Genomic DNA, 57,671 nt, shown 5'->3' on the forward strand with positions numbered 1-57,671 from the left:
CCGGCAGCGCCTGAAGCACCAGCTGCGCCAAAGGCAGCAACACCTGCTAAGGCAACGCCAGCTGCTAAGCAAGAAGCTAAGAAGCTACCACAAACTGGTAACGAAAACAGCAGTTCTGCCGCAGCCCTTGGATTAGCTGCATTAGGATTAACCGGACTTTTGGCTGCTGGAAAGAAGCGTCGGAAAGAAGATTAATAAAACGTTGAACGGATAAGATAAGCTATGCGGAGAGTTGTGGTTAATTTGAAGATGGTTTATTGCAACGACTTAACAACGTAATGCAATGGATATAGTGGCTTAACAGATTCATAGCAACAAACTCGAAGCAGAAGAAAAAGCTCATGCTAGAAATAGCGTGGGCTTTTTTGATTTTTAAATATTAGGCTAAAATGGATTGTTTGTTATGAAGATGAATAAGGAAAAGTTACTGAATAATTATTAGCAACCGATGATCGAACGATAAAGAGAAATGGCATTTTGACATCACATATGATTAAATCATCATTTATGTATAGTAGATTTTCATAGAAATAAATTTATAAAAGCACCTTTAAACGTTGATAATATAACAAAAGCGAGTAATCTTTTTAAAAATATTGATATTTTCTGTTGATAAATGAGTTGAAAAAAACTCTTAAGAGAGTAGAATGACAATTGAAAGTTATTAGTGGCTGCTTTTAGCAATGGCTTATTTGATAGAGCAGCTAGCAAATTATTTAATCTTTGATGTAACAGTCAGTTTAACCACCTGTTTCATGCAGGAATGGTCGCAACTTGCCAACAGGTGACGACATTCATCTGGACGACAACCGCAGATGGAATGCAGCCTGGTAGTGATCATGTGCAGATTACTACTTATCTCGATGAGTATTCACCTTTTACTTATATTCAAGTGATTTATTGCATGACTTAACATGACTCTAAGAGATAGTGACAAGTATGCACCAGTTGGTTTGGGACAAGTTCCTTATAAACTGGCGGATATAGACTGTTATAATTAATGTATTATAGGCGACCCCCGATGCCTTGGTGTGTTAACTATAATAGTGGTTGTCGCTTGGCTCGACAGTGGTAACAGCTGAGTTATTAAGTATTAGCAACAATTTTTGTGCATTGTTTGTTGCAACCACTACTCCCTAATATTTATAAGGTTATGGCCTTATATAACGAGGTATCATGATTTGATGAACAATGCTCAACAGATATGTCAAACGGTAGATAATGCTTATAAGAAACCCCCGAATACTTAACTTTAAGCAATAGTAGCAATATCTCCCCCAGATAACTTAAAGATAGCCTAATTGCTTTCGCCAACAGCAATAGGCAGAGAATGATTTATAATTCTTATCATATAAGTATGCTACTAGATACTTTTACTGTTCATGACAGTCATGTTAAGCAGCAGTTCAACAGTACACATAATACTGGTGATACCTAAAAAAGTCGGCACAGAATTACAGCAGTATGGCCAATGTGCTAAGCCAACTGTATGTAAGCCGCTTGATGATAAGCTTTAATGTTGAATGGTGGACTTATCATCAAAGTTAGTTGTGCGTAAACTAACCAAAAAAGGATTTTCAGAGATGAAAATCCTTTTTTGTTTTAAATAAAATTTCAATTGATAAACCAGTAAAAGTGTAATAAGATAGGTGCAAGATAAAAAACACGAATGCATTTCAAGTAAGCCATGAAGAGAGACAGCGGGTGGTGAGAGCTGTTGGCCGAAACTCCGGTGCAGTTAAGTATGTGGGCGGGTAATTCCGCACGGTTGGGTAGCCGTTATCTACCATGAGGGTGACTTTTTAGTCAAACTTGGGTGGTACCGCGGAACCAGAGCCATTTCGTCCCAAAATTTAAGGGATGGAGTGGCTCTTTTTATTTACATAGGAGGATTTACGATGTTAGATATTAAAAAAATTCGTCAAGAACCTGACTTTTATAAGGAAAAATTAGCAACGCGTGGTGTCAAGCCAGAAGAAATTGATGAAGTTATTGCTTTAGATAAGAAGCGACGTGAATTGCTTCAACAAACAGAAACAATGAAGGCACAGCGGAACGAAGCATCAAAGAAAATTGGTGAAGCTAAGCGCAATGGTGAATCTGCAGATGCCGCAATCAAGGAAACCCGTGAACTCGGTGATAAGATCAAGGAGCTAGATGAAGAAGTTGAAGCAAACGATGCAAAACTTCACGATAAGATGGCTCACTTGCCAAACGTTCCGCATGAGGGTGTTCCTGTTAGTTTAACTGAAGATGGAGCAGTTGAATTACGAAAAGTTGGTACTGTTCGCAAGTTTGACTTTGAACCAAAGCACCACTGGGATATTGGTGAGAATCTCGGTATCTTAGACTTTGACCGTGCTGGAAAAGTATCTGGAGCACGTTTTGTCTACTACCTTGGTCTCGGTGCTCAATTGGAGCGGGCAGTTTACAACTTTATGTTAGATGAACATATGGCTGATGGTTACACTGAAGTAATTCCGCCATACATTGTTAACGCCGCTTCCATGTACGGTACTGGTCAATTCCCTAAGTTCAAAGAAGGAGTTTACCAAGTTAACGGCGAAGATATGACCTTGATCCCAACAGCCGAAGTTCCGTTGACAAACTACTACCGGGGTGAAGTAATCCCAACTGAAGAATTACCGGTTTATGTTACCGCATTAACGCCATGTTTCCGTTCTGAAGCTGGTGCTGCTGGTCGTGATACTCGTGGATTGATCCGGATGCACCAATTTAATAAGGTTGAAATGGTTAAGTACACTAAACCAGAAAATTCATGGGACGAACTTGAAAAGATGACAGCAAATGCTGAAAATATCTTGAAGAAGATTGGTTTACCATACCATGTTATTACTTTAACAACTGGTGATATGAGTTTCACTGCTTCTGAAACCCATGACCTTGAACTCTGGATGCCTGCACAAAACAAGTACCGTGAAGTATCAAGCTGTTCAAACTGTTTGGACTTCCAGGCACGGCGGATGCACACCCAATACCGTGATGAAAACGGTAAGCTGCAATATGTTCACACGCTTAATGGTTCAGGCTTAGCTGTTGGTCGGACAGTTGCTGCTATTTTGGAAAACTACCAAAATGAAGATGGTTCTGTAACGATTCCAGAAGTCTTAGTACCATACATGCATGGGGTAACTAAGATTACAAAGGAAAACGCCGTACCATTCCGTAATAAGGCCAACAAGTAAGGAGGAAGTGCAATGCTGATTACAACGACAGAGCGAATTCCCGGACACAATTATGAGGTTATTGGTGAGGTCTTTGGCGTTACCACACAATCAAAAAACGTATTAAGCAATATTGGAGCAGGTCTAAAAAATATTGTTGGTGGCGAGATTAAGGCTTACACTAACATGTTGCATGAGTCCCGTGAAAAGGCAATTGCCCGCATGGTCGCGGAAGCAGAGGACAAGGGTGCCGATGCTGTTGTTATGATGCGCTTTGATTCGGGATCGATTAGCACCGATATGCAGTCTGTTGTTGCATATGGGACAGCAGTAAAATTTATAGATTAAAAAGATGAAGCAGGAGAAAATTTTGTTTTCCCTGCTTCTTTTTTAAATAGAAAATTCTCATAAACTAATTAGATACTATCAAAATCACTTAATAAAATTAACCATAATTAGTAACTGACTTTTGCTTTTTCTTGTTTAAACCGCTGTCACCTTTGATAAACACATAGTTTGCCGAAGATTATTTATTTTACTGCTTTGCAATGCTAAAGTATTACCAAGGTTAAAATTTGATTAAAAAGGAGTCGGTATAGATGCAAAGCAGCAAGTGGAAAAACATGATCATCACCATTGTTGCAGTTCTTGGAATTGTAGTCGGGTGGGAAATGGTCAAACCTCAGCAGGTGTCTGCCGACGAACCAACGTATACATTTGCAACTAATAATACGTTTGAACCATTTGAAATTCAGGATAGTAAAGGTGGCTATTCTGGTAAAAATCCTGGAATCGAAATTGAAATGCTTAAGAAGATTGCTAAGCATGAACACTTTAAGTATGAGTTAAAGCCAATGAGTTTTAACGGCGATTTGCAAGCACTTGAATCAGGACAGGTTGATGCGGTAATTGCCGGAATGAGTGTTACCGATGAACGAAAAGAAAAATATGACTTTTCAACTCCTTACTATACTGATGGGGTAGAAATGGCGGTTGCAAAAGACAGTAACATCAAGTCGATGAAGCAATTGAAGGGTAAGACTGTTTCTGCTAAGTCGGGTACGAGTGCGGCCTTATTCTTAAAGAAGAATCAAAAGAAGTATGGTTATAAGATCCGGTACTTTGATTCATCTAACACAATGTGGAATGACGTAAAAACAGGAAATACAGTTGCGACCTTTGATGATGGCCCTGTTCTTGAATATGGTATTAAAGAAGGGGTACCGCTTAAGATTGTGACGAAGAAGCCAATTGATGCTCAGCCGGTTGCGGTTGGATTCCAAAAGGGTAAGAACCTTGCATTACAAAAGAAGATGAATGACGGAATCAAGTGGCTAAAAGATACTGGTCAAATGGATAAAATCATTGATAAGTACACTAAGAGCGATAGTACGACAAAGAGCAGTGCAACTGATCGGACAATCTTAGGCTTGATCAAGGCTAATTATCCAGCATTGCTTCGTGGGTTATGGATGACAATTGAATTAACCGTTGTCGGCATTATTTTTGCGATGATTTTTGGTGTAATCCTTGGTGTATTAGGAATTGTTCAAAACAAATTTGCTAATGCAGTTTCAAGTGTCCTCATTTATATTTTCCGGGGAATCCCAATGATCGTTCTTGCATTCTTTATTTATATGGGAGTTCCAAATGTGATTGGTCATAAAGTTCCGCTATTCTTAGCTGGGATTTTGACGTTGACCTTTGACGAAGGGGCCTATATCGGAGCGATCGTTAAGGGTGGATTTGAATCGGTTAATATCGGTCAATGGGAAGCTGCACGGAGTCTCGGATTGCCATATAGTAAAGCGCTAATTAAAGTTATTGCACCCCAAGGATTTAAATTGATGATTCCTTCATTGGTTAACCAATTTATTATCACGTTAAAAGATACATCTATTCTTTCCGCAATTGGTGTTATGGAATTAACCCAGACAGGGACTGTTATCATTTCCCAAAACATGGAAGGGTTTAAGATGTGGTTAATCATTGGGACGATGTACATTATTATCATTACATTATTGACTTGGTTATCAAACTACGTACAAAAGAGGATGGCTTAATATGGATAAACACTATAAAGTACAAGTAAAAGATCTCCACAAAAGTTATGGAAACAACGAGGTACTTAAAGGAATTAACCTTAATGTTAAACCAAATGAAGTTGTATGCATGATTGGGCCATCAGGATCCGGGAAAAGTACCTTTTTACGCTGTATTAATAAACTAGAGGAACCAAATAGCGGTCACATTTATGTGGATGGTTATGATATTGCGGATCCGCAAGTGAACATTAATAAAGTGCGGGAAAATATTGGAATGGTCTTTCAGCATTTTAACTTATTTCCTAATATGAACGTGCTAGAGAACATCATTCTTGCGCCTGTTCAACTAGGTAAGATGACTAAAGATGAGGCAGAAAAGGCAGCAATGCACTATCTGGACCTCGTTGGCCTTGCTGATAAAGCTAATGCTGATCCTACTAAATTATCAGGTGGACAGCAGCAACGGGTTGCTATTGCGCGGGCATTAGCGATGAAACCGGATGTGATGCTATTCGATGAGCCTACGAGTGCGTTAGACCCGGAAATGGTTGGTGATGTGTTAGGAGTTATGAAACGTCTAGCACAGGAAGGGATGACCATGATTGTGGTTACGCATGAGATGGGATTTGCTAAGCAGGTTGCTGATCGAGTAGTCTTTTTCCACGATGGTGATATTCGTGAACAAGGAACGCCAGAGGAGATTTTTGATAATCCTCAGCATCCTGATACAAAGAATTTCTTAGATAAAGTACTAAATGTTTAGTTATCATTTGACCATTAGTAATTTAAATTTGACAAAGCTAATATTATCATTATAATAATGAGTAACTTTTAATAATTGGTTAACAGAGAATCCAGTATTTGCTGAAAACTGGATCCAATTAAATGGCATGAACGTTTAAAATGGAGTGGTTTCCTTATCGACTGAGAGGTAGCTTGTTATAACGAGCTATAAAGATGGGTGGAACCGCGTTTAAAAACGTCCCTGGTAGTTTAATTGCCAGGGGCGTTTTTATTTGTTTAAGAAAACGTTTTTGTTACTAAATAATTTTAAGGAGGCATATTATGGACGAAAAACAACAGCAGAAGTTGGAACGATCACTTAAAAGTCGTCACGTAACGATGATTGCGATTGGTGGTGCAATTGGGACTGGTCTTTTCCTTGGGTCAGGAACTGCAATTCACCAAGCAGGGCCGTCCATCATTCTTTCGTACCTAATCGTCGGGATCTTTTGCTTCTTTATGATGCGAGCATTAGGAGAGCTGATTTTAGCTGATACGACGAAACATTCATTTATTGACTCAGTTAAAGATTACTTGGGTGACCGGATGGAATTTGTGGCTGGTTGGATGTACTGGGCATGTTGGTTAACGTTGGCGATGGCTGATTTGACCGCTACAGGAATCTATTTGAAATACTGGTTCCCTAATTTACCACAATGGGTAGGGCCGTTAGTTATTGTTATCTTATTAATGCTTGTTAATATGGTTAATGTTGGACTGTTTGGAGAGCTGGAAAGTTGGTTCTCAATGATTAAGGTAATTGCAATCCTGGCATTAATTGCGGTAGGGGTTATTTTACTTGTAATGCACGGTCACGTTGAAGGACGGCCGGTTACTCTTTCAAACCTGGTTAATCAGGGCGGCTTTTTCCCGACAGGTCCAATGGGCTTTTTGATGTCATTTCAAATGGTTGTGTTTGCCTTTGTTGGGATTGAGATGGTTGGTCTGACTGCTGGAGAAACAAAGAACCCAGAGAAGGATATCCCTAAAGCAATTAACACCTTGCCTGTGCGAATCGGTTTATTTTACATTGGTTCAATGATCGCTTTGATGTCAATCTATCCATGGTTCCAAGTTAAGACGACTTCAAGTCCGTTTGTGCAAGTATTTGCAGCGATTGGTGTTCCAGGGGCAGCAGCGATTCTTAACTTTGTCGTATTGACAGCCGCAATGTCTGCAACGAACAGTGCAATTTTTAGTACTAGTCGTTCCCTTTACTCACTTTCTCGAAGCGGCAACGCGCCAAAACGCTTTGGAGAGTTAAGCGCAAAGGCAGTGCCTAACCATGCTTTAACTTTCTCTTCGCTAATCCTTTTCATTACCGTTATCTTGAATTACATTATGCCAGCGGGAATCTTTGATGTAATTGCTGGGATTTCTACAATTACTTTTATTTTTACATGGATTATTATCCTCGTTGCTCATATTAAATATCGGCAACAGAATCCAAAGGGTGTTAAGGGATTCGGAATGCCCGGTTATCCAATTACTAGCTGGATAACAATTATTTTCTTCCTAGCAGTATTGGTAATTCTTTTGTTCATTGATTCAACTAGAATTCCGCTAATTCTTTCGATTATCATCTTTGCCTTGCTTGCATATGGCTATGGATTTTTGAAAAAGAAGAAGGAAAATTAGAATATGTAAAAAAGCTGAAATTTATTTTCGGCTTTTTTCTTTTGCATTTAATAATTATTAGTTTAAGAGATAAGTATAAAGTAATAAAAAGCTCCCTTTTGTTTAATAACTAGAGGCGGTCTAAATGCCGTCGTTACGCGGTTTGATTGCTATTTAAAACGCAAAATATTATACTGAAAGTGTGGAAAGATAGAAGGCCGAATTTAACAAACATCTTCTCATAATAAAACTACTTTGAAGTACGTTAATTAGACTTTTTGCATGAAAATTACCAACACCCCACTCCACATGAAACGCTTTAGTTTCCGTAAAAAGTATGTTAGCTAAAAGTAATTAGTGGCCATATCTACAACAAACCTATAATGATAAGCTTAAGTTCCTCGTATTAAGCAGATAGATAAGTTACCATAATAAACTAGAAAAAATAATAACTGGCCTTTCTTCCCACTTCCATATGGATGAGAAGCTCGGAATGTTATTCCGATAAACATTCCGGGCTTCCGTCAGTTTAAAGGCATAATAATGATATATTCCCCGGGAAATGTCTTCTTAGTGAAAGCGGAATTTATTTCAAATTATGGTCGAACAATTGCTCAAAATTAAATAACTAAGTATAATAGAAAAACCTTGGCAGGGGCGACGGAGAGACACACGGTGACCGCGATTCACCGCTGATGCTTCTCCGTTTCTTTTTGCCAACATATGATAACGCTTTCATATGTTGGCAAAAAACTTTGTGAAATTTTAAAAGCGTAAAAAGGTAATCAAACTAGTGAATTGTAATATTATCCTGATAAAAAATAATGGAAATTCACAAATTGTCAATTAAACAGCGCTTTACAGGAATGAAATTTAAAGATATTCTTAAGTAGTTAACTCGCCACAAATGCAATTATTTTATCTTAGTTTGGAACGGCCGTTAACGAATATTCTATTTAAGGAGGGTACACAGCCATGTCTATGTATCTTATTATCAACATTATTGGGCTGGTTGTCTTTCTTGGGATTGGATGGCTCTTTTCCAAGGACCGTAAAGCAATCAACTGGAAGACTGTAGGAATCATGGTAGTTCTTAACTTAATTCTAGCATGGTTCTTAGTAAGTTCATCTGCTGGTCGTGCTGGGGTTAAGGCGGCTGCTGATGGATTTGCATGGATTGTCAATGTTTCTGCAAAGGGGACTGTGTTTGCATTAGGTGACTGGTACACACCAAAGAACCTAAACTTTATTTGTTCCGCATTGATGCCAATCCTTATGATTGTTCCATTGTTCGATATCTTAAACTACATTGGTGTATTGCCATGGATTATTAAGTGGATCGGACGGGGACTTTCATTAATTACCGGTGAACCTAAGTTTGAATCATTCTTTGCTGTAGAAATGATGTTCTTAGGTAACACTGAAGTTTTGGCTGTTTCTGGTATGCAATTACGTGCCATGAATAAGGAACGTAATTTGACTATCGCTATGATGTCAATGTCTTGTGTTACTGCTTCAATTCTTGGTGCATATATTGAAATGATGCCAGGACAATATATTCTGACTGCTGTTCCAATTAACATTATTAACTCATTGATTGCCGTAAGTATGCTGAACCCTGTTAAGGTTCCGGCTGAAGACGATACCATCGAAAAAGTTGGTGCTGAAGTTGACTCTGATAAGCGTGAACCATTCTTCAGTTTCTTAGGGGACTCAATTTTGGGTGCTGGTAAGTTGATCCTTATCATCATTGCTAACGTTGTTGCCTTCGTTGCATTAGCTGCTTTGATCGATGCTATCTTGGCATTATTCTGGAAAGACCTTTCTCTTGAAAGTATCTTAGGTGTTATCATGTTCCCATTCTCATGGTTACTTGGTTTACCTGTTCACGAAGCATGGATGCTTTCACAAGATATGGGTATGAAGTTAATCACTAACGAATTCGTTGTTATGGGTAAAGTTACTGGTGAAATCAACAGCTACGCACCTCACTTGCGTGCCGTATTAACTGTCTTTGTAACTTCATTTGCTAACTTTGGTACTTTAGGTATGATTATTGGTGCCTTCAAGGGCTTAGTTGACAAAGAAAACAACGATTACATTGCTTCAAACATTGGTTACTTAATGCTTTCTGGTATTTTAGTTTCACTATTATCAGCCGCATTTGTTGGCCTTTTCGTTTGGTAAAATTGAAAAGCAGCTGTCGAAGCTGCTTTTTTTGACACTAATTCAGAAAACGCTTGCATAATAATTAAAAGGAGACGAGAACTATGACTACTAAAATTATTATGGATACTGATCCAGGAATTGATGATGCTGCTGCTTTGACGATGGCAATTAATAACCCATCGCTTGATTTAAAATTAATCACTACCGTTGCCGGTAATGTTACTGTTGATAAGACAACTGCTAATGCTTTAAAGATTGTTCATTTCTTTGGCAAGGATATTCCGGTTGCTGCTGGGGCTGAACAACCATTAATTAAGCCGTTCGAGGATGCTGCCCGAATCCATGGTGAATCTGGAATGCCTGGTTATGATTTCGGCACTGATTATGGTAAGCCAATCGATAAAAGTGCTGTTGAAGCTCTCCGTGATGCAATTATGGCTGAAGATGAAGTTGTATTAGTACCAACTGGTTCTTATACCAACATCGCATTGCTCTTTAGCGAATATCCAGAAGTAAAGAGTCACATTAAGCAAATTGTTGCCATGGGTGGATCATTCTCTGGCGGTAACATGACTAGCGCAGCTGAATTTAATGTCTTCACTGATCCTGATGCTGCTAAGATCATGTACAATGCTGGTGTACCAATCGTTACTGTTGGTTTAGACGTTACCTTAAAAGCACTTTTAACTGCTGATACTATTGAAAAACTTGGTAAACTCAATAAGACAGGAGAAATGCTCCATGGCTTAATCACGCACTACAACGATGGAAGCGATGCAGGGCGTCCAATGCATGATGTTAATACCATTTTCTACCTCCTTCATCCAGAAGCCTTTAGGACTAAGGATATGTGGGTCGACGTCCAAACAGATGGCCCAGCAATCGGTGCAACTGTTGGTGATGTTCGGGCTGCTTACCATGATGGTAAAACTAATGCTAAGGTTTGCCTTGATATTGATGCTGATGCATTTAACAAGTGGTTCCTAGAAGAAGTAAGCAAAATTAAATAAGCTACAATATTAGTCTAGAATGAAAAATCATTCTGGACTTTTATACTTTAAAGTAGCTTATCTTTGTGAAAGCGTTTTAAAATATGATAATATTAGATAAGCAAGGAGGAAATGCCAATGAAGAATATTATGATAGCAGGTGCTGGAGTTTTAGGTAGTCAGATTGCTTATCAAACAGCATTATCCGGATTTAATGTAAGTGTCTATAATCACCATATTGATACTGCAGAGCGTCGTATTAAGGCGTTAAAAGCTGATTATGAACGTGACGTACACTTAACGGCCGATGAATTTCAAAAGGGTCTTGATAATATCAAGATAATTACTGATGATATTGCAACTGCTGTTAAAGATGCTGATTTAATGATTGAAGCATTGCCTGAGTCATTAGACTTAAAAGAACATTTTTATGAAGAAGTATCAAAACTTGCACCTGAAAAAACAATCTTTGCAAGTAATTCCTCAACGTTTATCCCAAGTCAATTAGCACCATTTACAGATCGCCCGGCAAAGTTTCTCAACATGCACTTTGCAAACCAAATTTGGAAATTTAATGTCGTTGAAATTATGGGGACAGCGCAGACTGATTCACAAGTAATTGAAGAAGCAACTGACTTTTCCCGGGAAATAAAAATGGTTCCAATTGTTCTTCATAAGGAGCAGCATGGTTATATCCTCAATTCCCTACTAATTCCGTTATTAGCATCTGGACTTAACTTATGGGCAAAAGGAATTGCAGAGCCTGAAATGATTGATAAGGATTGGATGATATCAACAGGTGCCCCCATGGGTCCATTTGGAATTTTAGATATGGTAGGTCTGCGAACAGCAGCGCAGATTGAAAGAAACACATATGCTCAGACTAAAGATGAAAGTCATAAGGCAATTGCTGATAAAATGGATGAGATGATTAAGGAGGGACACGAAGGTAAGGAATCAGGTCAAGGATTCTATACTTATCCTAATCCTGCCTTTATGGATCCAAAGTTCTTAAAATACTAAAGTGATTTAATTGAATAGTTAAGAGATAAATGACCAAAGTTGGCGAGAAAGCTGATTTTGGTCGTTTATTTTAATCACAGCTAGTTATTGTACTGCTGTCTTAGTATCAGCAGAAGTTAGGTTATTTTACCGTCTTATTTTTTATTCTCATAATGGCTTAACTCAGTTGCAACAATCAGAAATTTACGGTACAGTAATAGGGAACGTGAAACAATAAATGTTTCACGAAAGGAGACTTAATGAATGAATCCTGAACAATTTCAACAGGTATTAGCTAATAAGGGAATCACGTTATCGGCAAAACAAATGCAACAGTTTGCTGATTATTATCAATTATTAGTTAAGACAAACGAACACGTAAATTTAACCCGTATTACAGATGAAAATGAAGTATACCTAAAGCATTTTTATGACTCCATTACAGGGGCATTTGCAGAACCCCGGTTAACGACAGAAGAGCTAACGTTATGTGATATTGGTGCTGGAGCAGGTTTCCCTTCCTTGCCGTTAAAGATTGCTTTTCCACAATTAAAAGTAACGATTGTTGATTCGCTTAATAAAAGAATTGCGTTTTTAGATGAGTTAGTAGCTAAGCTGGGACTTACGGACGTAACGTTGATCCATGATCGTGCCGAGACCTTTAGTGCAAAGAAGAGTTCGTCCCGTGAACAATTTGATATAGTAACCGCCCGGGCTGTGGCGCGCCTGTCTGTATTAAGCGAGCTTTGCCTTCCCGCTGTTAAAGTTGGTGGTGAATTTATTGCATATAAGGCAAGTGCTGCTTCAGAAGAATTACAAAAGGGCGGAACGGCGATCAAGCAATTAGGGGGACAAGTACAAAAAATAGTCCCTTTGACCTTGCCAGTGACAGATGAAGAACGTAATATAATTGTGATTGATAAGGTAAAATCAACGCCCAATAAATATCCGCGTCGCCCTGGTTTACCAAGCAAAAAACCAATTCAATAAGATAAGGAGTTAAGAGTATGGCTTTTTCATTATTTGGTATTGGAAAAAACAATTCTGACAGTACAAAAAATAAAGTTGTAGAAGTAAAACTTGATCAAATTATTCCCAACCGTTATCAGCCACGAAAAGTCTTTGACCAAGACGGTATTCGTGAATTAGCACAAACGATTGATGAACACGGCCTCTTGCAGCCAATCGTTCTTCGTGAATACGAACCTGCAAAATATGAAATCATTGCCGGTGAGCGCCGTTATCGTGCAATGAAGCTTTTGAAGTGGGAAAAAGCACCTGCAATAATTGAAAAGATGAGCGATCAGGAAACCGCATCACTAGCTTTAATTGAAAATTTGCAACGATCACAATTGAGTTCGGTTGAAGAAGCTCAGGCATATCGCCAGCTTATGGATTTAAACCACCTTACGCAGTCACAATTGGCTAAGGGAATGGGAAAGAGTCAGTCGTTCGTCGCTAACAAGTTACGGCTTTTACGCCTGATTACTCCAGTGCAAACTGCTATTTTAGATCACCGAATTTCAGAGCGTCATGGTCGTGCGCTGTTAGATTTGGATGAGAAGCAGCAACGGGATATGTTAATGCGGATCGTTAATGAACGGTTAACTGTTCGTCAAACAGAAGACGAGGTGGCACGCTTACTCGGCCGGCCTTTACCATCTGAAATTGCTGAATTAAAAGCAGCTGCCAAGCGGAAAGAACTTGCTTCTCTTGAATCACACCCTGAAGAAGTACCAGCTGCTCCAGAAGAAACAACACCAGCAAAAAAGACAGCACCAAAACGCAAGGCGGTTAAGAAACCGAAGAATAATAAGGCAAAGCAAGTAAATGATGCGCGGCTTGCGTTAAATACAATCAAGAAGTCAATCAAGATGGCAACCACTAACGGTTTTGAAATTAGAACACAAGAAAAAGATAGTGGCGATGCTTACCAGTTAACAATTGAAATTCCGAAGAAACAGTAGGGAGGCCAAAGAATAGGTTCTGTAATTGCACTTGCAAACCAAAAAGGCGGCGTCGGTAAAACAACCACCAGTGTTAATTTAGGAGCGTGCCTTGCTGATCTTGGACAGCGAGTCCTACTGATTGACCTTGATCCACAGGGAAATGCAACAAGCGGTTTAGGCGTTGAAAAGCAAAATATTAAGCAAAGTGTTTACGATGTTTTAATTAATGATGTACCGCTCAAGAATGTAATTCAAAAAACTAGTCATGAGGGTGTTGACATTGCACCAACAACGATTGCCTTATCCGGGGCAGAGGTAGAATTAACTAACTTGATGGCCCGAGAGACACGACTCAAAGATTCTTTTGGCAAGATTCGTGATGAATATGACTTCATTTTGATTGACTGTCCGCCATCGCTAGGCTTGCTTACCATCAATGCCTTTACTGCCTGCGATTCTATTCTTATTCCGGTTCAAAGCGAATATTACGCTTTGGAGGGATTGAGCCAATTACTAAATACAATCAAACTTGTCCGCAAACACTTTAACCCCCAACTAAAAATCGAGGGCGTTCTTTTAACAATGTTTGATAAACGGACGAATTTAGGCCAGCAGGTAAATGCGGAAGTAAAGAAATTCTTTGGGGAGCAAGTATATAACACGATTATCCCGCGGAACGTTCGGCTGTCAGAAGCGCCAAGCCACGGATTAGCAATCATTGACTACGATAAAAATTCAACAGGCGCACACGTCTACCAACAATTAGCAAAGGAAGTGTTGGCCAACCATGGCAAAGAATAAAAAGAACGGATTAGGACGTGGAATAGAAGCTCTCTTTGCTGAAAATACGGTGACAGAACTTGCTGCTGACGAAACAGTGCAAGATGTTAAACTCTCGCTGATCCATCCTAACCCGTACCAACCACGACGAACATTCGATCAAGACGCGTTGGCTGAATTAGCATCATCAATTGAAAAGTCGGGAGTATTTCAGCCAGTTATTTTGCGGCAACCTGATCCAACAATAAATCGTTATGAATTAATTGCCGGTGAACGGCGCTTTCGGGCTTCTAAAATTGCTAAGAAGAAGACAATTCCAGCGATTGTTCGTAATATGAGCGATAATCAAATGATGGAAATTGCAGTGTTAGAAAACCTTCAGCGTGAAGATCTAACACCATTAGAAGAAGCACAGGCATACCAGATGTTAATGGACAAGCTATCTTTAACCCAGGCACAGGTTGCAGCTCGGTTGGGAAAGAGCCGGCCTTATATTGCTAACTACTTGCGGTTGCTAGGATTACCAACAGTAATAAAGGAGTTCTTAAATACCGGCAAGTTATCAATGGGGCAGGCGCGAACAATCCTAGGCTTAAAAGATAAGACTAAACTTGTACCGCTTGCCCAGCGAGCAGTAGCGCAAAATCTTACTGTGCGGCAATTAGAAGAAATTGTTACTCAAATAAACGGAACCGCCCAAAAGAAGGAGCAGCGTCGAACGCAGCGAAAGCCGGTTTATATTCGGGCTGCCGAATCACAGTTGCAGAGTAAGTTTGGGACAAAGGTTTCTGTTGCGCAAAGCCGAAAAAAAGGTGCAGGAAAGATTGAAATACCATATACATCTAACGACGACTTTACCCGCATCCTTGAATTGTTAAATATTACTTTAGATTAAGGAGGAACGACTCATGGCAGCTTATGATAAAGGCGATATTGTAATGATGAAAAAAGCGCACCCTTGCGGCACCAATCGTTGGTTAATTACCCGGGTAGGCGCTGACATTAAGATTGAATGTCAGGGCTGCGGTCATATTGTCATGATGACCCGCCAAAAGTTTGATAAGGGACTAAAGAAAGTTCTCGAAAAAGCTGATCAAGCTGATTAATATTTTTAGTGATTAATGATCACAAATAACAAATTGTAGATTAAAATAATAAATGATTAATTGAAAAGGAAAGTGAACAATTTATGTCATTAACAGCAGGAATCGTTGGCTTGCCAAACGTTGGTAAATCAACACTTTTTAACGCAATTACTAAGGCTGGGGCCGAAATGGCTAACTACCCATTCGCGACAATCGACCCGAATGTGGGGATGGTTGAAGTTCCAGATAGCCGTCTGGATCGGATTCAAGAGCTAATTCCAGCTAAGAAGATTGTGCCTACGACCTTTGAATTTACCGATATTGCAGGAATTGTTAAGGGTGCTAGTAAAGGGGAAGGACTAGGAAACAAGTTCTTGGAAAACATTCGTCAAACTGACGCGATCGTTCACGTTGTTCGTGCATTTGATGATAACGATATTACTAGTGTTTCTGGTAAAGTTGACCCGATAGAAGATATCGATACAATTAACCTAGAATTGGTAATGGCTGACTTAGATGCTGTTAACAAGCGGTTAGCTAAGGTACAGCGGGCTGCTAAGGGACGTGATAAGGATGCCTTAGCAGAGTTAGAAGTCCTAAATAAGATTAAGCCTGTTCTTGAAGATGGTAAGAGTGTTCGGTCAATTGATTTCAGCGATGATGAGCAAAAAATTGTTAAGGGCCTTTTCTTGTTAACAAGCAAGCCGGTTTTGTATGTTGCTAACATTGCCGAAGAAGATATGGCAGATCCAGAGAGCAATAAGTACATGGATGCGATTAAAGAACATGTTAAAGGTGACGGTGAAGTAATCGGAGTTGCTGCTGCTGCCGAAGAACAAATTGCTGAAATGGATGAAGCAGATAAGGCCGATTTCCTTGAAATGGAAGGAGTAACTGAACCAGGATTAAATCGTTTGATTCGGGCAGCTTACAAGCTTTTAGGATTAGAAACATTCTTTACTGCGGGTGGCCCTGAAACCCGTGCCTGGACTTACAAGAAGGGAACAAAAGCCCCTCAAGCAGCAGGTATTATCCACTCAGACTTTGAACGTGGGTTTATTCGTGCTGAAGTAATGAGTTTTGAAGATTTGGATAAGCTTGGTTCAGAATCAGCAGTAAAAGAAGCAGGTAAGCTCCGTCTTGAAGGTAAAGATTACGTAATGCAAGACGGCGATATTGTTGAATTCCGGTTCAACGTTTAAACCTCTAAAAACAAGAGAGGAGTAGTTTTATAGTGAGTGAAGAACAACCACGAAATGCACAGGCTGGTCAGCGCCAAAAACAATTAGAAAAAGAACGTCGCCAAGCTGACTGGAATGCTTTTAGCAACTATGACCTAACACGAAAAAATGAGGACTTCATGTACCAGCTAAATAAACAGTTGGATCGGTTAGGGGTTCCTTCAGATAAGAAAGAACCAATGCTAAAGGAAACAATTGATAAATTATTGGCTGGTCAGAAAAAAGGCAAAACAGCCCGTGCATTATTTGGAACACCGACTGAATATGCTAAAGAACTAAAGAATCCTAAGCCAACACCGGCAGAAGCAAGTAAACAGTCAATCAAGCTATTAGCAATTGATAACATGCTAATCTTTTTAAGTATTTTTACTTTTATGTTTGGATTGATGTTCTGGCTATCACCTGCTGCCATGCAAACAAAGAATGCTGGAAGCAGCGGTATTACAGCAATCCTGATTGTAGCAATTACTGGAGGATTAATTTTCGGTTATGTTGCCACACAGGTTCAGCCACAAATTGATAAGAACGGCAAACGAGTTAGCAAGAAGCCGTTATGGCAACGAATTCTTTTAATTGTTGCCGGGCTGGCTGCTTGGCTAATTATTTACATGCTTGTAAGTATGCTGCCAAACGTAGTCAATCCGCGGCTTAATCCATGGTTTTACATCGGAATCGGGGTTATTACCTTTATTGGTGATATGTATTTCCGTTCAAAATTCCACGTTACTGGTTCGCTCTACGGCAACCGTGCGCCACGGCGTTAATATAATAGAGAAAGGCACTTGGAAATATTTTTCTAGGTGTCTTTTTTGTTCAATAAATTACTTATGAAAAAAATTTCTAAAATTCTATGGACAAATGTTCAATAGACTGTTAAGATATAAACGCAAACTTATGAAAGCGTATTCAAATTTGAGAGGAGATCATATTATTATGAAGTTAACGCAAGCACAATTAGCAAAGTACATGGACCACACAATGCTTAAGCCAGAGGCTACTCCAGAAATGATTGATAAGACGGTTGCAGAAGCACGCAAATATAATACTGCTTCTGTTTGTATCAATCCTTACTGGGTGAAGCGGGTTCATGAAGGACTAGCAGGTACTGATATCAATACTTGTACTGTAATCGGTTTTCCTCTCGGTGCTACTTCAACAGAAAGCAAGGTTTTTGAAACTAAGCAGGCTATTGAAGACGGCGCAGATGAAGTTGATATGGTTATTAACATCGGTGAATTAAAAGCCGGTAATGATGACGCTGTTGTTGCTGACATTAAGGCTGTTGCCGATGCTACTCATGAAAAGGGCAAGATCCTTAAAGTTATTATTGAAAACGCCCTTCTTACTGATGAAGAAAAGGCCCGTGCAAGCAAGCTTACTGTAAAGGGTGACGCTGATTTCGTTAAGACCTCAACTGGTTTCTCAACTTCTGGAGCTAAGGTAGAAGACGTTAAGATTATGCGTGAAGCAGTTGGCCCCGACTTTAAGATTAAAGCTGCTGGTGGAATTCACAGTCTTCAAGAAGCTTACGACATGATTGAAGCAGGTGCTAACCGTCTAGGAGTTTCCGCTTCTGTTCAAATTCTTGAGGAAGCTGCTCAACAATAAAAAATCTTAATTACTAATCTTAATTTACAGAAATAGGAGGAGTCAGAAAATGTCATATAAACGTGTTTTTGTTATTGTAATGGACTCAGTTGGTACGGGTGCCGCTCATGACGCCGCTAAGTTTGATGATGTCGGATCAGATACGCTTGGTCATGTTGGCGAGTATTATAAAGGCGCCTTAAAATTACCGAACCTTGGTAAATTAGGGATTAGTAATTTACGTGATACCCCAATTGAAGGTGTGCCAGTTGCTGATCCTGCTATTGGCGATTACGGTAAGATGGAAGAAATTTCAGCTGGTAAAGACAGTATGGATGGCCACTGGGAAATGATGGGCTTGCCAGTAACAAAGCCATTATCAACATTCCCGAACGGTTTCCCACAAGAAATTGTTGATAAGCTTGAAAAGTTCTCTGGACGCAAGGTTATCGTTAACAAGCCATATTCTGGTACTGAGGTAATTCATGACTATGGTGAACGGCAAATGAAGACCGGCGAATTAATTCTTTATACGTCCGGTGATTCGGTAATGCAAATTGCTGCTCATGAAGACGTAATTCCGGTTGAAGAACTTTACAAGATTTGTGAATATGCACGAACACTTGTGAACGGTCCAGAATATACAGTTGGACGAATTATCGCGCGGCCGTATGTTGGACCAGATAAAGACCACTTTACTCGGACCGCTAACCGTCACGACTTCAGTTTGAAGCCAATTGGTGAAACCGACATGGATCGTTTGCGTGAAGCAGGTTATGACGTTATCGGTGTTGGTAAGATTAATGATATCTTCTCCGGTCAAGGAATTGATAAGGGATATCACAACGAAAGCAACATGGACGGAATGGACCACGTTGATGAAGTGATGAAGCAAGACTTTACTGGTTTCTGCTTTACTAACTTGGTTGACTTTGACGCAATGTATGGTCACCGTCGTAATCCAAAGGGCTTTGGTCAAGCATTGATGGACTTCGATAAGCGGCTTGGAACGGTTCTTGATGAAATGAAGCCTGATGACTTACTGATGATCACCGCTGACCACGGTAATGACCCTGGCTTTAAGGGGACCGACCATACCCGTGAAAACGTACCATTGCTGGTTTACTCACCATCAATGAACAAGCCAAACCAATCTCTTGGCTTACGGAAGACATTCTCAGACCTTGGCGCTACTATTTTGGAAAACTTCAATGTCAAGTCTGTAAAGGGTACCAGTTTCTACAAAGAAATTAGTAACGATTAAGGATATTTTTTAACGAAAGGGGCGAAATGCGATGCGAATGGTTGACATCATTGACACTAAACGAAATGGCGGAACGTTAAGCGATGAGCAGTTACAATTCTTCGTTGATGGTGTGGTAAAGGGGACAATCCCTGATTACCAAATTAGCGCACTCTTGATGGCAATTTACTTCCAGAAAATGACTAAAGAAGAGCAAACTAGTTTAACAATGAAGATGATGGAATCTGGCGAACGCTTAGACTTAAGCCGAATTCCCGGAATTAAAGTTGATAAACATTCTACCGGTGGTGTTGGTGATAAAGTTAGTCTGCCACTCGCTGCAATGGTTGCTGCAACCGGCATTCCGGTCCCAATGATTTCTGGACGGGGATTAGGTCATACTGGCGGCACGCTTGATAAGCTTGAAGCAATTCCTGGCTTTCGTGTTGAGCTTTCTGAAGATGAATTTATTGATCAGGTTGCTCAAGAAAAGTTAGCGATTGTTGGTGCGACTGGTGAAGTAGCGCCAGCCGATAAAAAGATTTACGGTTTGCGTGATGTTACTGATACCGTTGACCCAATTCCGCTAATTGCCAGTTCGATTATGAGTAAGAAAATTGCTTCCGGTACAGATGCCCTTGTGATTGATGTGAAAACGGGAACGGGTGCCTTTATGAAGACGCTTGATCAATCACGTTTACTGGCTAAGGCGTTGGTTGAAATTGGTAAACAAGCTGGTTTGAAGTGTATGGCTGTAATCTCGGATATGAACCAGCCGCTTGGTAATAAAATCGGTAATGCTCTTGAAATTGAAGAATCGATTGATGTACTAAAGGGGAAGGGTCCGAAAGATTTGACTGAACTAGTGCTTACGCTTGGCAGCTACATGGTAGTAATGGGTGAAAAAGCGCAAGATACTACTGAAGCACGAAAACTATTAGAACAAACGATTGAAGATGGGTCTGCACTTAAACGGTTTGCGGCAATGATAAAAGCACAGGGAGGAGATCCGGCTGTTGTCGACAATTATCAATTAATGCCCCAAGCTAAGTACAAGATTCCTTTCAATGCTGACCGTGATGGGGTGCTAACAAAACTTTCAGCTGACGAAGTGGGAACTGCTAGTATGTTATTAGGCGGCGGTCGGCAAAAAGCTGACGATAAGCTTGATTATAGTGTAGGAATTGAATTGCACCATAAATTGGGCGACCATGTTAAAGCTGGCGAACCATTGCTAACGATCTATAGCAATCGTCGAGAAATTCCAGATATCGAACAGTTATTACGGGAAAGTATTAATATTAGTGATAACGGTCAAGTACCAACACTAATTCATGAGATTGTTGAATAAAGAGACAGGAGGAAGATTTCAATGAGTACACATATTAACGCAAAAATGGGTGACTACGCAGACACTGTATTACTTCCAGGAGATCCGCTACGTGCAAAATATATTGCAGAGAATTTCCTTGAAAATGTAAAACAAGTAAATTCCGTTCGTAATGCTTTTGGTTACACGGGTGAATACAAGGGTCACCGCATTTCAGTTCAAGGATCAGGAATGGGAATCCCTTCTATGTCGATTTATATTAATGAATTAGTTCGGGAATTTGGTGTTAAGACAATTATCCGTGTAGGTTCCTGTGGTGGAATTGCCCCTGACGTTCATGTTCGAGATGTCCTTCTTGCTCAAGGTTCATCAACCGATTCAGCGGTAACAGTCAATACATTCGGCCCAGGTTTCCACTATGCACCATTGGCTGACTTCAAGCTCTTAGATACGGCTTACCATGTAGCAGGTAACCTTGGCATTGAAACTAAGGTTGGTGATATCTTCGCTGCTGACCGTTTCTACAATGACGAACTTGATATGGAAAAGCTTCGTGATTACGGTATTCTCGGAACTGAAATGGAGTCTGCCGGACTTTACTTATTAGCCGCCAAGCTTCATTTCCGTGCACTTTCAGTTTTGACTGTCAGTGACCTAATCTTTGGTGATGAAAAAGCAACAGCTGAAGAACGTGAAAGAACATTTAATGACATGATTAATATTTCACTTGAAACAGCAATTGCGGGTAAGTAAAATATGTAATTAATGGCGAGAGGCTGGTGTTATACCAACCTCTTTACTGTTTTAAATGTAAAAATGCACATTCATTCGGTTTATGAATAGGAAGGAGGAATAAAATGGACGACAAAAAGAAGGTTGAACTTGCCCTAAAAGTTGCGACGCTGTATTACCGTGATGGTTGGAATCAAAGTGATATTGCTACTGAATTAAATATTTCCCGGGCAACAGTATCACGATTATTACAGTTTGGCCGTGACCGGGGATTGGTGACGATAAAGATCCATAATCCGATTGCCCCCCTCCACCAGCTTGAAGTGGACTTGCTTGCTAAATATCCATCGCTACGTAAAATTATTATTGTCCCCGGTACAGATGACCCGCTTGAAAAAGTTGGGGCGGCGGGGGCTAAATATATTGAACAAATCGTTAAAGATAAGGATATTATCGGCTTAGGCTGGGGAAAAACTGTTTATCAGGTCGGCTTGCATTTAAAACCTAAAGACGTTGCTGATATTACGGTTGTTCAAATGAAAGGGAGTATGGCAAATACTAATACGCGTAATTATGCTTTTGAAACTGTCAATACATTTGCAAAGGCTTTTAATACAATTCCGCAGTATTTACCATTACCGGTTATTTTTGACCATGCGCAGACGCGTGAATTGGTGGCAAATGATACGCATATTAAACATATTCTAAAATTGGGTGAACAATCTAATATTGCTGTTTTTACTGTTGGCACGGTTCGTGATTCTGCATTGCTTTTTAAGCTAGGATATTTTACCAAGCAAGAGCAATTAACTCTGCAGCATGAGGCAGTCGGGGATGTGTTTTCACGATTCATCGACAGTAAGGGGCGGATAGTAAATAAAGACATCGATCAACGAACGATTGGAATTGAATTAACTGAGTTACAAAAGAAAAAGCATAGTATTTTGGTAGCGGCAAATGTCGCAAAAGTGCCGGCAGTACACGGTGTTTTAACTGCGGGATACGCGAATACATTGGTTATTGACCAAGAAAGTGCAAACAACCTTGTTAATTTTTTAAATTAATTTAATATTTTAATTGACCTTGGTTCGAAATCCTAGTAGAGTATACCTAATTAAAAATCAAAGGAGTTGCACTACAGATGTCAAATTGGGACACGAAATTTGCCAAGAAGGGCTTAACCTTCGATGATGTATTACTTATTCCAGCTGAAAGTCACGTATTACCAAATGAAGTTGATTTGAGTACCCGATTAGCTGATAACTTGAAGCTTCATATTCCATTGATCAGTGCCGGGATGGATACAGTTACTGAAGGACCGATGGCAATTGCGATGGCGTTGCAAGGTGGTTTGGGTGTTGTTCACAAAAACATGTCAATCCAAGCTCAGGCAGGGGAAGTTGCAAATGTTAAGAGCGTTGTAGTTCCTGCTGGTGCCACTAAGGCAGCTGTTGACGACCAAAACCGCTTATTAGTCGCTGCTGCGGTTGGGGTTACAAGTGATACATTTGAACGCGCTGAAGCCCTCCTAAAAGCTGGTGCTGATGCAATTGTTATTGATACTGCCCATGGTCACTCAGCTGGTGTTCTTCGTAAGATTGCAGAAATCCGGGAACATTTCCCAGACGCTACACTTATCGCCGGTAATGTTGCTACTGGTGAAGCTACCCGTGCACTATTTGATGCCGGTGTTGATGTTGTTAAAGTTGGTATCGGCCCTGGTTCAATTTGTACTACCCGGGTGGTTGCCGGAGTTGGTGTTCCGCAAATTACTGCTATTTATGATGCTGCTAGTGTTGCTCGTGAATATAACAAGCCAATCATTGCTGATGGTGGTATCAAATACTCAGGTGATGTAGTAAAGGCGCTTGCTGCTGGTGGTAATGCGGTAATGCTAGGAAGTATGCTTTCAGGAACTACTGAAGCTCCTGGTCAGATCTTTGAAGATAACGGTAAGAAATACAAGGCTTACCGTGGAATGGGTTCTGTTGGTGCAATGGCTCAAGCACATGGTTCATCAGACCGTTACTTCCAAGGCGGAGTAAATGAAGCTAATAAGCTTGTTCCAGAAGGTATCGAAGCACGTGTTGAATACAAGGGCGATGTTTCTGATATTGTCTTCCAAATTGATGGTGGATTGCGTTCAGGAATGGGATATGTTGGTGCTGGTGATATTCCAACATTAATTGAAAAAGCGCAGTTTGTTCAAATTACTAATGCTGGTCTTCGGGAATCACACCCGCATGATGTCCAAATTACCCGTAGTGCACCTAACTATAAATAATAAAGGTTAGTTTAATAAGAACTGCTATGATGTATCAATGAAGATATTGTCATAGCATTTTTTATTTCCTGGGAAATGTTGGAGAGTAAACTTTTTGTTAAGGCTAACTAAGAATTATCGCTTTTTACTGTAGTTCGTTATAATATTTAATAGGATATTATGCTGTGAAAAGGAGTGCCACTTATGAAAATTTTAGTTGTCGATGATGATAAAGAAATTGTTCAATTACTTGAAATTTATATCCGGAATGAAGGATATGAGCCAATTTCTGCTTATGATGGTAAGGAAGCATTGACAAAGTTAAATACTAATCCAGACATCGGCTTGATCATTCTTGATTTAATGATGCCGGAAATTGATGGAATGGATGTAATTAAGCGGGTACGTAAAGATTCTGATATTCCTATTTTGGTGCTTTCCGCGAAAACGGCAGACATGGACAAGATTCAGGGCTTGATTACCGGAGCAGATGATTATGTTACTAAGCCGTTTAACCCATTAGAAGTAATGGCACGAGTTAAGTCGCTGTTACGGCGCAGTCGAGGCGAAGTTACTAATGATGAACCCGATATTTTAAACGTTGGACCACTACTAATTAATAAGGATTCTCATGAAGTTAAGACTATTAAGGGTGACGTAATCCAATTAACAGCCCTTGAATTTGGAATTCTATACTTATTAGCTAGTCACCCTAACCGGGTATTTTCAGCTGATGATATTTTTGAACGGGTATGGCAGCAAGAAAGCGTTGTGTCTGCTAAGACGGTAATGGTTCACGTAAGTCACCTGCGAGATAAAATTGAAGAAGCTACTAATGGTGAAAAAGTGATTCAAACTGTTTGGGGCGTTGGTTATAAAGTTGAGGATCATTAATTTTCACTTTAATGATGTGGAGGAAGAATTGTGAAGTTAACGGGGCGTGAAAAAAGTTCGCTGATATTAGAAGGGGTAGTAACGGTAATCCTCTTACTGCTGCTGAATATGGCGATCATTGTGATTATTCAGGATATGATTCAGTCAAACCCTGGAGTGACGAACGGGATTTTTATGATTAAACAGTCGCTAAGGATTGGTCCTCTCCAAGCTCAGATTTGGAGTTATCAGCGGATTTTAATCGCTCTTTTGCTGGTTATTGATATTTGGGTTGTCTGGTGGCGGTTGCGGCGACGGTACCACTTGTATCAAATGAACCATATTATCGCGGAACTACATTATATTGCCCAAGGACATTTAGACCACCGGATTCCATTTCGCCTAAAAGGTAATCAGCAGCATGTGATTACCAGTGTAAATGCTCTTGTTGACAGCGCGGTTCGTTCAATGGACGATGAACGGAAGATTGAAAAATCTAAGGATGAATTAATTACGAATGTAAGTCATGATTTACGGACACCGTTAACTAGTATTATTGGTTACCTTGGCCTGATTGAAGATAAGCAGTACCGGAACGAAGAAGATATCCTTAAATACACACATACGGCTTATGAGAAAGCCAAGCAAATGAAGACATTGGTAGATGATTTATTTGAATATACAAAGGTTCAGCAACATGGTGCACCGGTAAACATCATGAAGATTGACCTTAATCAACTAATTGAACAGTTAACAGCCAGTTTTGAGCTTGAAGCCCAGCATCGGGGAATCGAGATTACTTCATCGGTTATTCCTAATCCATTGATGATTGAGGCTGACCCTGAAAAATTGGGGCGGGTGTTTAATAACCTTGTTTCTAATGCGTTCAAATATGGAAATGGGGCCAGCTATATCCGAATAGACGCGCGTCAAGAAAAGGATATGGTAGTTGTTAAAGTTGCAAATGATGGAACGCCAATTCCTGAAAAGTCACTTGACCACTTATTTGAGCGTTTTTACCGTGCTGAAGCTTCACGTTCGCGAGCCACAGGTGGTACCGGCTTGGGATTAGCAATTGTTAAGAGTATTGTTGACCTTCATCATGGGAGCGTTCGGGTGACATCGAATGCTGAAGAAACAGCATTTATTGTTACTTTGCCACTAAAACAAGAAGTAACAGAAAATAACCAAAAATGATAAAAAAGTCCAAAATCATTTGATTTTGGACTTTTTTCTTTCTCCCTTATATTCAACCTATTTTTTATGTGGTAGACTAAAAGAGCATTGTGTCACTTGATATTATGATAAAGATACAAATTATTGGAGGAAATTCTGTGGCTAAAGCACAAATAAATCCAGAAAAGGCACGCTGGCTTGAGGTGCTTGGTGTTTCAATGCCATTGTGTCTTAGTTACATTCCGATTGGATTGGCCTGTGGTATTTTACTACATGCAGCAGGTTTTAACTTTATAATGATTTTACTGGTGTCAGTATTGGTTTTCTCTGGAGGAGCCCAATTTATTTTGGCATCATTATTGACTGTTAACTCCCCGTTGAGTACGATTTTCCTATCGCTCTTCTTTCTGGAATTACGTTATGCCCTGTTAGGCTCGAGTCTATCAAAGTATATTAAGCAAGAGTCAGCCCGCTTTATTTTGGTGTTTTCTGCATCAATGAATGATGAAAATTATGCCATTAATTATATGAAATTTGCAACTGACAAGAAATGGACACCTGATGATGCGCTATTAGTTGAGCGCTATTCACTCGCTGCGTGGTCAATTTCTAACATGGTTGGCGGATTAATTGGCGGAGCAATATCGATTGACCTCGAAGTTGTTGACTTTGCTTTAACAGCCTTATTCTTGTACATGATTGTTATGCAGGTTCAAAACCACTTAAGTTTTGTTATTTGCATTTTAGCATCTATTCTAGGCGTATATTTCCTTGTTCTGACTAAGAATACTTTGGGATTGATTATTGCGACCCTTCTTGCTTCATTTGTTGGTTTTGCAGTTGAAAATACGGTTCGTCACCATAGTAAGGATCCAAGTAATAATTGGTTCTTGACTAAAATGTTTAGACCGCAGATTACAAAAACAACGCTTGAAGATAAGCAAGCGCAAGAAAAGAAAGAAATCAAGGAAGCTGAAAAACTGGAAAATAAGATTGAGAATGTTGTTGAACGTCATGATGAACCAAAAGATGACACTCAACATCATGATGAGGGTTAGACATGGAACAACTATTAAGTAACAAAATCTTTTACCACATTATAGTGATTATATTAGCAGCAATTGCGGCTTTTATCCCTCGTTATTTACCGGTACTATTTTTCTCAACGCGGAAGATTCCCGAATGGTTTAATGAATGGATGAAGTATGTTCCGGTAAGTCTTTTTGCGACATTAGTTGTAAAGGGGATATTTGTTGATAGTTCGTACAACTTTATTGCGTTCGGCCACGTTGAGCAGATTATTGCGGCATTGATTGTTATCGTGATCGCATACTTTACACGGTCGATGTCGATCTCAGTTATTGCTGGCTTAGTTGCAGTTTGGTTACTGAGTTTAGCGTTATAAGAACAGTTTTGTTATAATTAATTAAGCTTTTAAACAATGGATTGGTTTCTAACTTGCGAAGAAGCCAGTCCCTTTATTTTAGGAAGTGAGTACGTTGGATTTTAAGCAAATAAATGCATTCGTCAACCTCGGTAATACCTTAAATTATCAGCTTGCAGCAAAACAATTAGGCTTAACGGTTGATGAGGTAAAAGCAGAGATTGAAAGTCTTGAAAAAGAATTGGCTGTTAAGCTTATTCAATCTCAAAATGATAAGTTTGAGCTAACTGAGCTTGGGACTTCGATCTTACCATTAGCAAGTAAAATAATTGAGAGTCAAGCTAAATTAGCAACTCTTATCACAGATTATAAAGAGAAAGAAAAGCAGCAAGCAGTAAAGCTGGCGGTAGTACCAGCATTTGACAATTACAAGGCCGCATCAGCAATTCAGGGACTAGCTGACCGCTACAAGTTGACGATTACTGAAGACGATGATCTAGTTACACAGTTAGAACAAGGTCAAAGCGATATTGCATTTATAAGTTATGCTGATAAGCTTCCCGATGATTTTGAATTGATTTCAGTGGGGGAAGACCGGCTTGTTGCATATGTTCCAGCTCGTAACCCGCTTTCTAAAAAAACAACATTAGCCCTTACAGATTTAAAGGCAGAAAAATTTTTAACGCTTAACCATCAAAAACCATTTGCGGCATTTGTTCAGCAGGTTTGTTCTGATGCAGGGCTTTACCTATATTCTGTCTTTGAGGGAGAACGGGGGAAGACATTGGTAAATATGGTTGCCCTTGGAATGGGAGTGACCTTATTAATGGAACAATCAATAAGTCCAAACTTGGATAGTAAGGTTGTTAAAATCCCAATCGTTCCTGAGATTACCCAGCACCTTGCCTTTGCCCGTCGCAAAAATATTGAACATACGCCAATTCAAGAAAAGCTATGGCATGATTTAAAGAAGATATTTGAAAAATAAAAAAAGATTTGACAATTTTAGAAACAACGCTTATTATCATAGATAACAAAAATACCTTTAACTTAGTCCTGTGAGGCTAGGAAGGATTTAATTGAGCGTTTAAGTATTGCCTTCTTAGCTATTGCTGAGGAGGCTTTTCCTTTAAGCAGTAGCATTAGGATACGCCATTAAAATCAATAGGTATTTTGAAACGACTGACCATTTAAATGTTCCAGAGAGGGCATAACGGTGTGTTGTTTTTAGCCTTTAAATATCCTAGAAACAAAACAGCGATGACTCTCAGTAGGTAGATGGGAAGTCACCGCTGTTTTGTTGTAATCAGACTGAAAAGGAGCGCTATTGATGATTAGTACAGAAAGAATTCAACCAAATTTAGTAACTGTTGCCGATATGGATGCAGAGGATGCAATTGATTTAATCCACGAAGCGCAGGCATATAAGGCCGGAAAGCAAGCAGTTCTGACTGCGCCAGCATATGCGGTTAACCTCTTCTTTGAAAATTCAACGCGGACGAAGACAAGTTTTCAAATGGCGCAGATGAAGCTGGGAATGCATGTCCTTGAATTTGAAGCGGGCACAAGTTCGGTAAAAAAGGGCGAAAGTCTCTATGATACTGTTAAAACAATGGAATCAATCGGCGTAAATATTGCGGTAATTCGCCATCCTGAAAATGAATATTATCAACAATTAATTCGTCATAAGGACCTTAAAATTGGTATTGTGAATGGCGGAGACGGCAGCGGTCAGCATCCATCCCAATGCTTGCTTGATATGATGACAATTGATGAAGAATTTGGCGGGTTCAAAGGATTGAAAGTATTAATCATCGGTGACCTTAGCCATTCCCGGGTTGCGCATTCTAATGCAATGATGCTTAACCGGTTAGGAGCAGAAGTTTATTTTGCAGGTCCAGAAAAATGGTATGATCCGACGCTTGAACAATACGGAACTTTTGGTGACTTCGATGAGTTACTCCCACAAATGGACGTGGTTAATTTACTGCGGGTACAAAACGAACGCTTAACAACCGCGGATGGGCAGGCGTTTAATGCTAACCAATACCACCAAGCATACGGTTTAACATTAGAACGGGCTGCGAAGATGAAGCAGGGCGCAATTATTATGCACCCAGCTCCAGTAAACCGCGGAGTTGAGATTGATAGCTCGCTTGTGGAAGCTCCTAATTCACGAATTTTCCAACAAATGACAAACGGGGTATACACACGAATGGCAATTCTTAGTCGGGTGCTTCGTTATCAAGGTTTGATGTAAAGAGGTGATCGTGGTGAGCAGGGCAACATTATTGATTAACGGTCGCCGAGTTTATAACGACAAATTGGTTAAGAGTGAAGTGCTGATTGTAGACGGCAAAATTAAAGAGATTGGCGAACATGTTCATGAACCTGGGGATGCAGAAAAAATAGATTTAAACAATAACCTGATTACACCAGGGTTAATTGACGTTCATGTCCACCTCCGTGAGCCGGGTTATACAAATAAAGAAACAATTGCAACGGGAAGTAAGGCTGCCGCACACGGCGGGTTTACGACAATTGCAGCCATGGCTAACCTTAATCCTACATGTGACACACCAGAAAAATTTAAGGAACAAGTTAGCCGCAACGAGAAAGCCGGATTGGTAAAGATCCTCCAATATTCACCAGTCACGGTTGACCGTGCAGGAAAGCAGCCCGTTAATGTTGCTGACCAATATCAAGCCGGTGCCCGCCTCTTTAGCGATGATGGAGCGGGTATTCAAGATGCCGGCGTTGTGTATCAAGCAATGCAACAATTAGCGAAAGTAAATGCACCGCTATGTGACCATGCACAAGATAATCAGTTTGCACAGAATGGAGTGATTAATGATGGAGCAGCTATTGCCAAAAAATTATCACTACCAGGAATGCCAGCGATTAGTGAAACCGCACAAATTGCCCGAAACCTTGTAATTGCCCAGGCGACCGGTGCCCATTATCATGTTTGCCATGTTTCAACAAAAGAAAGCATTGACCTCATTCGTTATGCAAAACAACAAGGAATTAATGTTACTTGCGAAGTTACGCCCCATCACCTACTCCTCGCCGATGCTGATATTAAAGAGGATGATGCTGAATTTAAAATGAATCCTCCTCTACGTCGGCGGATTGACCAGCAAGCCTGCTTAGTTGGTCTGCTAGATGGCACGATTGATTGCATTGCTACTGATCATGCACCTCATACCGATGCAGAGAAACAACAGGGGTTCTTAAATTCACCAAATGGAATTGTCGGGTCTGAAACAGCCTTTGCGTTGCTTTATACTCATTTTGTTAAAACCGGTATTTTTACCCTTACGCAATTGATCGATTGGATGACTGTAAAGCCACAGGCAGTTTTTAACCTTGAGAATACGGGCTTGCTAAAAGTAGGCGATCCAGCAGATATTGCCGTATTTGATATCGATCACCAAGACATAATTCGTCCAGAACAATTTTTCTCGAAAGGGCATAATACTCCTTTTGTGGGTGACCAGGTATATGGAATGACAAAGAAAACTTTTGTCGACGGAAAACTCGTATATACGGAGGATTAAAAATGGAAGCAACACAGCGTTTGGCAGTTGAACTACCGGGCCTTTCACTAAAGAATCCAATTATTACGGCAAGCGGGACTTGTGGCTATGGTCAGGAGACTGCTAAAAAATATGATCTCAATCGTTTAGGCGCAATTGTGTTAAAGTCAACAACCGCTCATCCTCGTCAAGGTAACCCGCGACCACGAGTTTGTGAAACCAGTGCTGGTTGGCTTAACGCAAATGGTCTTCAGAATGTGGGCATTACCGCAGCAACAAGCAAAAAAATTCCGTGGTTACGAAAACACTTTCCGCAATTACCAATTATTGCTAGTGCTGCTGGTTTTTCTGAAGACGAGTACGTTCGTGTTGTCAATGAATTTGCCAATACGGCGGGTGTTAAAGCAATTGAGTTAAACGTATCGTGCCCCAATGTAAAGCATGGCGGGATGGCGATGGGGACCGATCCAGAAGTACTTCAGCGATTAGTGAAACAGGTAGTTAAAGCGGCATTAGGAATACCAGTCTATGTAAAGCTGACCCCGAATGTAACGAATATTGTTCCGCTTGCCCAAGCTGCCGAGCAAGGAGGAGCAAATGGCCTTACGATGATTAATACATTAACTGGTCTGAGTATTGATCTCAAAACGCGGCGGCCAGTACTCGCTAACGTAACTGGTGGATTATCGGGACCAGCAATTAAACCCCTAGCATTGCGGATGATTCATCAAGTGCGGCAGGTGTCTACCTTACCAATTATCGGCGTTGGCGGAATTGAATCTGCTGAAGATGTTCTTGAATTTATGATGGCCGGTGCAAATGCAGTTCAAATCGGTGCAGCCAGTTTTCATGATCCTTTAGCCTGTCCCAAAATTGCGGCCGATTTACCAGTTGTAATGAATCATTACGGGATAAAAAAACTTACAGATTTATGGGAGGTTAGATTTTGAAACGATTTGTACCAATGGTAGCTATTGACGTAGCAACTAAGCAGGAAGCAATCGACTTATTTGATAAATTAATGGTTGACCCCCAACCGATTGTAAAAATTGGGATGGAACTGTACTATGGCCTTGGTCAGGTAATTGTTCGCGAGGCAAAGAAGCGGGGATTTAAAGTATTTCTTGATTTGAAATTATATGATATCCCTAATACAGTTCACCGGGCAATGGCAGCGATTGGCAGATTGGGAATTGATTTTACAACGATTCACGCGGCTGGCGGCAGTGAGATGATGATTGCTGGGTTAGCAGGGTTAGAAGAAGGAGCAAGAGAAGCGGGAGTAGCACCAGCTAAGCTTTTGGCAATTACCCAGTTAACATCAATTGATGAGCAAATTCTTCATGAGCAACAGCATATTGACTTGTCGTTGATTGAATCGGTCCAAAATTATGCTCAATTAGCAGAAAAAGTTGGTCTTGCCGGAGTTGTTTGTTCGGCACATGAAATTAAGGCGATCCGCAAAGTAACCGGCGATGATTTTCTTTGTGTAACTCCAGGAATCCGCCCAGCACATGCAATTAAAGATGATCAAAAACGGGTAGTTACACCAGTACAAGCGAGAATAGATGGCAGTAATGCAATCGTTGTTGGACGGCCAATTACTCAGAGTTTTGATCCGGTGGCTGCTTATCAGGAAGTTCAAAAAGCATTCTTAAACGAGGAGGAAGCAAAATGACATACTCACAACGCGTTGCCAAAGCATTACTAGATATTCATGCCGTTACCCTAAATCCGGAACATCCTTTTACCTGGGCAAGCGGCCTTAAATCGCCTATATATACTGATAATCGGCTGACAATTTCTTATCCGGAAGTGCGCCAAGCTATCTTTAATGGAATGGTTGAACAAATTAAACTTCATTTTCCTGATACTGACATAATAGCGGGAACCGCAACTGCGGGGATTCCCCATGCAGCATGGGTAGCCCAAAACATGGAGTTGCCAATGATTTATGTCCGAACCAAGCCTAAAGACCATGGTCAAGGCAAGCAAATTGAGGGAGTTCTTAAAGAAGGTCAGCGTGTTGTAGTGATTGACGACCTCATTTCGACTGGTGGTAGTGTATTAAACGCTGTTCGGGCAGTTAATAATGCTGGCGGTAAAGTGATTGGCGTTGTTTCTGTCTTTACATATAACCTGCCAGCAGCAGAACAGAATTTTATGGCAAATGGTCTCAAATACTATTCAGTGACTGACTATATGACTTTAATTAAAGTCGCTAAGGAAAATAACCAAATCAGTGCCGACCATTTAAAGTCGCTTCAACAGTGGCGCAAAGATCCGCTTAGCTGGAGTAAAGAACAAGAATCATAACAATTAAAGAAATATAATTAAAAATCCGAACTATAATTTCTGAAAGGGCATTTTAGCCTGTCATGTCAAAAATTATGGCTCGGATCTTTATATTTAAGAATAAAATTTAATAGGTGGTTAATGCTTATCTTCCCATATCTTCTGCAACATTGGATAGCGGAGGTCGCCAACTTGGACTACCTGATAGTCCGCACTGGCTAATTGAGTTGCATCGCCAATACCGATTGCGATCGCATTTATTTCATGAATATTTGCAATCTCATTGGCTGTTGTGCCAATTCCAATACAAGCGGGTCCATTAAGGTTTAGCTGGTTAATGGCTGCCGAATACGGGTTTTCATCATCACGATAGCTAATGATACTATCAACATAGTTATCAAGACCAACTTGTTTGAGAATGTTTTGGACATCTCCGTTGGTATCTAGGACGGCAATTTTAACATAGTGGTCGTATAGATTTAGTAACAGCCTTTTAATTCCTGGCAATTGGTCGTTTTCGCTTAAGTTATCAGCTTCTTCACTAAGCATCTTTTGCCATTCGGTAATCATTTGCACTTTTTCACTTGCGTCCAGATTCGTGTTGAAGTGCTTCAATACAAGGGTCAGACCTTGTTCGGGAGTTAGGTTGGCAAACTGCGGAGCTAACTTTCCTGGTAATCCCATTCCAAACTCATACATTGCAAAACGTTGCCATGCAGTGAAAGCCAACTTATCCGTATCAACAAAGATATTATTAAATGAAAAAATAGCACCGTCCATATTAAACATCCCTTCATCGGTGATCATGTCTATATTTTAACCTAATCAAAAATGAAAGGGAATACAATGTTTAAGCATGGGCTTTAGCAAGGTCAGCAGCATTCTTAATTCCTTTAGCATCTAGGTATTCAATAATTTGATTAATCGTGATGAACGGAACACGGACACGGTCAGCAAGTACTGCTAAGCTATCTCGCCGCGCCATTGTCCCATCGTTATTTAATACTTCAATAATTACTGCAACTGGTGCTTTATCAGCTAAGTAAGCAAGGTCAACTGCCGCTTCAGTATGGCCGATCCGGTCTCGGAGCCCGTGTGGTTGGGCATAAAGCGGTTGGATATGACCTGGATGGTTAAAATCGGTAGCTTGAGCATCTGGGGTAGCAATCTGCCGAATAGTTGCGGCACGGTCAAAGGCAGAAACGCCGGTTGTAACCCCTGTTGCTTCAAAGGTACCATCGGCAGTAACCATAAAAGGAGTTTGGTTTGGATCGGTACTATGTTCTACCATTGGGTTAAAAGCAAGTTTTGTGGCAATCTCTTCACTTACTGGTACGCACATTAAACCATTAGCTTCCTTTAACATTTCGTAAACAGTATTAGCTGTGATTCCATCACCGAGGGCAACAAGGTCTCCTTCGTTTTCGCGGTCTTCATTATCGGCTAAGATGATGTAGCCGCCATTTACTAATTGCGTTAAGGCTTCTTCGACAGTTGAAAATTTACTTTGCATGGGTGAATTACTCCTTTGAAATTCTAAAAGCAATAGGGCAACAACATTCGAATGTGTCATTATAATAACGAACAATTTTATTTAAATCAACCCTTTATTTAAATAAAACACGAACTAATTAAACAGTGATAAGCAGTAAAGTTAACAAAAGGGCTAAGAGAAATAAAAAGTCTCCTAGCCCATATATTATTAATTCAATTATTTGGTCATGTAATCCCGCGTCATTGGCAAGTTCTTACCAGATGGCCCCTTGGTGATTAAGTATTGGATAACATCGATGTTTCCAGACTCAAATGATGCTGCACATGCTTGGAGGTACAAATCCCACATTCGCGTGAAGCGTTCACCCATCATATCAAGGATTTGTGCCCGGTGTTCGTTGAAATTCATATCCCAAATCTCAAGTGTTCGTTGATAATGCCGCCGAAGCATTTCAATATCAGCGATTTGCATATGATTTTCTTCAATATGCCCGATCATTTCTTCAAGACCTGGAACATAACCACCAGGGAAAATATATTTGTTGATCCATCCATTGTATGCGCCACCTTGTTGACGGGTAATTCCGTGGATTAAGGCAACACCGTCATTGGCAAGATAACCCTGAATGTCCTTAAAGTAAAGGCCAAGGTTTTCTTTTCCAACGTGCTCAAACATTCCAACAGAAGTGATATAATCCCAAGTTTGGGTACCGAGTTCACGGTAGTCAATTAGCTTAACTTCGGCAACGTCTTGTAAGCCTTCTTTTTCAATTCGTTCCTTAACAAAACGATATTGTTCTTCGCTTAAAGTAACCCCGGTAACTTTAAGACCATATTCTTTAGCAGCAGTTAGCATTAATGTTCCCCAGCCACAGCCAATGTCAAGTAAAGTCTTGCCTGGCTTTGGATCTAACTTCTTTAGAATATGATGGACCTTGTCGACTTGTGCCTTAGTAAGGTCATCGTGGTTGCCATCAGTAAAGTAGGCACATGAGTAAGTTAAAGTATCATCAAGCCATAACTTGTAGAAGTCATTTCCAACATCGTAGTGGCTTTGAACATCATTTTCACTTTCTTTTTCTGAGTGTCCTTGCTTAGGGAGAAACTTGCGGAATTTAGAACTACGCATGAAACTATCAGCACTTTCATAAGCTGATTCGATTAGTTCCTGAATGCTGCCCTGGATCTCAATCTTTCTATCCATGTAAGCTTCCCCTAAAGCAATTGAGGCGTTCTTAGTAATATCACGAATCGGAATCTTCTCCTTAAATGTGATAGTTACCTCAGGAGTTCCGTCACCATAAATAACACTTGACCCATCCCAAAATACAATCTTTACAGGCATATTGAACGAGTGCTTTAAAAGTGACTTGTAGAACGTCTTTTCTAGCATGAAACGCATCCTTCTTTCTACAGTAATAATGTTTATTATAACACCCTTAAAATAAATGTGTTTCAAGACAATTTGTAAAAAATATTTCATAAGAAAGCGGTAAACTAATTGCCGAAAAAATGAAAGCTTGCTACCATGCTAATTAGTATTGAAAATATGGAGATGATTGAATGACAGATGCTTGGAAGCATTTCATCGAAAACGTTAAGTTACGACGTTTTACTGTCTTGTTATTGATCATAATTGTGCTGTGGTTAATTAGATCAATGATGAACTTAATTTTATTTACTTTTATTCTTACTTACCTGGTTGTTGGCTGGGTGCGGTTTGTCCAACGGTGGTTACCACGAGTATCGACAACGCTCACGGTAATCGTTACATATGTCTTGCTGATTGTCCTTCTATACTTGGGCGTAACCCGTTATTTGCCGGTTTTATCCCGCCAGGTAATTAAAATGGTTAATTCGGTAGTTCACTTTTATAGTACCCACCAAGCAACGATGATTTACCGCTACATTAACCACTATGTTAGTACCGCAACAATTATGAGTCAGGTTCGTCATGGAATAACGATTGCGGTTAGCACCCTAACAAGTATTGGCGCTATCACGGTTTCATTTGTAATGTCACTGATTTTGAGCTTTTTCTATACGCTTGAGTTAAAGCAAATGAATGAATTTTCACATAGCTTTTTAGACAGTGATTTTGGCTGGTTCTTCCAGGATATTGACTATTTTGGCAAAAAATTTGTCAATACTTTTGGGGTAGTATTAGAGGCTCAGTTCTTCATCGCAATCTGCAATACCGTTATCACAACAATCGGATTGCTGTTTATGCATATGCCGCAAATTTTTGCGCTGTCCTTAATTGTCTTCATTTTTAGTTTGGTTCCGGTTGCCGGTGTAATTATCTCAACAATTCCATTAGCGATGGTTGGCTACTCGGTTGGTGGCGTCCGTGATGTTGTTTATATTATCATTATGATTATTATCATTCACACGATTGAAGCATACGTCTTAAATCCTAAGTTCATGTCAAGCCGAACTGATTTGCCAATATTCTATACCTTTATTGTGTTACTGATTGGCGAACACCTTTTTGGAACATGGGGCTTAATTGTAGGAGTGCCGATTTTTACATTCCTTCTTGATGTTTTAGGTGTAAAACCAATTCGTGGTGCTACACAAATAAAAAAGCGCGCGTGAAGAAAAAAACTTCAAAGATCAATCCGTTACCTGATCCTTGAAGTTTTTTTATAGTTTCTGAGAAATATTTATTTTTAATTATCCGAACGATATTAGCGTTTAAGTTGATTAAAGTTAGATATTATCGAACTTATTTTGCCAGATAGCTGAAAAAGTCTTGAGTTAGTGTATAATAAAATTGAGATAGGTCTAAAGAAGGGAAGCTGATATTCATGACAGATATTGAAATTGCAGATCAAGCGACACTGGAACCAATTACTAAGATTGCTGGGAAACTCGGCCTTTCAGAAGATGATATTGAACAATACGGTAAGTATAAAGCTAAAATTGATTTAAATGTAAAGCCGTTACCAGACAAAAAACATAAATTGATTTTAGTTACATCAATTAATCCAACCCCTGCTGGTGAAGGAAAATCAACCGTTTTAATTGGTCTGGGCGATGCAATGAATCAGTTGAATTATCAAACAACAATCGCAATGCGTGAACCATCAATGGGTCCTGTATTTGGGATCAAAGGTGGTGCAACTGGTGGTGGATATAGTCAGGTTGTTCCAATGGAAGATATCAATCTGAACTTTACCGGGGACTTACATGCTCTTACAAGTGCCAATAATACGCTTGCTGCGTTGATCGATAACTATATTATGCGTGACAATGCGATGAATCTTGATCCGCGTCGCATTATTTGGAAACGGGTAGAAGACGTTAATGATCGGGCCTTGCGGAATGTTGTTACTGGCCTGGGTGGTCCGATGGCGGGTGTTCCACGTGAAACAGGCTTTGACATTACGGCTGCTTCTGAATTGATGGCGATCTTATGTCTTGCTACTAGTCTTCATGACTTAAAAGAACGGATTAGCCGGATTGTGGTTGGCTATACGTACGATAAAGAACCAGTAACGGTTGGTCAGCTCAACTTCCAAGATGCGATTACGATTATTTTGAAAGATGCATTAAAACCTAACCTTGTTCAAACACTCGACCATACGCCAACGATTGTTCATGGTGGACCATTTGCAAATATTGCTCACGGTTGTAATAGTGTCTTAGCCACACAGACGGCGCTTAACCTTTCTGATTATACAGTGACCGAAGCCGGTTTTGGTGCTGACCTCGGTGGGGAAAAATTCCTTGATATTAAACAGCGTGTCCTCGGCAAACATCCTGATGCAATTGTTATTGTAGCAACTGTCCGCGCACTGGAATACAATGGTGGCGCTAAGCTTGCGGACCTAAATGATGAGAACCTCGATGCTTTAAAGAAGGGGATGGCAAACCTTAACCGTCATATTAAGAACATGCAATTATACGGGCTGCCAATTGTGGTGGCAATTAATCATTTTATTTCGGATACAGATAAAGAAATCCAAATGATTAAGGATGACTGCGCAAAGCAAAACGTTGAAGCGGTCCTAACTGATGCATGGGCTAAGGGTGGCAAAGGAACGCATGATTTAGCTGAAAAAGTAGTTGAACTCGCTGACAGTCCAAGTGAATTTACTCATATTTACAATGTTCAAGTTGATGACCTCCAAACAAAACTAGAAAAGATTGCCAAGCAAATCTATGGCGCCAAAGAAGTATCTTTTAGCCGGAAAGCGCAGAATCAATTGAAGCGGTTTGCAAAATATGGGTGGAATGATTTGCCGGTATGTATTGCTAAAACACAATACTCATTTACGGATGATCAAAAGCAACTGGGAGCACCATCTGATTTTATTTTCCATATTCGCAAACTAGTTCCAAAAATTGGTGCAGGTTTTGTCGTTGCCTTAGCCGGTAATATGATGACAATGCCTGGATTACCTAAAGAACCCGCAGCGGTAAATATGACAATTGATGATAACGGCAAGATTACCGGATTATTTTAAATAATTATTGAAAAGTACCGATTGTGTAATTTGTTACATCGGTGCTTTTTTCACAAACTTTTTCAAGGGAATAGGCTGGCATCACTACAATAAAGGCATGTGAACATAATGGCTTTCTTGTGAAAAATTAAAAATAGGCTTACAGTAAGAATATATTATTTTTAAAAGTAGAGGTGGATGGCTATGGAAAAGAAGCTTCATGGTGCAGATGTCGTTATTGATAGTTTACGAAAACACGGTATTGATTTGGTCTTTGGAATTCCTGGCGCTAAAATTGATCGATTATTTGAGGCCCTCGATGGAAAAGATAGTGAAGATGCCCCTAAATTAATTGTTACTCGTCATGAACAGAATGCTGCTTTTATGGCACAAGCATACGGGAGGTTAACTGGTAAGACCGGGGTTGCAATCACAACTTCTGGTCCGGGTGTCGGTAATTTAGCAACTGGGATTATGACTGCAAATGCAGAAGGTGATCCGCTATTAGCAATTGGTGGGCAAGTACAACGAAAAGACCTTCACCGGGCAACCCACCAAAGTACCCCTTCAACAGAAATAATGGCACCAATCACCCAATACAGTGCTGAAATTCAAGATCCTAATAATATTTCTGAAATTATGGCAAATGCATTTGAAGCGAGTCAAGATGCACGGAAGGGAGCAGCGTTTGTTAGTCTTCCTCAAGATGTTGATGACACTGAAGTGACTGAAAAGCCATTGCCAATTTATGAAACACCCAAAATGGGTCCGGCAGATCCAAATGACTTACAAAAATTAGTGGAATTAATTAAAAATAGTAAAATGCCGGTGATCTTAGTCGGTCAACGGGGAGCAGATGAAGAGATTACAATCGCTTTACGTCAACTGCTAAGTGATTATTCTTTGCCGGTGGTTGAAACTTATCAAGCGGCCGGAGTTGTATCACGAGACTTAGAAAAACAGTCATATTTCGGGCGAATTGGCTTATTCCGTAACCAAGTTGGTGATCAATTGCTCCAACAAAGTGATTTAGTAATTACTGTTGGATATGACCCAATCGAATATGAACCGCGGAATTGGAATAAAGAAGGTAATTTGCGGATTGTTAACCTCGATACTTTACCAGCACAAATAGATAACCACTTTACACCGATTATGCAATTAGTTGGTAATATCGCCACTAGTCTATCTGAACTTGACAAGTTATTGAAAGGCTACCAATATCCTAAGGCTGCTACTGATCAATTGACTAAGTACAAACAAGAACTTGATCAAGATAAGGAACTACAAGTACCAACAAGTAACGGCGCTAGCCACCCATTAGCAGTTGTTCAGGCAATTCAAGAAAATGTGACTGATGATATGCATGTTGCTTTAGACGTGGGTTCACATTATATTTGGATGGCCCGGCACTTCCGTTGTTACCAACCGCGTCACTTATTGATTAGTAACGGAATGCAGACGCTAGGTGTTGGCTTACCATGGGCAATGGTTGCGGCAATGCTTTACCCAGAACATAAGGCGGTCGCTGTTTGCGGTGATGGTGGATTTCTTTTCTCTGGTGCAGAATTAGCAACGGCAGTTCAACACCACCTAAATGTTGTTACGATTGTCTGGAATGATGGCGGCCATTATGACATGGTTAAATTTCAAGAGGAAATGAAGTATCCAGAAGCAGCAGGTGTTAAATTCGGCGATGTTGATATCGTTAAATATGCTGAAAGTTTTGGTGCAACCGGATTACGGGTTAATAAACCTGCTGACCTTACCAAGGTATTGAACCAAGCATTTGATACTGATGGCCCAGTTGTAGTGGATGTTCCGGTTGACTACACTAACAATAAAGAATTAGCTGCTAACTTAATTGATTCACAACTTGGCTAATATAGAAAGGGCTGATATTATCACAACTTTATATGAACACGGAACGTTGGCTGCCTTAATGGCTGGCAATTTTGACGGAACAATTACTGTTCGTGATTTACTAAAACACGGGTCGATGGGAATTGGTACATTTACAGGGTTAGATGGCGAAGTCCTTATTTTAGACAATGAGGTTTACCAAGCTGTCGCAAGCGGAAAAGTAAATCGTATTACTGATATGAACGCAACGATGCCATTTGCGTCAGTCCATTTTCCAGCTGAACAACAAGGAATCACGTTAACAGATGTAAATTTTGCAAAACTTAATAATGATTTTGTAAAAGCCCACAAACTTAATAACGTTTTTGCCTTTCTAAAGTTAAATGGAAATTTTGAACATGTTAAAATTCGGATTGCTCCTAAACAGGAAAAGCCATATCCAACATTGCTTGATGTGGCTCAACACCAGCCTGAATTTACGGCCGATAATATTGCAGGGACAATCATCGGCTACTATGCGCCAGAAATCTTTGGAACGATAACGGCAGCGGGATGGCACCTTCACTTTATCAGTGATGATCGGCAATTTGCTGGTCACCTTCTGGCATTTGATGCTTCCGAATTGACAGGGAGTTTTGAAGTCTTTGATAATTTAGAACAGCATTTGCCGGTTGATAATAAGGAATTTCGTGAAAGTACTGTTGATATGAGTACTTTGCGAGATGGAATTGCTAAATCAGAAGGAAATGCTGATTAACATGACGGCGTATAAATAGTACAGTAGAGAACTCATAAATTGGACTACTAGAATTTTCCTTGTTTTAGTAGTCTATTTTTTATAAATATAAAAGACAGGTGTCATAATTCAAATTTACTGAATCGTGACACCTGTTTTTCGTTAACGTCAAGAGTAGCTTATTTTAAGTTTAAAATTTTACTTATCAAGGTTTCCATATCTGCTGGGTTAATAACTTTTTCTTGGCGCGGTGTTTGATCTACTAATGCTTGGACACCAGTGCTAAGTTGATCGCCCAGAAGGCCATGTAACTGTTGAAGGGCAGGGAGACCGCTTTGACTAACTTTTTGGTTGGTTAGTGCGTGGTAGACGGTTTCAGGGAATTTATACGGACTAGCAGTTGACACGATAACCGTGGGAGTTGTGTCATGGCTTTGTTGCTGATATTGATGTGTTACATATGATGCCACTGCAGTATGCGGGTCAATAACATATCCGTCATTTAAATATACTCGTTTGATTTCGGCTTCAACTTCATCCGGGGTCGCAAAACCAGCCACAAATTGCTCCTGAAGCTTATTTAATACGGTGGAATCTACCTGGTAGTGACCGTCAGTAGCTAATTGCTTCATTAATTTAGCAACTGTTACGCAGTTTTCATCATAAAGATCAAAGAGGAGCCGTTCAAGATTACTTGATACTAAAATATCCATTGCTGGTGAGTTAGTTAGGTAAAAGTTGCGGCGCCGATCATATTTTCCGCTCTTGAAAAAGTCGGTCAATACATTGTTTTCATTAGAAGCACACAGGAGCTTGTTAATTGGTAAGCCTAATTTTTTAGCGTAGTAACCAGCGAGGATATCGCCAAAATTACCAGTCGGCACGGTGAAATTAACTTTCTCCCCTAGTTGGATCCCGCCTGCATGAACAAGCTGTCCGTATGCAGCAAAATAGTACACAATTTGGGGGATAAGCCGCCCGATATTCATTGAATTAGCTGAAGAAAAGCAGTTATTATTTTGTGCAAGGCGGTCATTAAATGCTTGATCGTTGAAAATATGTTTAACACTTGTCTGGGCATCATCAAAATTACCCTTAATTGCGATTGCGTGGAGGTTTGCTCCAGGCTGCCCCAGCATTTGGCGTAATTGAACCGGACTAACCCCGCCAGCAGGGTAAAAGACGATTACCTGTGTGTCTTTTTGATTGCTAAACCCCCGCATTGAGGCCGTTCCGGTATCACCAGAAGTTGCGGTAAGGATCACGATTTGTTTTTCTAGTTGGGTGTTCTGTGCAGCGCGTGACATTAATTGGGGTAACATTTGTAAGGCGATATCCTTAAATGCTAGTGTCGGTCCGTGGAAAAGCTCAAGGTAATAATTACCGGCGTGTTTGGACGTTAACGGAGCAATTAAGCTGCTATCCCACTGATTGCCATAAGCGGTATTCGCGCTTTTTAGTAGTTGATCGCTCGTAAATTCATCAAAAAACCAGTTAAGAATAGTTGCAGCAAGTTGTTGGTACGGCAATGAAATTAGGGTTGCAAGGTTATAAGTTGGTTGAGGAAAATGAAGCGGTACATAAAGACCGCCGTCTGGAGCAAGTCCTTGTAAGATAGCAGTTGGTGATTTTAAAATCGTTGATAAGTCTCCCTGAGTGCTACGGTAGTCCATGATAGTTCCTCCAATTTCAAAGGTGATTTTATTTTAATTGTATGTTTCTTATATGCTATGGTACAATGCTGGAAATGAAAAAACAATGAGAAACTGAGGCGAAAAAATGAAAAACATTAAACTGGGACTGCTCGGTCTGGGTACGGTCGGGTCAGGAGTCTTACAGATGGTTCGACAAAATGCGGATAAGATTCTCGATGTCACTGGGTGCAAGTTAACAGTTAAAACAGCTTTAGTTCGAAACCTTGATAACTATACTAAGTATGCTGATGAAACTTCTTTAACAACTGATTTTGATGAAATCTTGAATGACGATGAAATAAAAATTGTCGTTGAACTTATGGGTGGTATTCATCCGGCTAAAGAATATATTACAACCTTATTAAAAAATCATAAGAACGTGGTCACGGCGAACAAGGATTTGATTGCGTCTTATGGTCCGGAATTGATGGCTGTCGCGCATGAAAATCACTGTGACTTAATGTTTGAAGCAAGTGTGGCTGGTGGGATTCCTATTTTGCGAACGATTGCTAATAGCTTTACAGCAGATAAGGTTACTGAAGTAAAAGGGATTGTAAACGGAACAACTAATTATATCTTAACGCAAATGAGCCAGCGGGGATGGTCATACCACCAAGCGCTTGCTCAAGCACAACAGCTGGGATTTGCGGAAAGCGATCCAACCAATGACGTAACGGGTAAGGATGCGGCTTACAAGATGATTATATTAAGTCAATTTGCATTTGGAACCCAACTAGATATTAAGGATATTGCGGTGGAAGGAATTGACCGATTAAATGACGCTGATGTTCAACAAGCAGCGTCATTTGGATACGTAATTAAATTACTAGGAATTGCCAAGCTGTTTAATAATGGAGTATTTGTCGAAGTTGGCCCAGTCTTAATTCCCCGTGATCATCCTTTAGCAACAATCAATAATGAATTTAATGCAGTAATGGTTACAGCTCAAGCAGTTGGGGATACGCTCTTTTATGGCCGCGGTGCAGGGGGCTTGCCAACTGCCAACAGTGTGTTAAGCGATATAACGACGGTAACGAAAAACATTATCCTTGGAACTAATGGGAATCTCTTTAATAATTACCAGCAACCTTATATTCCGGCAAAACTTGCTGATATAAAATATCCATACTATTTATCATTAACCTTGCCGGATGTTCCTGGGCAAATGTTGAAGCTAACGCAGATGATGACGGATGTTAATGCTAGTTTTCGGGAAATAACCCAAACAAAAGATGGCAAAATTGCGCACATTGCAATCATTACTCACCGGATGAGCAAAGAACAATTACAGACATTGCTAACTAAAGTGGATAATGATCAGTCAATTAATTTGTCGGCGGCTTATAAAGTGATGGGATAGGAGGAAGCATAATGATTATTCAAGTACCTGCTTCCAGTGCTAATCTTGGTCCGGGGTTTGACTCGATTGGGATTGCAGTTTCTTTATATTTAAAATTAGAAGTCCTTGGTCTAAGCGATAACTGGCAAGTTGATCACCAGCTTGGGAAGCTTCCTCATGATGAGACGAATATGATTGTAACAACGGCATTAAGTGTTGCACCGGATTTACCGCCACAGCACCTGCGGGTAGTCAGTGAAATCCCGGTAGCACATGGATTAGGAAGCAGTTCAAGTGCAATTGTCGCCGGAATCGAATTAGCAAATCAGCTTAAGGACCTGAACTTTAGTAAGGAAGAAAAAGTTGAGATTGCCAGTCAGATTGAAGGTCATCCCGATAACGTTGCACCGGCTATTCTAGGAGGGCTAGTAGTAGGAACGCACATTAATGGGCATTTTTCTGCGGTTGAAGCGCCCTTATTCCCTTATGCATTTGCTGCATATATCCCTCCTTATAATCTTAAAACAGCCGATGCGCGAGCTGCCTTGCCATATCAATTAGAATATTCCCAAGCTGTTCATGCGAGCGCGGTTGCTAATACCTTTGTTGCTAGTTTGTTTGCTAAAAACTATGATGTCGCGTTTAAATTAATGGAGGCGGATCGCTTTCATGAACCATACCGCAAAGAGCTAGTTCCAGAATTGGATCAAATTCGTGAATTAGGGAAAAAACATGGAGCACTAGCAACGTATTTAAGCGGCGCCGGCCCAACAGTAATGACAGTTATCGATAATGACGATTACGGATTATTTGAACAGGCAGTACATGCTGCGGGGCTAAAGGGAAAAGTAGTCCGCTTACACCCAGATGTTGAAGGAGTTAAACTAATATAATTTAGGAAAGAGGCTGGAAATGGATTCGGCCTTTTTCTTTTCACAAAATTTAACGAACTATTTTAATTTAAACATTAATTAAGTTCGACTTTTGTGTTGAATTATAAAAAAGTCTTTGCTATCCTTAAAACAGATTTGAGGAGGCAGAGATATGAGTGATATTAGTGTAGTGATGGGCAGTAAATCAGACTGGCCAACTGTTAAAGAGACATGCGCAATCTTGGATCAATTTGGCGTAACCTACGAAAAAAAGGTGATTTCAGCACACCGAATGCCAAACGAAATGTTCGCTTTTGCACAGAATGCCGTTGATAATGGGATTAAAGTGATTATTGCCTGTGCGGGAGGAGCAGCTCATTTGCCAGGGATGGTTGCCGCAAATACTCCCTTGCCGGTAATCGGGATTCCAGGGCAGACGAAGGCTCTTGGCGGAATGGATTCACTCTTATCAATTGTCCAAATGCCAGCCGGAATTCCGGTTGCAACTACTGCTATTGGTAAAGCCGGAGCAAAAAACGCGGCGTTATTAGCACTTCAAATATTAGGAATTACAGATAAAAGAATCCAGCAAAAAATCATTGAGTATCGACGAGTTATGCATGACCAAGCAAAAGAAAGTGGGAAAGATCTTGAATAAGTTTATTCCGCAAGGCGCGACTATTGGTATTATCGGTGGCGGTCAATTAGGGCAAATGATGGCGTTGGATGCTAAGCAAACCGGAATGAAGGTTGTTATCCTTGACCCGACTCCGCAATGTCCTGCCGCACAGGTGGCTGATGAACAAATTATTGCTCCGTATTCTGACGTTAAGGCAATTGAAGAATTAGCTAGTAAGGCAGATGTCTTAACATATGAATTTGAAAATGTTGATTTAAAAGCGATTGAAGATGTTGCCGATCGAGTTTATATTCCGCAAGGCACGCATTTACTTTATATCACTAAAAATCGTTTACGCGAGAAAAACTTCTTACGCAAGGCAAAATTAAAAACAGCCCCTTTTTTGCCTGTTCACGATACCGCTAGCCTGCAGACGGCGATTAAAAAGATAGGTTATCCGGCAGTCTTAAAGACTAGTGAGGGCGGTTATGATGGACATGGGCAAGAGGTTCTTTATCATAATACGGATTTAACGAAGTGTACTGGTATTCTTGCTAGTGGCGATTGCATATTAGAAGGGTGGGTTCCCTTTGAATTAGAATGTTCTGTAATGGTAGGACGAAATGAAAATGGGGAGATTACTGTATTTCCTGTTTCAGAAAATATTCATCATAATGAAATTCTTCATTTGAGTATTGTCCCTGCCAGAATTCCGCTGCATCTCCAAGAAAAAGCACAACAAATGGCGGTTAAGATTGCCGAAGCGATAGATCTTCGTGGAATTTTAGGCGTTGAAATGTTTGTAACTGCTAATGGGGAAATTTATATTAATGAATTAGCACCACGACCGCATAATTCAGGGCATTATTCGATTGAAGCCTGCAACTTTTCCCAGTTTGCAATTCACAATCGTGCCATTTGTAACTGGCCGTTGCCAAAGATTGAACTATTAGAACCAGTAGTAATGGTTAATGTCTTAGGTCAGCATGTGCAGAAAGTGCGTGCTGAAATTAAGAACAAACCAAAATGGCATTTCCATGATTATGGTAAGGCGGAGATACGGCACAATCGTAAAATGGGGCATGTTACGATTTTAACCAAAAACATTGCAGTAACCTTAGAAGAAATTGATAATACCGGAATATGGAATGACTAAAGTTCGGCTTTACGTACCTATATTTCCTATGCGATAATACGTTTAGAAAAAGATAGAGAGGATTTTTAACAGATGATTGATCGTTATACTAGTCCAGAGATGAAGAAGATTTGGAGTTTAGAGACGCAATACCAGTGCTGGCTTGATGTGGAAATTGCCGCTGATGAAGCATGGAGTAAGCTGGGTCACATTCCAGCAGAGGATGTTGAGAAGATTAAGAAAAATGCTAAGTTCTCTGTTGAAGGGATTGCTGAGATTGAGGCTGTGACGCATCATGATGTGATTGCTTTTACCCGTGATGTTTCAAAATCATTGGGGCCTGAACGTAAGTGGGTTCATTATGGGATGACTAGTACAGACGTTGTTGATACTGCGCAAGGCTTGCGTTTAAAAAAGGCGAACGATATCTTACGTCAAGATATTGATAACTTTATGGACGTGTTAAAAGAATTAGCCGAAAAATATAAGTATACAGTTTGCATGGGGCGGACGCACGGTGTTCATGCTGAACCAACAACATTTGGCTTAAAGGCTGCTCGCTGGTATTCAGAAATGAAACGTAATAAAGAACGGTTTGAACATGCTGCAAAAGGTGTTGAGGCTGGTAAGATTTCTGGTGCTGTTGGTACTTTTGCAGAAATCGATCCGTTTGTTGAAGAATATGTTTGCAAGAAAATTGGTTTACGGCCACAAGAAATCTCAACGCAGGTTCTTCCTCGCGACCTCCATGCGGAATACATTGCAACGATTGCTCTTATTGGAACCAGCATGGAAGAAATGGCAACAGAGATTCGATCGCTTCAACGGACCGAGATTCATGAGGTAGAAGAACACTTTGCTAAAGGGCAAAAGGGGTCATCAGCAATGCCCCACAAGCGTAACCCGATTGGCTCGGAAAATATTACTGGCTGTGCGCGGATGCTCCGTGGATTTATGGTTCCGGCTTACGAAGATGTTTCCCTATGGCATGAACGTGATATCTCACATTCAAGTGCTGAACGAATGATCTTACCTGATGCTACTTCATTGCTTGACTACATGTTGCGGCGGTTTGGCCGGATCTTAAAGAACTTAGATGTTTTCCCTGAAACGATGAAGAAAAATATGGACAAAACGCTTGGCTTGATTTACAGTGGGCGGGTCTTACTAAAGCTGGTTAATAGCGGAATGACCCGTGAAGCTGCTTACGACTTGATTCAGCCATATACGGCTAAGTGTTGGGCCGAGCAAGTTCCATTCCGTCCATTATTAGAAGACGATCCAACGGTTCAAAAGCAGCTAACTAAAGAAGACCTTGATGACGCATTTGATTATCACTGGCATCTTCGCCATGTTGATGATATTTATAAGCGATTGGGATTAAACTAAAAATAACGAGCAAAAGACGATGACGAACTTCAATAGTTGTCACCGTCTTTTTATTATCTATTTTACGTAAAAACACGAACTTTAAATTCAAAATAATGAATAATTATCGCATTTTATGTTGACAGAGATGAGGAAGTGATAGTATATTATGTTCATGGAAACCGAAGTTAGAGCTTAAAATATTGATTATAGTTCGTGTTTTTGAAAGGAAGTTCCTTGAGATGGATAAATTATTGTATACCGGTAAAGCAAAAGAGATGTGGCAAACCGCTGATCCAGATGTTTTAAGAGTTGCTTACTTGGATCAAGCAACCGCATTAAACGGTAAACGAAAAGAACATTTTGCAGGAAAGGGAAAGGCAGCTAACGCAATTTCATCTCTTGTTTTCCGTTACTTAATGGATCATGGAGTCGCTACTCATTTTATAAAGAAATTATCTGCTAACGAGGATCTAGTAAAGAAGTGTCAGATGTTTCCACTTGAGTTTGTTACACGGAATGTGGTTGCTGGACATTTTGCTACACGATATGGACTTAAAGAGGGGGCTGTTCTTGCCACTCCAGTTGAAGAAACATTCTTTAAAAGCGATGACCTTGATGACCCGTTTATTAACGAATCAGCGACCGTTGCCCTGAAGATTGCTAGTCATCAAGAGCTTATGCAAATGTGGAATATTTGTCGGAAAGTTAATGATCTGCTCCGTCCTTTATTTGTCAAGGCGGGAATGCAATTAGTTGATTTCAAGCTTGAGTTTGGCCGTCTTAGTAATGGTGAAATTATTCTGGCTGATGAATTTTCACCGGACAATTGCCGCTTATGGGATACGGCTACCAATCACCACATGGATAAAGACGTATACAGGCGTAAAATTGCTGATTTAACACAGACCTATGATGAAGTGCTGGCACGCTTACAGGCGGTTATCAAGGAGGAAAATTAAATGACAAACGTTCGTATTTTCGTGACATATAAGCCATCGGTATTTGATCCTCAAGGTGAAACAATTAAAGAAGCAATTCAATCGTTGGGTCATGATGAAGTGACCGCCGTAAAAGCAGGAAAGTTTTTCGATGTAACTTTAACGGCAACTGGTGAAGATGTTGCAAGGGCGGTAAAAGAAATTGCGGATCAACTACTCGTTAATTTCAACATGGAAACGTACACTTACCAAGTAATGGAGGAAGCCTAAATGAGAATTGCGGTAGTTGTTTTCCCTGGTTCAAATTGTGATGTTGACCTTTACGAAGCACTTCACTCTGTTTGCCATGCTGATGTTGAGTATGTATCTCATTATCAAAAGAGTCTTGATGGTTTTGATGCGGTAATGTTACCAGGTGGCTTTTCATATGGAGATTATTTACGAGCAGGTGCAATTGCCCGTTTTACTAATATTATGCCAGCAATAATTGCGATGGCAGATGCTGGAAAACCGGTTTTTGGAACATGCAATGGTTTTCAAATTTTAACAGAGGCCGGATTGCTACCGGGCGCGTTAAAACCCAATGATAGTCAGCAGTTTATCTGCAAAAACGTTCCCCTAGAAGTTGTTAATTCGGAAACGGTATTTACCAATCAATATCAAAAACACGAACGAATATCATTGCCAATTGCTCATGCTGATGGTAGCTATTATGCTGATGAGCAAACACTAAACCGGCTAGAAAGAAATAATCAAATCGTCTTTCGTTATGCAGAAGAAAACCCGAATGGTAGTTTACATAATATTGCCGGAATTACTAATGAGCGTGGAAATGTCCTAGGGATGATGCCTCACCCAGAACGGGCAGTTGAATTGCTGCTTGGGAATACTGATGGGTTGCGGTTATTTGAATCCTTGCTAGAAAATGGCAGAGTAAAAGCGGAGGCATGATTGATGAGACAAGCAATGACCCCAGAAGAAATTAAAGAGAAAAAGCCTTACTTAGATTGGAGTCTAACGGAGGCAGAGTATGATTACATTCGAACACACCTCCTCGGAAGATTACCAAATTACACGGAAACCGGCTTATTCTCAGCAATGTGGAGTGAGCACTGTTCGTACAAAAAATCGAAACCTGTTCTACGCCTTTTTCCCAACAAAAATGAACGGGTACTTCAAGGGCCGGGAGAAGGTGCTGGTGTTGTCGATATTGGCGATGGTCAAGCAGTGGTATTTAAAGCGGAGAGCCATAATCATCCCACGACCGTCGAACCGTATCAAGGTGCTGCAACGGGGGTCGGAGGGATTCTCCGTGACATCTTCAGTATGGGTGCACGACCAATTGCGTCATTAGATTCGCTGCATTTTGGCGAGTTAACAGATCAAACGATGCGGATGAAGGTAGCGAATACTGTCAGGGGAATTGGCGACTATGGAAATTGTATGGGAATTCCGACAGTTGCTGGCGAAACAACTTTTGATCCGTGCTATCAAGGTAATATTTTATGCAATGCAATGAGCGTTGGGCTAATGGATCAAAAAGACATTCAACAAGGACGGGCTGCCGGAATAGGCAATGCTGTAATGTATGTGGGTGCTAAGACAGGTCGTGACGGCATTCACGGTGCGACGTTTGCTTCCGCTGATTTCAATGATGAAAATAATACACAACGGTCGGCTGTCCAAGTTGGTGATCCCTTTATGGAAAAACTGTTGCTAGAGGCATGTTTAGACCTAATCAAGAATCATTCGGAATGGCTCGTTGGGATTCAGGATATGGGTGCTGCGGGAATCGTTTCTTCAAGTGCGGAGATGGCATCTGAAGGAGCAAGCGGAATGGAACTAAACCTTGATCTTGTACCGCAACGAGAACCGCACATGTCGGCTTATGAAATTATGTTAAGCGAATCGCAAGAACGGATGCTATTGTGCGTGAAAAAGGGACATGAAGAGGATGTAAAAGGAATTTTTGATTTTTATGGTCTTGAAGCGGTGACGATTGGCCGAATTACACCTGGACATGACTATGTATTATTTCATGATGGTGAAGAAGTTTGTCATATTCCGGTTTCGAGTTTGACTGATGATGTATTAGAGGAAGAAAGCTTGGAGAAGAAACCAGACCGGATTATCCAAGCAGAGCAACAAACGCCATGGTATCCGCAGATCGTTAATCCGACCCGAACCTTGTTAGATTTGCTTCAGCAGCCAACGATTGCTGATAAAAGCAGCCTATATCAGCAATACGATTCACAAGTACGGACGAATACAGTTGTCGGTCCCGGAAGCGATGCAGGAGTTTTGCGGATTCGGGGAACTCGAAAGGGACTAGCGATGACAACAGATGGAAATGGTCGTTTTGTTTACCTAAATCCAGAAGTTGGCGGACAAATCGCTCTGGTAGAAGCAGCCGCAAATGTGATTGCCAGCGGGGCGGAACCATTAGCTATTACTGACTGTCTAAATTATGGCGACCCAACTGATCCTGAAATTTTCTGGGAGCTTCATCAATCGGTTCAAGGAATGGCAGATGCTTGTCGGGAGTTCAATACACCGGTTATTTCAGGCAATGTTTCCTTATATAACGAGAATAATGGCCGTGCAATTCATCCTACTCCTATGGTTGGAATGGTTGGTCTAATCAAAAATGTTGCGCATGTAATCCCATCATTCGTGCAGCACCCTGGCGATAAGGTTTATTTGGTTGGTAATACCCGCGATGATTATGCTGGTTCGGAGTTACAAAAAATGTTAACGGGGGATATTAGCGGTCTTGTACAGCCGTTTGACCTTCACCACGTTCATGAATACATGCAGAAGCTGCTTTTGTTAATGGAAAAAGGATTTATTACAAGCGCTCATGATCTTAGCGAGGGTGGCTTAGGTGTGGCTTTAGCTGAAATGTTATTTAAGACAAAACGAGGGTTGGAATTAAATCTTTCCGATTACACAGCTGCTCAACTATTTAGTGAAACTCCAGGCAGGTTTGTAGTAACAGTCGCTCCGGAAAAGGCAATTGAATTTGAGAGACAATTAGCCGGGGATGCGACGATGATCGGCGAGGTTACGAATAGTCATTGGCTGATGGCAAAACTAGCAGATAATGAACTTAATGTTCGTGTTGATAAGCTGCAAAAAGTATGGGAGGAGGCGATTCCGTGTCAGCTGAAATCAAGGGACTAAATGAAGAATGCGGGGTATTTGGTGTTTTTGGTGCCACAGATGCTAGTCAACTAACTTACTACGGTCTGCATACCCTTCAACATCGTGGGCAAGAAGGAGCAGGAATTGTCTCAACAGATGGTGAAAGCCTTTATCAACACCGTGACCGAGGATTATTGTCGAAGGTTTTTGCTGATCCAGCAGAACTTGAACGCTTGTTGAGTAAAGCAGCAATCGGGCATGTTCGCTATGGTACAATCGGGCATAATTCGATTGCTAACGTTCAGCCTTTTCTCTTTCACTTTCATGATGGTGATGTTGCACTAGCACATAACGGAAATTTAACTAATGCGATTACCCTTCGCCGTGAATTAGAGAATGAAGGGGCAGTTTTTCAATCCGATTCTGATACGGAAATCCTGATCCACCTAATTCGTAAATATATCAATAAGGGATTTATCCCGGCCTTGAAAAAGAGTTTGAATATTGTCCATGGCGGGTTTGCCTACTTACTTTTACAAAAAGACCGATTAATTGCCGCACTTGATCCGAATGGAATTCGTCCGTTATGTATCGGACAGTTGACCAATGGCGCTTACGTGGTTGCTAGTGAAACTTGTGCCCTAGATATCGTCAACGCTAAATTCGTTCGCGATGTCTTACCAGGCGAATTGATTATTATTGATCGTGATGGCCTGCATATTGACCACTACACCACGAAAACGCAGCTAGCAATCTGCTCGATGGAATACATTTATTTTGCACGTCCGGATTCAATTATTCATGGGGTAACCGTCCATAATGCGCGCAAAAGAATGGGAAAATTACTAGCACAAGAACATCCAGTTGATGCAGATATGGTTATTGGCGTCCCCAATTCATCCCTGTCGGCAGCGAGCGGTTATGCTGAGGAAAGCGGCTTGCCGTATGAGATGGGATTAATAAAAAGCCAATATGTTGCGAGAACGTTTATCCAGCCCACCCAAGAATTGCGCGAACTCGGGGTTCATATGAAACTTTCGGCAGTACGAGGGGTAGTGAAAGGAAAACGGGTTGCAGTGGTTGATGATTCAATTGTCCGTGGAACTACTTCTAAGCAGATTGTTCAGATGCTTAAAAAGGCGGGTGCTAAAGAAGTACATATGTTGATTTCATCTCCACCATTTAAATTTCCGTGCTTTTATGGAATCGATGTTTCAACGCGCTCAGAACTCATGGCTGCTCATCATTCGGTTGAGGAGATGAGAAAGCTGATTGGTGCAGATTCCCTTAATTTCTTAAGTAAGGATCGGCTGATCAGGGCGATTGACGTGCCTGATGCAGGAGATGCCCCTAATGGCGGACTTACGGTTGCTTATTTTGACGGAAAGTACCCAACTCCTCTTTATGATTATGAAGAAGGATATTTAAGATCATTAAATGAACAGGAACGAATGGTGAGAAAGGAGCAGGTTAAATGAGCCGCTATCAAGATGCAGGTGTTGATGTTAACGCTGGGTATGAACTTGTTCACCGGATAAAAGCAGCGGTTAACTCTACTGCTCGACCTGGAGTACTAGGCGGGATTGGCAGTTTTGGCGGAATGTTTGATTTGAGCGAATTAAAAGTAGCACATCCTATCCTTGTTTCAGGAACGGATGGCGTTGGAACTAAACTTTTAATTGCTCAACAAATGAACAAACATGACACAATCGGCATCGACGTGGTAGCGATGTGTGCTAATGATGTCCTAGCACAGGGGGCCACGCCGATAACTTTCCTTGATTACATTGCAACTGGTCACAATAATCCTGCAAAAATGGCAGAAATTGTTCAAGGAGTAGCGACTGGCTGCCGGCAAGCGGAAGCAGCATTAATTGGCGGTGAAACGGCAGAAATGCCGGATATGTATGATAAGGACGAATATGACTTAGCAGGAACGATTGTGGGGGTAGCAGAAAAAGATGAGCTGCTAACGGCAAACGGACCACAAAAAGGCGATATCCTTATCGGTTTACCATCCAGTGGCTTGCATTCCAATGGTTTTTCCCTAGTTCGGCAAATCTTATTTAAGGATCATCATGTTGAGTTAGGCGATTGTCCTGCTGAACTAGGCGGTCAGAGTATTGGGACAACGATATTAACGCCAACCAGAATTTATGTCCAAGCAGTCTTGCCATTAATCCGCCAGAAACTGCTTCATGGCATTAGTCATATTACTGGCGGGGGATTAATTGAGAACGTTCCCCGAATGCTTGGCAATAATTTACAAGCAGTTGTTGATTCGTCTCGGTGGCCTAAATTACCGATTTTTGATTATTTGCGTATTTTAGGGGACCTAACAAGGGATGATTGTTTTCAAACTTTTAACATGGGACTAGGGATGGTATTAGCGGTAGCACCAGAAAAGGCGGCCCAGGTTCAACATTTGCTTTCAGAGCAGCAAATGCCTAGTTACCAGATCGGCTACCTTCGTCATTGTTTGCCCAATGCGGAGAAGATTGTTATTAAGTGAGGTTTCTAAATGAAAGTTGCAATTTTAGCATCAGGAAATGGTACTAACTTTGAAGTTTTAGCCCGCCATTTTAAAGATGGTGACTTACCGGGTGAATTAGTATTACTATTTTGCAATCACCCCGATGCGCCAGTAATGGAACGGGCAAAACGATTACAGATTCCAGCTGAAAGCTTTACTGTTAAATCCTGCGGCGGAAAAGAAGAATATGAGCAGAGATTATTAGCAGTATTACAGGAATATCAGGTTGATTTTATTGCTTTAGCCGGATATTTACGGGTGATTGGTCCTACAATTTTAGATCATTATGCCCATCGGATTATTAATCTTCACCCAGCGTGGTTACCAGAATATCCTGGGCTGCATTCTATTGAGCGGGCTTTTAATGATCAGCGGGCACAAACAGGAGTAACGGTTCATTATATTGATTCGGGATTAGATTCAGGACCTATTATTGCGCAGGAACATGTGCCGATTTTACCAACGGATACTATTGAGACATTGGCAGCACGAGTCCATGAAACTGAACATCATTTATATCCGCAGGCACTTAAACAGGCATTAAAAAAGGAGCAAAATTAAGTTATGAAAAGAGCATTAGTAAGTGTTTCCGATAAGCAGAACTTGGTCCCATTTGTTAAGGGGTTGGTTGAAAACGGATTTGAGATTGTTTCGACTGGCGGAACAAAGCGGGTCTTAGATGAAGCAGGAATTACAACCATTGGAATAGAAGAAGTTACTCATTTTCCAGAAATCCTCAATGGACGGGTAAAAACACTAAATCCGTATGTTCATGGCGGCTTATTAGCGCGTCGTGACCTTCCTGAACATATGGCGACTTTAGAAGAATTGAAAATTACACCGATTGATTTAGTATGCGTCAATCTCTATCCGTTTAAGGAAACAATTGAAAAGCCGGGAGTTAAACCGAATGATGCAATTGAAAATATTGATATTGGCGGTCCAAGCATGGTTCGCTCTGCAGCAAAAAATTACCATGATGTGACGATTGTTGTAGATCAAGCTGATTATGATGAAGTTTTAAATCAAATAAAAAATGAAGGGAACACTACGCTTGCAACGCGCGCAAAACTTGCTGCAAAAGCATTTCGCCATACTGCCGCTTATGATGCCCTTATTTCGCAATACTTTACAAAGCAGCTCGGCATTAACGACCCAGAAAAATTAACTTTAACTTGGGACCTGAAAGAAACGATGCGCTATGGTGAAAATAGTCATCAGCAAGCATGGTTATATGAAGACGCCCTTCCTAAGAGTTTTTCAATTTTGCAAGCTCAGCAGTTACACGGTAAAAAGCTTTCTTACAATAATATTAAGGATGCGGATGAAGCATTACGGTGTATTCGTGAATTTGATGAGCCGACAGTAGTAGCGATGAAGCACATGAACCCATGCGGAATTGGCCGTGGTGATTCCTTAGTTAAGGCTTGGGACCGCGCTTATGAAGCAGATCCGGTTTCTATTTTTGGCGGGGTAATTGCGCTTAATCGGCAGGTCGACTTAGCAACTGCAGAAAAAATGCATAAGATCTTTTTAGAAATTGTTATAGCACCCGGATTTGATAACGATGCTTATGAGCTGTTAGCGAAGAAGAAAAATATCCGCTTGCTGAGCCTTGATTTTAGTAAGAAAGACGAACCGACAAAGCATGAGGTAGTGTCTGTGATGGGCGGAATGCTGCTCCAGGAACAAGATACATTAAAAGAAGATTATCATGACTGGCAATGTGTTACTGAGACGCAGCCAACGGAGGAACAGCTGAAAACTTTGATGTTTGCTTGGAAAGCAGTCAAACATGCTAAATCAAACGCAATTGTATTAGCAAATAATGAGCGAACGTTGGGCGTAGGGGAAGGACAACCTAATAGAATTGATTCATTAAAAATTGCGGTCAAACATGCTGGCAATAATATCGATGAACAAACAGTAATGGCATCAGATGCCTTTTTCCCGTTTGGCGATTGTGTTGAATATGCAGGTAAACATGGAGTTAAGGCGATTGTTCAACCTGGTGGCTCAATCCGCGACCAAGAATCAATTGATATGGCTAATAAGTATGGAATTGCAATGGTAACAACGGGGATTCGGCATTTCCGCCACTAAGTTTTAGGAGGACCTTATGAAAAAGCAAAATGTGTTAGTTGTGGGTGAAGGTGGTCGTGAATTTGCGATTGCAAAAAAATTACAAAAAAGTCCCCGTGTTAAGCAGGTATAT

The 57,671-nt window shown here is 40.6% G+C and carries 55 protein-coding genes (1 of these 55 running past the window's edge); 51 read left to right on the forward strand and 4 right to left on the reverse strand.

The window, feature by feature from the left end; all coding sequences use genetic code 11:
- The 33 genes from IEU90_RS09605 to pyrE form a co-directional block, all read left to right on the forward strand.
- The coding region (locus tag IEU90_RS09605; RefSeq protein WP_188358061.1) for an LPXTG cell wall anchor domain-containing protein at nucleotides 1–195 on the forward strand (195 nt) is incomplete at its 5' end.
- A gap of 568 nt (nucleotides 196–763) precedes the next feature.
- Nucleotides 764–913, forward strand: a complete 150-nt coding sequence (locus tag IEU90_RS09610) for a hypothetical protein (protein WP_153710831.1) — start codon at nucleotides 764–766, stop codon at nucleotides 911–913.
- Nucleotides 914–1,898: 985 nt separating this feature from the next.
- Nucleotides 1,899–3,206, forward strand: coding sequence for a serine--tRNA ligase (serS, locus tag IEU90_RS09615; protein WP_153710830.1), 1,308 nt, complete (start codon nucleotides 1,899–1,901; stop codon nucleotides 3,204–3,206).
- A gap of 12 nt (nucleotides 3,207–3,218) precedes the next feature.
- Nucleotides 3,219–3,533 carry a heavy metal-binding domain-containing protein gene (locus IEU90_RS09620; RefSeq protein ID WP_153710829.1) on the forward strand — a complete coding sequence of 105 codons (315 nt, stop codon included), beginning with the start codon at nucleotides 3,219–3,221 and terminating at the stop codon, nucleotides 3,531–3,533.
- Between the two features lie 251 nt (nucleotides 3,534–3,784).
- A complete protein-coding gene (locus IEU90_RS09625; protein WP_153710828.1) occupies nucleotides 3,785–5,248 on the forward strand; it encodes an ABC transporter substrate-binding protein/permease in 1,464 nt (487 codons plus the stop codon).
- Nucleotide 5,249: 1 nt separating this feature from the next.
- Nucleotides 5,250–5,993, forward strand: a complete 744-nt coding sequence (locus IEU90_RS09630; RefSeq protein ID WP_153710827.1) for an amino acid ABC transporter ATP-binding protein — start codon at nucleotides 5,250–5,252, stop codon at nucleotides 5,991–5,993.
- A 302-nt stretch (nucleotides 5,994–6,295) separates the two neighbouring features.
- Complete coding sequence (locus tag IEU90_RS09635) at nucleotides 6,296–7,651, forward strand: amino acid permease (RefSeq protein WP_153710826.1); 1,356 nt, start codon at nucleotides 6,296–6,298, stop codon at nucleotides 7,649–7,651.
- Between the two features lie 960 nt (nucleotides 7,652–8,611).
- Nucleotides 8,612–9,817 carry a NupC/NupG family nucleoside CNT transporter gene (locus IEU90_RS09640; RefSeq protein ID WP_153710836.1) on the forward strand — a complete coding sequence of 402 codons (1,206 nt, stop codon included), beginning with the start codon at nucleotides 8,612–8,614 and terminating at the stop codon, nucleotides 9,815–9,817.
- An 83-nt stretch (nucleotides 9,818–9,900) separates the two neighbouring features.
- Nucleotides 9,901–10,809: a ribonucleoside hydrolase RihC gene (rihC, locus tag IEU90_RS09645; RefSeq protein WP_153710825.1), complete on the forward strand. Its 909-nt coding sequence runs from the start codon at nucleotides 9,901–9,903 to the stop codon at nucleotides 10,807–10,809.
- 117 nt (nucleotides 10,810–10,926) lie between these two features.
- The gene (locus tag IEU90_RS09650; protein ID WP_153710824.1) at nucleotides 10,927–11,811 is read left to right on the forward strand and encodes a 3-hydroxyacyl-CoA dehydrogenase; all 885 of its coding nucleotides are present in this window, start codon (nucleotides 10,927–10,929) and stop codon (nucleotides 11,809–11,811) included.
- Between the two features lie 243 nt (nucleotides 11,812–12,054).
- Nucleotides 12,055–12,780: a 16S rRNA (guanine(527)-N(7))-methyltransferase RsmG gene (gene rsmG, locus IEU90_RS09655; protein WP_188358062.1), complete on the forward strand. Its 726-nt coding sequence runs from the start codon at nucleotides 12,055–12,057 to the stop codon at nucleotides 12,778–12,780.
- Between the two features lie 17 nt (nucleotides 12,781–12,797).
- The gene (locus tag IEU90_RS09660; RefSeq protein WP_153710822.1) at nucleotides 12,798–13,757 is read left to right on the forward strand and encodes a nucleoid occlusion protein; all 960 of its coding nucleotides are present in this window, start codon (nucleotides 12,798–12,800) and stop codon (nucleotides 13,755–13,757) included.
- A gap of 12 nt (nucleotides 13,758–13,769) precedes the next feature.
- Nucleotides 13,770–14,540, forward strand: a complete 771-nt coding sequence (locus IEU90_RS09665; protein WP_153710821.1) for a ParA family protein — start codon at nucleotides 13,770–13,772, stop codon at nucleotides 14,538–14,540.
- Nucleotides 14,527–15,414 carry a ParB/RepB/Spo0J family partition protein gene (locus tag IEU90_RS09670; RefSeq protein WP_163705626.1) on the forward strand — a complete coding sequence of 296 codons (888 nt, stop codon included), beginning with the start codon at nucleotides 14,527–14,529 and terminating at the stop codon, nucleotides 15,412–15,414. The genes IEU90_RS09665 and IEU90_RS09670 overlap by 14 nt, the downstream gene beginning before the upstream one ends.
- 13 nt (nucleotides 15,415–15,427) lie before the next feature.
- Complete coding sequence (locus IEU90_RS09675) at nucleotides 15,428–15,625, forward strand: DUF951 domain-containing protein (protein ID WP_153710819.1); 198 nt, start codon at nucleotides 15,428–15,430, stop codon at nucleotides 15,623–15,625.
- A gap of 83 nt (nucleotides 15,626–15,708) precedes the next feature.
- A complete protein-coding gene (gene ychF / locus IEU90_RS09680) occupies nucleotides 15,709–16,806 on the forward strand; it encodes a redox-regulated ATPase YchF (RefSeq protein ID WP_153710818.1) in 1,098 nt (365 codons plus the stop codon).
- A gap of 32 nt (nucleotides 16,807–16,838) precedes the next feature.
- On the forward strand, nucleotides 16,839–17,609 hold the full coding sequence (locus IEU90_RS09685; protein ID WP_188358063.1) for a DUF1129 domain-containing protein: 771 nt from the start codon (nucleotides 16,839–16,841) through the stop codon (nucleotides 17,607–17,609).
- Between the two features lie 169 nt (nucleotides 17,610–17,778).
- A complete protein-coding gene (gene deoC, locus IEU90_RS09690) occupies nucleotides 17,779–18,453 on the forward strand; it encodes a deoxyribose-phosphate aldolase (protein ID WP_153710817.1) in 675 nt (224 codons plus the stop codon).
- Between the two features lie 49 nt (nucleotides 18,454–18,502).
- Complete coding sequence (locus tag IEU90_RS09695) at nucleotides 18,503–19,696, forward strand: phosphopentomutase (RefSeq protein WP_153710816.1); 1,194 nt, start codon at nucleotides 18,503–18,505, stop codon at nucleotides 19,694–19,696.
- A gap of 31 nt (nucleotides 19,697–19,727) precedes the next feature.
- On the forward strand, nucleotides 19,728–21,026 hold the full coding sequence (locus IEU90_RS09700; RefSeq protein WP_188358064.1) for a pyrimidine-nucleoside phosphorylase: 1,299 nt from the start codon (nucleotides 19,728–19,730) through the stop codon (nucleotides 21,024–21,026).
- A gap of 21 nt (nucleotides 21,027–21,047) precedes the next feature.
- Nucleotides 21,048–21,758 (forward strand): purine-nucleoside phosphorylase, encoded by a 711-nt coding sequence (gene deoD, locus IEU90_RS09705; RefSeq protein WP_153710814.1) that lies wholly within the window; start codon nucleotides 21,048–21,050, stop codon nucleotides 21,756–21,758.
- Between the two features lie 104 nt (nucleotides 21,759–21,862).
- On the forward strand, nucleotides 21,863–22,801 hold the full coding sequence (gene deoR, locus IEU90_RS09710; RefSeq protein ID WP_153710813.1) for a DNA-binding transcriptional repressor DeoR: 939 nt from the start codon (nucleotides 21,863–21,865) through the stop codon (nucleotides 22,799–22,801).
- Between the two features lie 77 nt (nucleotides 22,802–22,878).
- The gene (guaB, locus tag IEU90_RS09715) at nucleotides 22,879–24,021 is read left to right on the forward strand and encodes an IMP dehydrogenase (protein WP_153710812.1); all 1,143 of its coding nucleotides are present in this window, start codon (nucleotides 22,879–22,881) and stop codon (nucleotides 24,019–24,021) included.
- Nucleotides 24,022–24,204: 183 nt separating this feature from the next.
- Nucleotides 24,205–24,894, forward strand: a complete 690-nt coding sequence (gene croR, locus IEU90_RS09720; protein ID WP_153710811.1) for a response regulator transcription factor CroR — start codon at nucleotides 24,205–24,207, stop codon at nucleotides 24,892–24,894.
- Nucleotides 24,895–24,924: 30 nt separating this feature from the next.
- Nucleotides 24,925–26,070 (forward strand): sensor histidine kinase, encoded by a 1,146-nt coding sequence (locus IEU90_RS09725; RefSeq protein ID WP_182598611.1) that lies wholly within the window; start codon nucleotides 24,925–24,927, stop codon nucleotides 26,068–26,070.
- A 137-nt stretch (nucleotides 26,071–26,207) separates the two neighbouring features.
- Nucleotides 26,208–27,107 carry an AzlC family ABC transporter permease gene (locus IEU90_RS09730; protein ID WP_182598612.1) on the forward strand — a complete coding sequence of 300 codons (900 nt, stop codon included), beginning with the start codon at nucleotides 26,208–26,210 and terminating at the stop codon, nucleotides 27,105–27,107.
- Between the two features lie 2 nt (nucleotides 27,108–27,109).
- On the forward strand, nucleotides 27,110–27,454 hold the full coding sequence (locus IEU90_RS09735) for an AzlD domain-containing protein (protein WP_153710809.1): 345 nt from the start codon (nucleotides 27,110–27,112) through the stop codon (nucleotides 27,452–27,454).
- An 85-nt stretch (nucleotides 27,455–27,539) separates the two neighbouring features.
- Nucleotides 27,540–28,421, forward strand: coding sequence for a LysR family transcriptional regulator (locus IEU90_RS09740; protein WP_188358065.1), 882 nt, complete (start codon nucleotides 27,540–27,542; stop codon nucleotides 28,419–28,421).
- A gap of 342 nt (nucleotides 28,422–28,763) precedes the next feature.
- Nucleotides 28,764–29,693 (forward strand): aspartate carbamoyltransferase catalytic subunit, encoded by a 930-nt coding sequence (locus tag IEU90_RS09745; RefSeq protein WP_153710807.1) that lies wholly within the window; start codon nucleotides 28,764–28,766, stop codon nucleotides 29,691–29,693.
- Nucleotides 29,694–29,706: 13 nt separating this feature from the next.
- Nucleotides 29,707–30,993 (forward strand): dihydroorotase, encoded by a 1,287-nt coding sequence (pyrC, locus tag IEU90_RS09750; RefSeq protein WP_188358066.1) that lies wholly within the window; start codon nucleotides 29,707–29,709, stop codon nucleotides 30,991–30,993.
- A gap of 2 nt (nucleotides 30,994–30,995) precedes the next feature.
- A complete protein-coding gene (locus IEU90_RS09755; RefSeq protein WP_153710806.1) occupies nucleotides 30,996–31,922 on the forward strand; it encodes a dihydroorotate dehydrogenase in 927 nt (308 codons plus the stop codon).
- Nucleotides 31,919–32,650: an orotidine-5'-phosphate decarboxylase gene (pyrF, locus tag IEU90_RS09760; RefSeq protein ID WP_153710805.1), complete on the forward strand. Its 732-nt coding sequence runs from the start codon at nucleotides 31,919–31,921 to the stop codon at nucleotides 32,648–32,650. The genes IEU90_RS09755 and pyrF overlap by 4 nt, the downstream gene beginning before the upstream one ends.
- Nucleotides 32,647–33,288, forward strand: a complete 642-nt coding sequence (gene pyrE, locus IEU90_RS09765) for an orotate phosphoribosyltransferase (protein WP_153710804.1) — start codon at nucleotides 32,647–32,649, stop codon at nucleotides 33,286–33,288. The genes pyrF and pyrE overlap by 4 nt, the downstream gene beginning before the upstream one ends.
- A gap of 117 nt (nucleotides 33,289–33,405) precedes the next feature.
- On the opposite strand, the gene IEU90_RS09770 is transcribed toward pyrE, so the two are convergent.
- The 3 genes from IEU90_RS09770 to IEU90_RS09780 all read right to left on the reverse strand — a co-directional run bounded on the left by IEU90_RS09770 (nucleotide 33,406) and on the right by IEU90_RS09780 (nucleotide 36,154).
- Nucleotides 33,406–34,074: an HAD hydrolase-like protein gene (locus IEU90_RS09770; RefSeq protein ID WP_225431351.1), complete on the reverse strand. Its 669-nt coding sequence runs from the start codon at nucleotides 34,072–34,074 to the stop codon at nucleotides 33,406–33,408.
- A gap of 43 nt (nucleotides 34,075–34,117) precedes the next feature.
- Nucleotides 34,118–34,780, reverse strand: coding sequence for a 3,4-dihydroxy-2-butanone-4-phosphate synthase (gene ribB / locus IEU90_RS09775; protein ID WP_153710803.1), 663 nt, complete (start codon nucleotides 34,778–34,780; stop codon nucleotides 34,118–34,120).
- A gap of 198 nt (nucleotides 34,781–34,978) precedes the next feature.
- A complete protein-coding gene (locus IEU90_RS09780; RefSeq protein ID WP_153710802.1) occupies nucleotides 34,979–36,154 on the reverse strand; it encodes an SAM-dependent methyltransferase in 1,176 nt (391 codons plus the stop codon).
- A 170-nt stretch (nucleotides 36,155–36,324) separates the two neighbouring features.
- On the opposite strand from IEU90_RS09780, the gene IEU90_RS09785 reads away from it, so the two are divergent.
- The 4 genes from IEU90_RS09785 to budA all read left to right on the forward strand — a co-directional run bounded on the left by IEU90_RS09785 (nucleotide 36,325) and on the right by budA (nucleotide 41,832).
- The gene (locus IEU90_RS09785; RefSeq protein ID WP_153710801.1) at nucleotides 36,325–37,359 is read left to right on the forward strand and encodes an AI-2E family transporter; all 1,035 of its coding nucleotides are present in this window, start codon (nucleotides 36,325–36,327) and stop codon (nucleotides 37,357–37,359) included.
- Between the two features lie 212 nt (nucleotides 37,360–37,571).
- Complete coding sequence (locus IEU90_RS09790; RefSeq protein ID WP_153710800.1) at nucleotides 37,572–39,233, forward strand: formate--tetrahydrofolate ligase; 1,662 nt, start codon at nucleotides 37,572–37,574, stop codon at nucleotides 39,231–39,233.
- Nucleotides 39,234–39,416: 183 nt separating this feature from the next.
- The gene (gene alsS / locus IEU90_RS09795) at nucleotides 39,417–41,096 is read left to right on the forward strand and encodes an acetolactate synthase AlsS (RefSeq protein ID WP_188358071.1); all 1,680 of its coding nucleotides are present in this window, start codon (nucleotides 39,417–39,419) and stop codon (nucleotides 41,094–41,096) included.
- A 19-nt stretch (nucleotides 41,097–41,115) separates the two neighbouring features.
- Nucleotides 41,116–41,832: an acetolactate decarboxylase gene (budA, locus tag IEU90_RS09800; protein ID WP_188358072.1), complete on the forward strand. Its 717-nt coding sequence runs from the start codon at nucleotides 41,116–41,118 to the stop codon at nucleotides 41,830–41,832.
- Nucleotides 41,833–41,990: 158 nt separating this feature from the next.
- Here the strand turns inward: budA and thrC are convergent, their stop codons facing one another.
- Nucleotides 41,991–43,484 (reverse strand): threonine synthase, encoded by a 1,494-nt coding sequence (gene thrC / locus IEU90_RS09805; protein WP_153710798.1) that lies wholly within the window; start codon nucleotides 43,482–43,484, stop codon nucleotides 41,991–41,993.
- Nucleotides 43,485–43,590: 106 nt separating this feature from the next.
- Between thrC and IEU90_RS09810 the strand changes: the two genes are divergently transcribed.
- The 14 genes from IEU90_RS09810 to purD form a co-directional block, all read left to right on the forward strand.
- Nucleotides 43,591–44,865 (forward strand): homoserine dehydrogenase, encoded by a 1,275-nt coding sequence (locus IEU90_RS09810; RefSeq protein ID WP_153710797.1) that lies wholly within the window; start codon nucleotides 43,591–43,593, stop codon nucleotides 44,863–44,865.
- Between the two features lie 11 nt (nucleotides 44,866–44,876).
- Nucleotides 44,877–45,737, forward strand: a complete 861-nt coding sequence (thrB, locus tag IEU90_RS09815; RefSeq protein WP_188358067.1) for a homoserine kinase — start codon at nucleotides 44,877–44,879, stop codon at nucleotides 45,735–45,737.
- 151 nt (nucleotides 45,738–45,888) lie between these two features.
- Nucleotides 45,889–46,374, forward strand: coding sequence for a 5-(carboxyamino)imidazole ribonucleotide mutase (purE, locus tag IEU90_RS09820; protein ID WP_153710795.1), 486 nt, complete (start codon nucleotides 45,889–45,891; stop codon nucleotides 46,372–46,374).
- Nucleotides 46,337–47,491: a 5-(carboxyamino)imidazole ribonucleotide synthase gene (gene purK, locus IEU90_RS09825; protein WP_153710794.1), complete on the forward strand. Its 1,155-nt coding sequence runs from the start codon at nucleotides 46,337–46,339 to the stop codon at nucleotides 47,489–47,491. Before purE ends, purK begins: the two co-directional genes overlap by 38 nt.
- Nucleotides 47,492–47,563: 72 nt before the next feature.
- Nucleotides 47,564–48,859: an adenylosuccinate lyase gene (purB, locus tag IEU90_RS09830; RefSeq protein WP_188358068.1), complete on the forward strand. Its 1,296-nt coding sequence runs from the start codon at nucleotides 47,564–47,566 to the stop codon at nucleotides 48,857–48,859.
- A gap of 221 nt (nucleotides 48,860–49,080) precedes the next feature.
- Nucleotides 49,081–49,800 carry a phosphoribosylaminoimidazolesuccinocarboxamide synthase gene (gene purC, locus IEU90_RS09835; RefSeq protein WP_153710792.1) on the forward strand — a complete coding sequence of 240 codons (720 nt, stop codon included), beginning with the start codon at nucleotides 49,081–49,083 and terminating at the stop codon, nucleotides 49,798–49,800.
- Nucleotides 49,801–50,049 (forward strand): phosphoribosylformylglycinamidine synthase subunit PurS, encoded by a 249-nt coding sequence (gene purS, locus IEU90_RS09840; protein ID WP_163705670.1) that lies wholly within the window; start codon nucleotides 49,801–49,803, stop codon nucleotides 50,047–50,049.
- Nucleotides 50,050–50,730: a phosphoribosylformylglycinamidine synthase subunit PurQ gene (gene purQ / locus IEU90_RS09845; RefSeq protein WP_153710790.1), complete on the forward strand. Its 681-nt coding sequence runs from the start codon at nucleotides 50,050–50,052 to the stop codon at nucleotides 50,728–50,730.
- A gap of 3 nt (nucleotides 50,731–50,733) precedes the next feature.
- Nucleotides 50,734–52,962 (forward strand): phosphoribosylformylglycinamidine synthase subunit PurL, encoded by a 2,229-nt coding sequence (purL, locus tag IEU90_RS09850; RefSeq protein ID WP_188358069.1) that lies wholly within the window; start codon nucleotides 50,734–50,736, stop codon nucleotides 52,960–52,962.
- Nucleotides 52,938–54,401, forward strand: coding sequence for an amidophosphoribosyltransferase (gene purF / locus IEU90_RS09855; RefSeq protein WP_188358070.1), 1,464 nt, complete (start codon nucleotides 52,938–52,940; stop codon nucleotides 54,399–54,401). Before purL ends, purF begins: the two co-directional genes overlap by 25 nt.
- Nucleotides 54,398–55,435 carry a phosphoribosylformylglycinamidine cyclo-ligase gene (purM, locus tag IEU90_RS09860; RefSeq protein WP_153710787.1) on the forward strand — a complete coding sequence of 346 codons (1,038 nt, stop codon included), beginning with the start codon at nucleotides 54,398–54,400 and terminating at the stop codon, nucleotides 55,433–55,435. Before purF ends, purM begins: the two co-directional genes overlap by 4 nt.
- Nucleotides 55,436–55,444: 9 nt before the next feature.
- Nucleotides 55,445–56,017 (forward strand): phosphoribosylglycinamide formyltransferase, encoded by a 573-nt coding sequence (gene purN / locus IEU90_RS09865; protein ID WP_153710786.1) that lies wholly within the window; start codon nucleotides 55,445–55,447, stop codon nucleotides 56,015–56,017.
- Between the two features lie 3 nt (nucleotides 56,018–56,020).
- On the forward strand, nucleotides 56,021–57,559 hold the full coding sequence (gene purH / locus IEU90_RS09870; protein WP_153710785.1) for a bifunctional phosphoribosylaminoimidazolecarboxamide formyltransferase/IMP cyclohydrolase: 1,539 nt from the start codon (nucleotides 56,021–56,023) through the stop codon (nucleotides 57,557–57,559).
- 16 nt (nucleotides 57,560–57,575) lie between these two features.
- Nucleotides 57,576–57,671 carry the beginning of a phosphoribosylamine--glycine ligase gene (gene purD / locus IEU90_RS09875; protein ID WP_153710784.1) on the forward strand. It continues 1,158 nt past the right edge of the window, so 96 of the gene's 1,254 nt are visible here — the first part of the coding sequence; its start codon is at nucleotides 57,576–57,578; the stop codon falls past the right edge of the window.

It is taken from the genome of Limosilactobacillus caviae, from assembly GCF_014635905.1.
GTDB lineage: Bacteria > Bacillota > Bacilli > Lactobacillales > Lactobacillaceae > Limosilactobacillus > Limosilactobacillus caviae.

Coding starts and splice junctions, on each gene's coding strand:
- IEU90_RS09610 (WP_153710831.1), top strand. CDS start 764: ATGGTCGCAACTTGCCAACAGGTGACGACATTCATCTGGACGACAACC.
- serS (WP_153710830.1), top strand. CDS start 1,899: ATGTTAGATATTAAAAAAATTCGTCAAGAACCTGACTTTTATAAGGAA.
- IEU90_RS09620 (WP_153710829.1), top strand. CDS start 3,219: ATGCTGATTACAACGACAGAGCGAATTCCCGGACACAATTATGAGGTT.
- IEU90_RS09625 (WP_153710828.1), top strand. CDS start 3,785: ATGCAAAGCAGCAAGTGGAAAAACATGATCATCACCATTGTTGCAGTT.
- IEU90_RS09630 (WP_153710827.1), top strand. CDS start 5,250: ATGGATAAACACTATAAAGTACAAGTAAAAGATCTCCACAAAAGTTAT.
- IEU90_RS09635 (WP_153710826.1), top strand. CDS start 6,296: ATGGACGAAAAACAACAGCAGAAGTTGGAACGATCACTTAAAAGTCGT.
- IEU90_RS09640 (WP_153710836.1), top strand. CDS start 8,612: ATGTATCTTATTATCAACATTATTGGGCTGGTTGTCTTTCTTGGGATT.
- rihC (WP_153710825.1), top strand. CDS start 9,901: ATGACTACTAAAATTATTATGGATACTGATCCAGGAATTGATGATGCT.
- IEU90_RS09650 (WP_153710824.1), top strand. CDS start 10,927: ATGAAGAATATTATGATAGCAGGTGCTGGAGTTTTAGGTAGTCAGATT.
- rsmG (WP_188358062.1), top strand. CDS start 12,055: ATGAATCCTGAACAATTTCAACAGGTATTAGCTAATAAGGGAATCACG.
- IEU90_RS09660 (WP_153710822.1), top strand. CDS start 12,798: ATGGCTTTTTCATTATTTGGTATTGGAAAAAACAATTCTGACAGTACA.
- IEU90_RS09670 (WP_163705626.1), top strand. CDS start 14,527: ATGGCAAAGAATAAAAAGAACGGATTAGGACGTGGAATAGAAGCTCTC.
- IEU90_RS09675 (WP_153710819.1), top strand. CDS start 15,428: ATGGCAGCTTATGATAAAGGCGATATTGTAATGATGAAAAAAGCGCAC.
- ychF (WP_153710818.1), top strand. CDS start 15,709: ATGTCATTAACAGCAGGAATCGTTGGCTTGCCAAACGTTGGTAAATCA.
- deoC (WP_153710817.1), top strand. CDS start 17,779: ATGAAGTTAACGCAAGCACAATTAGCAAAGTACATGGACCACACAATG.
- IEU90_RS09695 (WP_153710816.1), top strand. CDS start 18,503: ATGTCATATAAACGTGTTTTTGTTATTGTAATGGACTCAGTTGGTACG.
- IEU90_RS09700 (WP_188358064.1), top strand. CDS start 19,728: ATGCGAATGGTTGACATCATTGACACTAAACGAAATGGCGGAACGTTA.
- deoD (WP_153710814.1), top strand. CDS start 21,048: ATGAGTACACATATTAACGCAAAAATGGGTGACTACGCAGACACTGTA.
- deoR (WP_153710813.1), top strand. CDS start 21,863: ATGGACGACAAAAAGAAGGTTGAACTTGCCCTAAAAGTTGCGACGCTG.
- guaB (WP_153710812.1), top strand. CDS start 22,879: ATGTCAAATTGGGACACGAAATTTGCCAAGAAGGGCTTAACCTTCGAT.
- croR (WP_153710811.1), top strand. CDS start 24,205: ATGAAAATTTTAGTTGTCGATGATGATAAAGAAATTGTTCAATTACTT.
- IEU90_RS09735 (WP_153710809.1), top strand. CDS start 27,110: ATGGAACAACTATTAAGTAACAAAATCTTTTACCACATTATAGTGATT.
- IEU90_RS09745 (WP_153710807.1), top strand. CDS start 28,764: ATGATTAGTACAGAAAGAATTCAACCAAATTTAGTAACTGTTGCCGAT.
- IEU90_RS09755 (WP_153710806.1), top strand. CDS start 30,996: ATGGAAGCAACACAGCGTTTGGCAGTTGAACTACCGGGCCTTTCACTA.
- pyrE (WP_153710804.1), top strand. CDS start 32,647: ATGACATACTCACAACGCGTTGCCAAAGCATTACTAGATATTCATGCC.
- IEU90_RS09770 (WP_225431351.1), bottom strand. CDS start 34,074: ATGATCACCGATGAAGGGATGTTTAATATGGACGGTGCTATTTTTTCA.
- ribB (WP_153710803.1), bottom strand. CDS start 34,780: ATGCAAAGTAAATTTTCAACTGTCGAAGAAGCCTTAACGCAATTAGTA.
- IEU90_RS09780 (WP_153710802.1), bottom strand. CDS start 36,154: ATGCTAGAAAAGACGTTCTACAAGTCACTTTTAAAGCACTCGTTCAAT.
- IEU90_RS09785 (WP_153710801.1), top strand. CDS start 36,325: ATGACAGATGCTTGGAAGCATTTCATCGAAAACGTTAAGTTACGACGT.
- IEU90_RS09790 (WP_153710800.1), top strand. CDS start 37,572: ATGACAGATATTGAAATTGCAGATCAAGCGACACTGGAACCAATTACT.
- alsS (WP_188358071.1), top strand. CDS start 39,417: ATGGAAAAGAAGCTTCATGGTGCAGATGTCGTTATTGATAGTTTACGA.
- thrC (WP_153710798.1), bottom strand. CDS start 43,484: ATGGACTACCGTAGCACTCAGGGAGACTTATCAACGATTTTAAAATCA.
- IEU90_RS09810 (WP_153710797.1), top strand. CDS start 43,591: ATGAAAAACATTAAACTGGGACTGCTCGGTCTGGGTACGGTCGGGTCA.
- thrB (WP_188358067.1), top strand. CDS start 44,877: ATGATTATTCAAGTACCTGCTTCCAGTGCTAATCTTGGTCCGGGGTTT.
- purE (WP_153710795.1), top strand. CDS start 45,889: ATGAGTGATATTAGTGTAGTGATGGGCAGTAAATCAGACTGGCCAACT.
- purK (WP_153710794.1), top strand. CDS start 46,337: ATGACCAAGCAAAAGAAAGTGGGAAAGATCTTGAATAAGTTTATTCCG.
- purB (WP_188358068.1), top strand. CDS start 47,564: ATGATTGATCGTTATACTAGTCCAGAGATGAAGAAGATTTGGAGTTTA.
- purC (WP_153710792.1), top strand. CDS start 49,081: ATGGATAAATTATTGTATACCGGTAAAGCAAAAGAGATGTGGCAAACC.
- purS (WP_163705670.1), top strand. CDS start 49,801: ATGACAAACGTTCGTATTTTCGTGACATATAAGCCATCGGTATTTGAT.
- purQ (WP_153710790.1), top strand. CDS start 50,050: ATGAGAATTGCGGTAGTTGTTTTCCCTGGTTCAAATTGTGATGTTGAC.
- purL (WP_188358069.1), top strand. CDS start 50,734: ATGAGACAAGCAATGACCCCAGAAGAAATTAAAGAGAAAAAGCCTTAC.
- purM (WP_153710787.1), top strand. CDS start 54,398: ATGAGCCGCTATCAAGATGCAGGTGTTGATGTTAACGCTGGGTATGAA.
- purN (WP_153710786.1), top strand. CDS start 55,445: ATGAAAGTTGCAATTTTAGCATCAGGAAATGGTACTAACTTTGAAGTT.
- purH (WP_153710785.1), top strand. CDS start 56,021: ATGAAAAGAGCATTAGTAAGTGTTTCCGATAAGCAGAACTTGGTCCCA.